Annotated in this window: 47 protein-coding genes; 30 read left to right on the top strand and 17 right to left on the bottom strand. The window is 44.4% G+C overall.

Annotation, left to right across the window (positions count from 1 at the left end; all coding sequences use genetic code 11):
• The first annotated feature begins 71 nt into the window (after positions 1–71).
• Complete coding sequence (locus DC077_RS06085; protein WP_109201648.1) at positions 72–1,229, top strand: biotin--[acetyl-CoA-carboxylase] ligase; 1,158 nt, start codon at positions 72–74, stop codon at positions 1,227–1,229.
• A 103-nt stretch (positions 1,230–1,332) separates the two neighbouring features.
• Here the strand turns inward: DC077_RS06085 and DC077_RS06080 are convergent, their stop codons facing one another.
• The 3 genes from DC077_RS06080 to DC077_RS06070 all read right to left on the bottom strand — a co-directional run bounded on the left by DC077_RS06080 (position 1,333) and on the right by DC077_RS06070 (position 7,565).
• Positions 1,333–4,485: a peptidoglycan-binding protein gene (locus DC077_RS06080; RefSeq protein ID WP_109201649.1), complete on the bottom strand. Its 3,153-nt coding sequence runs from the start codon at positions 4,483–4,485 to the stop codon at positions 1,333–1,335.
• A 7-nt stretch (positions 4,486–4,492) separates the two neighbouring features.
• The gene (mnmG, locus tag DC077_RS06075; RefSeq protein WP_109201650.1) at positions 4,493–6,406 is read right to left on the bottom strand and encodes a tRNA uridine-5-carboxymethylaminomethyl(34) synthesis enzyme MnmG; all 1,914 of its coding nucleotides are present in this window, start codon (positions 6,404–6,406) and stop codon (positions 4,493–4,495) included.
• Positions 6,407–6,980: 574 nt separating this feature from the next.
• Complete coding sequence (locus DC077_RS06070; protein WP_109201651.1) at positions 6,981–7,565, bottom strand: invasion associated locus B family protein; 585 nt, start codon at positions 7,563–7,565, stop codon at positions 6,981–6,983.
• 166 nt (positions 7,566–7,731) lie between these two features.
• On the opposite strand from DC077_RS06070, the gene gmk reads away from it, so the two are divergent.
• The 7 genes from gmk (at position 7,732) to pnp (ending at position 16,840) form a co-directional block, all read left to right on the top strand.
• The gene (gmk, locus tag DC077_RS06065; protein ID WP_109201652.1) at positions 7,732–8,388 is read left to right on the top strand and encodes a guanylate kinase; all 657 of its coding nucleotides are present in this window, start codon (positions 7,732–7,734) and stop codon (positions 8,386–8,388) included.
• A 325-nt stretch (positions 8,389–8,713) separates the two neighbouring features.
• Complete coding sequence (gene rpoZ, locus DC077_RS06060) at positions 8,714–8,941, top strand: DNA-directed RNA polymerase subunit omega (protein WP_109201653.1); 228 nt, start codon at positions 8,714–8,716, stop codon at positions 8,939–8,941.
• A 533-nt stretch (positions 8,942–9,474) separates the two neighbouring features.
• On the top strand, positions 9,475–11,652 hold the full coding sequence (locus DC077_RS06055) for a RelA/SpoT family protein (protein ID WP_109201654.1): 2,178 nt from the start codon (positions 9,475–9,477) through the stop codon (positions 11,650–11,652).
• A gap of 177 nt (positions 11,653–11,829) precedes the next feature.
• Positions 11,830–13,041: a JmjC domain-containing protein gene (locus tag DC077_RS06050; RefSeq protein ID WP_109201655.1), complete on the top strand. Its 1,212-nt coding sequence runs from the start codon at positions 11,830–11,832 to the stop codon at positions 13,039–13,041.
• Positions 13,042–13,139: 98 nt separating this feature from the next.
• Positions 13,140–13,748: a DUF192 domain-containing protein gene (locus DC077_RS06045; protein WP_109201656.1), complete on the top strand. Its 609-nt coding sequence runs from the start codon at positions 13,140–13,142 to the stop codon at positions 13,746–13,748.
• Between the two features lie 269 nt (positions 13,749–14,017).
• Entirely contained in the window at positions 14,018–14,284 is a 267-nt protein-coding gene (gene rpsO / locus DC077_RS06040) for a 30S ribosomal protein S15 (protein WP_109201657.1), read from the top strand.
• A gap of 459 nt (positions 14,285–14,743) precedes the next feature.
• On the top strand, positions 14,744–16,840 hold the full coding sequence (pnp, locus tag DC077_RS06035) for a polyribonucleotide nucleotidyltransferase (RefSeq protein ID WP_109201658.1): 2,097 nt from the start codon (positions 14,744–14,746) through the stop codon (positions 16,838–16,840).
• Positions 16,841–16,974: 134 nt separating this feature from the next.
• Here the strand turns inward: pnp and DC077_RS06030 are convergent, their stop codons facing one another.
• A complete protein-coding gene (locus DC077_RS06030; protein ID WP_109201659.1) occupies positions 16,975–17,232 on the bottom strand; it encodes a DUF2798 domain-containing protein in 258 nt (85 codons plus the stop codon).
• A gap of 202 nt (positions 17,233–17,434) precedes the next feature.
• Here DC077_RS06030 and DC077_RS06025 point away from each other — a divergent pair, with 202 nt between their 5' ends.
• From DC077_RS06025 to DC077_RS06010, 4 genes are all read left to right on the top strand, one after another.
• A complete protein-coding gene (locus DC077_RS06025; protein ID WP_109201660.1) occupies positions 17,435–18,328 on the top strand; it encodes a LysR family transcriptional regulator in 894 nt (297 codons plus the stop codon).
• Between the two features lie 767 nt (positions 18,329–19,095).
• Positions 19,096–20,085, top strand: coding sequence for an HlyD family secretion protein (locus DC077_RS06020; protein WP_109201661.1), 990 nt, complete (start codon positions 19,096–19,098; stop codon positions 20,083–20,085).
• A gap of 14 nt (positions 20,086–20,099) precedes the next feature.
• Positions 20,100–21,293, top strand: coding sequence for an ABC transporter permease (locus tag DC077_RS06015; protein ID WP_157953498.1), 1,194 nt, complete (start codon positions 20,100–20,102; stop codon positions 21,291–21,293).
• On the top strand, positions 21,286–22,560 hold the full coding sequence (locus tag DC077_RS06010; RefSeq protein ID WP_157953497.1) for an ABC transporter permease: 1,275 nt from the start codon (positions 21,286–21,288) through the stop codon (positions 22,558–22,560). The genes DC077_RS06015 and DC077_RS06010 overlap by 8 nt, the downstream gene beginning before the upstream one ends.
• Before the next feature lie 161 nt (positions 22,561–22,721).
• Here DC077_RS06010 and DC077_RS06005 read toward each other — a convergent pair whose 3' ends face one another.
• Complete coding sequence (locus DC077_RS06005; protein ID WP_109201664.1) at positions 22,722–23,234, bottom strand: DUF1307 domain-containing protein; 513 nt, start codon at positions 23,232–23,234, stop codon at positions 22,722–22,724.
• Positions 23,235–23,612: 378 nt separating this feature from the next.
• On the opposite strand from DC077_RS06005, the gene mnmC1 reads away from it, so the two are divergent.
• Positions 23,613–25,001 carry an FAD-dependent 5-carboxymethylaminomethyl-2-thiouridine(34) oxidoreductase MnmC1 gene (gene mnmC1 / locus DC077_RS06000; protein ID WP_109201665.1) on the top strand — a complete coding sequence of 463 codons (1,389 nt, stop codon included), beginning with the start codon at positions 23,613–23,615 and terminating at the stop codon, positions 24,999–25,001.
• Between the two features lie 28 nt (positions 25,002–25,029).
• On the opposite strand, the gene phnD is transcribed toward mnmC1, so the two are convergent.
• The 9 genes from phnD to DC077_RS05955 form a co-directional block, all read right to left on the bottom strand.
• Positions 25,030–26,013: a phosphate/phosphite/phosphonate ABC transporter substrate-binding protein gene (gene phnD / locus DC077_RS05995; protein WP_109201666.1), complete on the bottom strand. Its 984-nt coding sequence runs from the start codon at positions 26,011–26,013 to the stop codon at positions 25,030–25,032.
• 708 nt (positions 26,014–26,721) lie between these two features.
• Positions 26,722–27,405 (bottom strand): MBL fold metallo-hydrolase, encoded by a 684-nt coding sequence (locus DC077_RS05990; RefSeq protein ID WP_109201667.1) that lies wholly within the window; start codon positions 27,403–27,405, stop codon positions 26,722–26,724.
• A 241-nt stretch (positions 27,406–27,646) separates the two neighbouring features.
• Positions 27,647–28,468 (bottom strand): glycerophosphodiester phosphodiesterase family protein, encoded by an 822-nt coding sequence (locus tag DC077_RS05985; protein WP_109201668.1) that lies wholly within the window; start codon positions 28,466–28,468, stop codon positions 27,647–27,649.
• A gap of 8 nt (positions 28,469–28,476) precedes the next feature.
• Positions 28,477–29,682 carry an ABC transporter ATP-binding protein gene (locus DC077_RS05980; RefSeq protein ID WP_109201669.1) on the bottom strand — a complete coding sequence of 402 codons (1,206 nt, stop codon included), beginning with the start codon at positions 29,680–29,682 and terminating at the stop codon, positions 28,477–28,479.
• Positions 29,683–29,815: 133 nt separating this feature from the next.
• Positions 29,816–30,661 (bottom strand): sn-glycerol-3-phosphate ABC transporter permease UgpE, encoded by an 846-nt coding sequence (ugpE, locus tag DC077_RS05975; protein ID WP_109201670.1) that lies wholly within the window; start codon positions 30,659–30,661, stop codon positions 29,816–29,818.
• Between the two features lie 2 nt (positions 30,662–30,663).
• The gene (ugpA, locus tag DC077_RS05970; RefSeq protein ID WP_109201671.1) at positions 30,664–31,539 is read right to left on the bottom strand and encodes a sn-glycerol-3-phosphate ABC transporter permease UgpA; all 876 of its coding nucleotides are present in this window, start codon (positions 31,537–31,539) and stop codon (positions 30,664–30,666) included.
• Positions 31,540–31,610: 71 nt separating this feature from the next.
• Complete coding sequence (ugpB, locus tag DC077_RS05965) at positions 31,611–32,924, bottom strand: sn-glycerol-3-phosphate ABC transporter substrate-binding protein UgpB (protein WP_109201737.1); 1,314 nt, start codon at positions 32,922–32,924, stop codon at positions 31,611–31,613.
• 323 nt (positions 32,925–33,247) lie between these two features.
• Positions 33,248–34,123 (bottom strand): sulfite exporter TauE/SafE family protein, encoded by an 876-nt coding sequence (locus DC077_RS05960; protein WP_109201672.1) that lies wholly within the window; start codon positions 34,121–34,123, stop codon positions 33,248–33,250.
• 327 nt (positions 34,124–34,450) lie between these two features.
• Positions 34,451–35,419: a quinone oxidoreductase family protein gene (locus DC077_RS05955; RefSeq protein WP_109201673.1), complete on the bottom strand. Its 969-nt coding sequence runs from the start codon at positions 35,417–35,419 to the stop codon at positions 34,451–34,453.
• A gap of 449 nt (positions 35,420–35,868) precedes the next feature.
• Between DC077_RS05955 and ettA the strand changes: the two genes are divergently transcribed.
• From ettA to tsaB, 3 genes are read left to right on the top strand one after another with little or no spacing between them, the layout of a single operon-like run.
• The gene (gene ettA, locus DC077_RS05950) at positions 35,869–37,539 is read left to right on the top strand and encodes an energy-dependent translational throttle protein EttA (protein ID WP_109201674.1); all 1,671 of its coding nucleotides are present in this window, start codon (positions 35,869–35,871) and stop codon (positions 37,537–37,539) included.
• Between the two features lie 12 nt (positions 37,540–37,551).
• Positions 37,552–37,719, top strand: a complete 168-nt coding sequence (locus DC077_RS05945) for a zinc-finger domain-containing protein (protein WP_109201675.1) — start codon at positions 37,552–37,554, stop codon at positions 37,717–37,719.
• Between the two features lie 2 nt (positions 37,720–37,721).
• On the top strand, positions 37,722–38,486 hold the full coding sequence (gene tsaB / locus DC077_RS05940) for a tRNA (adenosine(37)-N6)-threonylcarbamoyltransferase complex dimerization subunit type 1 TsaB (protein ID WP_109201676.1): 765 nt from the start codon (positions 37,722–37,724) through the stop codon (positions 38,484–38,486).
• Between the two features lie 207 nt (positions 38,487–38,693).
• Here tsaB and DC077_RS05935 read toward each other — a convergent pair whose 3' ends face one another.
• Genes DC077_RS05935 through DC077_RS05925 form a run of 3 tightly spaced genes read right to left on the bottom strand, consistent with a single transcriptional unit; the run spans position 38,694 to position 42,735 of the window.
• On the bottom strand, positions 38,694–40,400 hold the full coding sequence (locus DC077_RS05935) for a proline--tRNA ligase (protein ID WP_109201738.1): 1,707 nt from the start codon (positions 40,398–40,400) through the stop codon (positions 38,694–38,696).
• A 34-nt stretch (positions 40,401–40,434) separates the two neighbouring features.
• Positions 40,435–41,436 carry a porphobilinogen synthase gene (gene hemB / locus DC077_RS05930; protein ID WP_109201677.1) on the bottom strand — a complete coding sequence of 334 codons (1,002 nt, stop codon included), beginning with the start codon at positions 41,434–41,436 and terminating at the stop codon, positions 40,435–40,437.
• Positions 41,437–41,493: 57 nt separating this feature from the next.
• Positions 41,494–42,735 carry an amidohydrolase gene (locus tag DC077_RS05925; RefSeq protein WP_109201678.1) on the bottom strand — a complete coding sequence of 414 codons (1,242 nt, stop codon included), beginning with the start codon at positions 42,733–42,735 and terminating at the stop codon, positions 41,494–41,496.
• Positions 42,736–42,937: 202 nt separating this feature from the next.
• Between DC077_RS05925 and ndhC the strand changes: the two genes are divergently transcribed.
• From ndhC to DC077_RS05855, 14 genes are read left to right on the top strand one after another with little or no spacing between them, the layout of a single operon-like run.
• Complete coding sequence (gene ndhC / locus DC077_RS05920) at positions 42,938–43,291, top strand: NADH-quinone oxidoreductase subunit A (protein WP_094567548.1); 354 nt, start codon at positions 42,938–42,940, stop codon at positions 43,289–43,291.
• Positions 43,282–43,767, top strand: coding sequence for a NuoB/complex I 20 kDa subunit family protein (locus tag DC077_RS05915; protein ID WP_094567547.1), 486 nt, complete (start codon positions 43,282–43,284; stop codon positions 43,765–43,767). The genes ndhC and DC077_RS05915 overlap by 10 nt, the downstream gene beginning before the upstream one ends.
• A gap of 7 nt (positions 43,768–43,774) precedes the next feature.
• Positions 43,775–44,473, top strand: a complete 699-nt coding sequence (locus tag DC077_RS05910) for an NADH-quinone oxidoreductase subunit C (protein ID WP_109201679.1) — start codon at positions 43,775–43,777, stop codon at positions 44,471–44,473.
• A 3-nt stretch (positions 44,474–44,476) separates the two neighbouring features.
• Positions 44,477–45,742, top strand: coding sequence for an NADH-quinone oxidoreductase subunit D (locus DC077_RS05905; RefSeq protein WP_109201680.1), 1,266 nt, complete (start codon positions 44,477–44,479; stop codon positions 45,740–45,742).
• 32 nt (positions 45,743–45,774) lie between these two features.
• On the top strand, positions 45,775–46,296 hold the full coding sequence (locus DC077_RS05900; protein ID WP_109201681.1) for an NADH-quinone oxidoreductase subunit NuoE family protein: 522 nt from the start codon (positions 45,775–45,777) through the stop codon (positions 46,294–46,296).
• Positions 46,296–47,582: an NADH-quinone oxidoreductase subunit NuoF gene (gene nuoF / locus DC077_RS05895; RefSeq protein WP_109201682.1), complete on the top strand. Its 1,287-nt coding sequence runs from the start codon at positions 46,296–46,298 to the stop codon at positions 47,580–47,582. Before DC077_RS05900 ends, nuoF begins: the two co-directional genes overlap by 1 nt.
• Entirely contained in the window at positions 47,582–49,915 is a 2,334-nt protein-coding gene (gene nuoG / locus DC077_RS05890) for an NADH-quinone oxidoreductase subunit NuoG (protein ID WP_109217897.1), read from the top strand. The genes nuoF and nuoG overlap by 1 nt, the downstream gene beginning before the upstream one ends.
• Entirely contained in the window at positions 49,916–50,968 is a 1,053-nt protein-coding gene (gene nuoH / locus DC077_RS05885) for an NADH-quinone oxidoreductase subunit NuoH (protein ID WP_109201684.1), read from the top strand. It begins immediately after the preceding gene.
• A gap of 22 nt (positions 50,969–50,990) precedes the next feature.
• Complete coding sequence (nuoI, locus tag DC077_RS05880; protein WP_094567541.1) at positions 50,991–51,482, top strand: NADH-quinone oxidoreductase subunit NuoI; 492 nt, start codon at positions 50,991–50,993, stop codon at positions 51,480–51,482.
• Positions 51,483–51,491: 9 nt separating this feature from the next.
• Entirely contained in the window at positions 51,492–52,169 is a 678-nt protein-coding gene (locus tag DC077_RS05875) for an NADH-quinone oxidoreductase subunit J (protein ID WP_109201685.1), read from the top strand.
• A 2-nt stretch (positions 52,170–52,171) separates the two neighbouring features.
• Positions 52,172–52,480 (top strand): NADH-quinone oxidoreductase subunit NuoK, encoded by a 309-nt coding sequence (nuoK, locus tag DC077_RS05870; RefSeq protein WP_094567539.1) that lies wholly within the window; start codon positions 52,172–52,174, stop codon positions 52,478–52,480.
• A gap of 4 nt (positions 52,481–52,484) precedes the next feature.
• Complete coding sequence (gene nuoL, locus DC077_RS05865) at positions 52,485–54,491, top strand: NADH-quinone oxidoreductase subunit L (RefSeq protein WP_109201686.1); 2,007 nt, start codon at positions 52,485–52,487, stop codon at positions 54,489–54,491.
• Between the two features lie 9 nt (positions 54,492–54,500).
• Positions 54,501–56,015, top strand: a complete 1,515-nt coding sequence (locus tag DC077_RS05860) for an NADH-quinone oxidoreductase subunit M (protein ID WP_239990267.1) — start codon at positions 54,501–54,503, stop codon at positions 56,013–56,015.
• A gap of 12 nt (positions 56,016–56,027) precedes the next feature.
• Positions 56,028–57,491, top strand: coding sequence for an NADH-quinone oxidoreductase subunit N (locus tag DC077_RS05855; RefSeq protein ID WP_109201687.1), 1,464 nt, complete (start codon positions 56,028–56,030; stop codon positions 57,489–57,491).
• Positions 57,492–57,671: the final 180 nt, after the last annotated feature.

Genomic DNA, 57,671 nt, shown 5'->3' with positions numbered 1-57,671 from the left:
TGCAAAGAAATGAAGAACTGAAATGAAGAGTTGAAGTGAAGGATTAAAGTGAAGGATTAAGGGGAAGATTGGTGAGCGAATTATCAGAGAGACAGTGGGAATATCGAGCAGAGCAGCTTTTGCTTGATCAGCTCTTTATGCAGTTAGCTAAGGCAGGAGAGTATGAAGATTATCAGCTCTATCAGCAGCTATTACAGAGAGCGGAAACGGCCCCTTTGTTGCAAAAGAAGGGGGGAGAAGCACATTTTCAAAAGGCGCTTCAATATCTATCGACCTTAACAGATTTGATCACTGTTGATCTAAAGTCGGGAAGAATCTTATCAAAAGGCTATCAGCCGATCGATCTTCAGCGAATAGTTGATCTCCTGCCAGAGACTTTAAGTGGACGACTCCACTTTTTGCGACGTTTTAGTACTGACTCAACTAATAGTGATCTCCAGCGACATTCAGCCCAAGATGCTCAATATTGGGCGCAACAATATTATCAATCCTTGCCGAGTCTTCAGGATACTTCTTCTAAGGATGAAGAATCGTTAAAAGCGAAAGTTGCGGTTGCGGAGATGCAAACTGGAGGTAGGGGGAGACGCGCTAAGCGTTGGGTATCACCACTTGCAAAAAATCTCTACTTCTCCTTTAAATATCGATTTTCTCATCGATCGGTTCCCTATTTGAGTGCGCTCAGTCTCCGTATTGGTGCGCTCCTTTTAGAGGTTTTAGAGGCGTTAGGTATTAAGGGGGGTAAGGTAAAGTGGCCCAATGATATCTGGATTGGGGAGTCGAAGTTAGCGGGAATTTTAGTAGAGAGCCTCTTTAATCGTCATGATGTTGAGGTGATTATTGGCATTGGTGTGAATAATCAATATGATGCAGCGCTTGAGCTAGTTGGTAATCATCCGACTTGTTGTGAAGCCATTTTGGGGCAACCACTCGATCGAAATCTCTTAATTGCACGACTTAGTGAGAAGATCTACCATCTTTGTGAGCAGGTGGAAGCAGAATCATATGCTTTAGAGCAAGGGATTCCACTTAGCAAAAAATTGCCCGATTTGAGAGTGATCTGGTCTGAGATCAGTCTTCTCTATCAGCGACGGGTTCAGTTGAGCTCAGATAGAGATCTGCTTATTGGGCGTGAAGTTGGAATTGATGAGAGTGGCGCGCTACTTGTGGAACTTCCCGATGGGGAGATTCGTCCAATTATTTCGGGAGATCTCTCTCTTCGAGAGCTTTGAGGATGGGTGAGATCTCATTCCTGCCGGTAAAAAAAGATCCCAAAAGTTCTGTTTAAACTTTTGGGGTCTTCTGTTGTAAGTGGAGTCTTAACTGCTTGTTGATCTATTTACAGTTCATAGAGAGGACTCGCTGATTTTTATAGAGCACACGACACTGGGCGCCATTACGCTTGCCAGTACACCAATCTGCTGCCATGGTGATATTGTTGACCTTACAGCCAATGACCTGTCCCGAACCATTTTTAACAATCTGTAAGCGACCGTTGACGGTACCACCGGGTGCTCTAGCAAGTGCTGCATCTTGTTGTAGCCCTTTTTTCAGTGGTGGCACAGCTGCTGTCGGGCGCGGTGCACTACTGCTACGATTGCTATTACTTGCGGTGCGTTCCCTAGCGACTTTGGCCGTCACAGCTTTCTGCAGCTCCATTAAGATGTCTGCTGTTACAACTTCTGATTGAGGCTTCTTAGCTTTCGTTAAAAATGCATTGAGTTGCTTTTTCGAGTTTTTACCAAAGATACCATCCGGTTTTACAGGATATCCTAACTGTTGTAGGTAGGTCTGAGCCTGTTTGGGCGCATTCTTTTTAAAGGATTCTAAGAGCGCAGTATCGATCTCTTTTCCTTTTTTAAGTCCTTGTTGAGAACGGTAGGTTTGAATAGCACCCTCTGTTGCTGGCCCCATTTTACCATCTGCTCGCCCATTTAAGATGCCAAATCCAATGAGATAGGCTTGGGTATCGACCACCTTTTCTGCAGCTTCTCGCTCTTTGACAACCTTCTCGTAGTAGGTCTTTGCAAATTGAGTCTCCTGCTCTTCATCGATCAGGATAAGGTAGGCTGGTAGGTCGAGCTTATCGCTAACCTGATAACCATAACGATTTTTTAAAATCCCAATTGCTCGGCGTGTCTTTGGCCCTAACGTTCCGGTTGTTCGATCTTTCATATAGCCGGTTCGCTGCAGGTAACGTTGAAACTTATTGATATTCTCCTCTTCTAGTAATGCACGGCTCTTTTGATCTAGTTTGCCGGTAACAGGAAGCGAGAAGGATTTCTGAAAGGCCTCAATCGCACGATTAGTACCGGGACCTTTTAGCCCATCAACAGTGCCGGTGTAGAAGCCTAAGTAGGCAAGTTGTAGTTGCTCTAATGCAGTCTCTTCACTACTTTTTGCGTGGGAGAGATCAAACCTCTTAACGGAGGTTTTATAGGGCTCTATCATCTTGTTGCTATCTGCTTGGAGTTCCTGATCTTCCTCTGCGGTGATAGGTGCAGTGCCATCTTCTGTGACATCTTCAACTGAATCACTTGGAACCTCTTCACCACTTAAGGGAGCATCGGAGAGATCATCATTGAAGAGAGTTAAGAGAAGCACGGGTGTCAGTGCGCCTACAGCTTCCGTATTGGTGAATTGCTCATATGCTCTGATTGCATCGCGTGTTCCGGGACCTCTTAATCCATCAATATCACCTTTATAGAATCCATCCTCTTTTAGACGATACTGTACAAAGCGATAGATAATTTGACGAAGTGGATTTTCCCAACGAGGAAGCAACTCGCCCGTCTCATTCTGTCCTAACGCTTTTTCAAAGGCTCGGATCGCATCGCGTGTTGCCGGTCCATTGGCGCCATCGAGCGGGCCATCATAGAGATCGAGTAGATAGAGAGCTGTCTGTGTGAAAAATATTTTAGGAACTCGTGCTTTAATCACGAGATTATCGATCTCATTACGAGAGAGGGAGAAATTGCGAAGAGGCTCATCGAGCGTAATAAGCGAGCGCACTTCATCAATGGTTGGCTCTTCCGCCTCATCGAGCTCTTCTGAGTCTTCAGAGGCTATGACCTCTTGCTTCTCATCTTGAAGAGCACCGTGAGAAGGATCGGTAGGCGCTACCTCTTTTGTTTGATTCTCATCAGTCGTTAACTGTGGTTCTGCAAGCTTTTCCAGGGCTATCTGTAAAAGAGGCGGAATAAGTGATGGTAATGGTTCTTCGATTTTTTCAGTCGCAGGAGAATCGATCGAAGTAGGATCTCTTCCTTCATTGTCTTTTTTTAGGGGGGGGAGCGCACGTTGTTCGGCTGCTTTTTTACGTTCTGCTTCTATTGATTTGAGAATCGATTCTGGTAAAAATCGGGGGTTGAAGAGATGGAAGAGCATATTGGGAGAGAGCGTTCCCACCTCAGGGAGATTGAGGCTCTTTTCAAAAGCTTTGATAGCATTTTCAGTACCGATACCATTGATACCATCAATTTCACCGTCATAAAATCCTAAAAGCGTCAGTTGACGTTGGACATCTTTACGCACCTCTTTTTCCAAAGGTGCTTCCCAAGTTGCGTTAGGAATCCCATCTTGCTTCTGTCCTAATGAAGCTTGATAGCGCTCAATAGCGGTACGTGTATTAGCGCCTCTTTGACCATCAATTTTGAGAGGAAGCGGGAAGTAGCCCGCCATTCGCAACCAGGTCTGAAGGGTAAAAATCTTACTTCTACCTCCTTTCTGTTTGAGGAACGATGTGATCTCATCGGGAGTGAAATCGAAGAAGAGCTGCAATTGACGGCCGGGGAAGGGGGGCGTATTGTTAAGCTCTTCTGCTGGCGTGAGAAATGTTAGGGGAAGTGCGGTTGCTGATGAGCCTGCTTGATCTAGGGTGAAAGTGATGGTCCCCGCTTCAATATTTTTCAGCATCGTTGCTGTTACAAAGGGGCTTTGTAATAATTTCGCTGATGAGGGCAGCTTCTCCACAATTACTTCGTTGAGTCTCGAGATAAGGGCTTCTTCAGTGATCTTGGGGTTCTCTTTTTTAATAGATTCGATCAGGGGCTGCAATGCTTTTCGCTCTAATGGAATAAGCCATTCGGGAGTGATTGCATTGATATGAGGAAGCTTCTCCTGCGTTTGATAATAGGCGATATCATTCTGGAAGGCTTCAGTAATATGGCCCTCTAAGTTATCGACCGGATATTTGAGGAGATAGAGCCACACTTGAGCCTGTTGTACTAGCTTAGATTCCACGCCGCTATCAATCTTTTCCCCTTTGAGCCAAGCGAGTAGCTCTCCCTTCTTTTGAGTTAAAGCATAATCATAGAGCGTAAAGCCATAATGATCTTTAAAGTGAAGTAAAGGATCACTTTGGTAATGTAAGAGCGAGGTCACTTTAGAGTCTTGAGTCTGCTGTAAGATTGACTCAAGATTATTTGCAGAGCCTAACGATAGTGCAAGTAGTGATGATAACGCGACTCTTAGTATGGCTTTACGCATAATGCTATTAATCCTTTTCTCGGTTTTTAACTGGGAGTTTCCCTTTTCTTAAGTGAACGAGTATCAATGAGATGGCTGCTGGTGTTACACCCTGAATGCGAGAGGCTTGGCCTAATGTTTCAGGTTGTGCTTGATTGAGCCGTTCCTGAATCTCGATAGAGAGACCTTCCACTTGGCTGTAATCTACATTACTAGGAAGTGGCGCATTTTCAAATTTTTGATTGCGCTTAATATCCTCGATGCTCCGATTGATATAGCCTTCATATTTGGTATGAATTTCAATTTTTTGGAGCACTTCTTCTGAGAATTGAGAGAGATCCGGTCCTTGCTCATCTTCGAGTTCTACTAAAGTTGCTAATGATATTTCTGGACGCTTGAGAAGATTGATGGCACGAATATTTTGTTTGAGCGCCACATTATTCTCTTTGATAATCTTCTCACCAGCAGGGGAGTCAACTCGGATCATCCAATCTTTAAATCGTTGTTCAGCTTGAGCAATCGCTTCTTGCTTTTCGAGGAATTTTTCCCAACGATAATCATCCACCAACCCTAATTCTCGGCCGATAGGGGTTAAGCGCTCATCGGCATTATCTTCTCTTAAGATCAGGCGATGTTCTGCGCGGGAGGTAAACATCCGATAAGGTTCCCGAACGCCGAGATTGATCAGATCATCGATCATAACGCCGGTATAAGCCTCATGACGTTTAGGGTACCATGGATCTTTTTCAAGATAGCGTCGCGCGGCATTGAGGCCGGCTAAGAGACCTTGTGCTGCAGCCTCTTCATAACCGGTGGTTCCATTAATCTGACCGGCAAAATAGAGATTGTTGATCGCTTTTGTCTCTAGGGTGAATTTGAGGTTACGCGGATCATAGAAGTCATACTCAATGGCATAACCTGGGCGCGTAATATGAGCATTCTCTAAGCCGGGAATAGAGCGAACTAGATTCACTTGAACATCAAATGGCAAGCTGGTAGAGATTCCATTAGGGTAATACTCATGAGTATCGAGTCCTTCGGGTTCTAAGAAGACATGATGTTGATCCTTATCGGCAAACTTCATAATCTTATCTTCAACTGAAGGGCAGTAGCGTGGCCCTAATCCTTCAATTGTTTTATTGTCCGCATACATCGGTGAGCGGTCGAGTCCGCCACGAATAATCTCATGGGTTTGCTCATTGGTGAAGGTTGTCCAGCAGGAGACTTGGCGTGGATGCTCTGCACGAGAACCCAAGTAGGAGAAGACCGGTGTTGGCTCATCTCCTGGCTGTTCTGTCATATTGGTAAAATCGATACTCTTTCCATCGATACGGGGTGGGGTTCCTGTCTTAAGGCGCCCTTTACCGAGATTAAGTTCCGCTAATTTATGAGAAAGAGAGATGGATGCCGTATCTCCCATTCGACCGCCACTATAATTCTCCATACCGATATGGATTAAGCCGGAGAGAAAGGTTCCCGCTGTTAAAATAACGGTTTCACCATGGAAGCGGATGCCGGTCTGAGTAATGACTCCCGCAACTTTATCTCCCTCTAAAATAAGATCATCTGCTGCCTGTTGGAAGAGATAGAGATTAGGCTGATTCTCTAAGATCTTACGGATCGCTGTTTTATAGAGCGTTCTATCCGCTTGTGCGCGTGTTGAGCGAACGGCGGGGCCTTTAGAGGCATTTAGAATACGAAATTGGATGCCGGCAAGATCGGTTGCATGTGCCATCGATCCCCCTAATGCATCGATCTCTTTGACGATCTGCCCTTTACCAATCCCGCCAATAGCAGGATTACAGCTGAGCTGACCTAAAGTCTCAATATTGTGGGTAAGTAGAAGTGTGGGAACACCAAGGCGAGCCGATGCAAGTGCTGCTTCTGTTCCTGCATGACCGCCGCCGATAACAATGACGCCAAAATGTTGTGGGTAGTTCATAGATTTTTAATAGATTGATATGAGTTATATGAGTTATATGAGTTTATATATTAGTTGATTGGTTGATTAGTTGTAATCTTCGAATGGATAAGTGAGGAGAAGATGAGAGGTTCGGTGGAAGATTTCGTCTTCAGAGACCACGACTCTATGGATGAGGGGATGTTTATCGACTCTTCTATGAGCGGGGCAGAAGCGAGGATCTAAGAAGCTATTGCTAATATTCAATTGCCAACATTCGGTTGCCAATATTTAGTTGTCGATATTTGATTATCAATATTCGATCACCAATATTTGAGTTTCAAAATCAATGGGATGAATTGAAAATGAACCACAAATGAACCACAAATGAACCGTAAATGAATTGCAAGTGAATCGCTGTTGAGCCACTCATCTATCTGAATTTTTAAATTGCTCTATTACCATCTGCTATTGCTGCACTTTTATCGCTGCGACTAGGAATGATACATTTTAGCGGTAATTATAATCTAAAAAAGGGATCAAACCAATGTTGATCCCTTCAAAAATTGTTTCTCATCTTCAGAATGATCTGTAGATCACTCAATTACAATTTGAGTTACTTCTTCTCAGATTGTTTTGCCAAATCTTCTAATGAGCTTGTAAAACCTTTCATTGAGAGGTCGATCTTAACGTTGTTTGGCTCTGGACCTAAGAAATCGTGAGTATAGCTAACATTGAGCTTACCTGAATTTTTTAGAGAGTTGAGGACTTTTGGGTCATTGATCGGAAGACCTGTGATACAGCCATCAGGTAAGCAGCGCTCAAAGCTTAAGCCGGTCACTTTCGTGCCATCAATTTCAAGCTGTTTACCATCGATCTTAAACTCAAGACCTGGAATTAAGAGAGTCCCTGGAAGAGCACTGAAAATAAGCGTTGGATTGCCATCGATATAGATTACAGAGGCTCTTAATGCTTTGATCTTCTGTTTTTGTGACTCATCTTCCGGATTGGTTAATTCAATATCGCCTGTGGTCGACATTAAGCAGCTTTCAAACGTTCCTTCTGGAACTGTGTCTTGTAAGCACTCAACTTTCCAATCACCGTGTTGCTTAAGATAGACAACTTCAGTTTGGTTTTGAGCCGCAGCTACGCCTCCTAAAAGGAGAGCAACACTGGCGCTAAGTAGTAATTTTTTCAACATGATTGGCTTTTACTCCATATAATTAGGAACGCTACAAATGATTTACTATTCTACTGTTATTGATGGAAATAGAATAACATTACAAGAGGTTTATTATATACTAGTTCGATAATCGATCAAGGGAAGCCTTGTTAAGATGGGTAGATATCTGTTCAGGAAGGGTAAAATGCAATTATCGCAAAAATGCACATTAGGTAATGGTAAGGTTTATGTAATTTCTGCGCCATCAGGAGGTGGAAAGACAACATTGGTAGAGGGGCTGATGGCTCATGATCCCCATGTGACACGAGCGGTAACGCATACAACAAGAGCTCCTAGAGAGGGTGAAGAGAATGGTGTCCACTACCATTTCGCCTCTAAAGAGGAGTTTATTGCGATGGTAGATCGTGGCGAGTTTTTAGAGTATGCCGAAGTCTTTGGCAATCTCTATGGGACATCGCTCTGGGAGGTTGAGAAACATACCCGTAGCGGTAAAGATGTGGTGCTGGTGATCGATTGGCAGGGAGCGGCTTCTGTGAAGAAGATTATGCCGGAAGCGGAGTTGATCTTTATTCTTCCCCCCTCTTTAGAAGCGTTAGAAGAACGACTCTCCTCCCGTAATCAGGATGATCCTGCGGTGATCGCGAAGCGAATGGCAGATGCTGTTAATCAAATTAAGCATTATGAGAAGTTTGATTATGTGGTCATCAATGATGATTTTGAGCGAGCATTGAGTGATTTGCGAGAAATTTTTCATGTCAATCGATTACGAACCGCCTATCAACAAGTTAAAAATAGCGAACTATTGACCACGCTCTTAGAACGCCCATCATCTGCCATTTAAGTTTCGATATTTTCCCGATATTTTAAAATCGGGACGATGAGTGATAATATGCGCCTCTCGATGAGAGAGTCCGGCATTGGTTCATCTTAATATCAGGATCAGATAAAAGATCAGATAAGAGGTCAGGTAGGAGCAGATAGGGCATATCGGGAGTTCGATGCAGTATCAGCTAGATTGATTCGATTTACAGAGATTTTATATTTGTTATACACGCTATATCCGTTATATCTGTATTAAAAATCTGTATATTCGTATTTAATATGAAATATTAATAATTAGACATTAGACATTAGACATTAGACAGTGTTAGTTAGGAGATAAGTTTATGGCACGCGTAACAGTACAAGATTGTTTAGAGAAGGTTGATAACCGTTTTCAGTTAGTCACAGTTGCAGCAAAGAGAGCAAGACAATTAGAGCGCGGTGCAGAGCCTACTGTCAGCCGCAGTCGTGCATCGAAATCGACCGTTATTGCACTTCGTGAAATTGCGAAAGGGGAGATTAGCCCTGCTGAGATTACGGCAAAAGAGGCAGATTTTCAGTCAGGCTTCTAAGTAGAATTAAAACTAAGAAGTTGAGTAAGAGTAGATAGGAAGATGGGAAGTTATAGCTTCTCATCTTCTTTTATCTTTTATGGTAGAAAATTTATGGTAGAAAATATTCTATAGCGTAGGGCAAAAAATCGAGCTGCAATGAGGGTAGAAATGATTGCCGACTCACTATTAATCGGCCACGATATTGATCAATTTCAGGGGCATTTGGAATCAGTTTTGACTGATTCTATCTCCCAATAGATTATTGCTTTTATAAAGGATAAGATGCTCTTAGAGGTAGGGATGATCTTTCGGTGATCGGTTGTGAATGATAGCCCTCGGTAGTGACTGATAACACTCTGTATTAACGAAATATTTTGAGTGGTTATCCTGTTTTTAGCGTATCCTTAAAGAAGTAAGAGTGAGCATTTTTGTAATGCGCATTTTAGCAAATGAGCATACTAGTCAATACACTAGGTGTGATCGATAGATATTATTTATGGCTGCTGCTACGCAATCGATGCAGTCTTACAGTTATTCATTAGGAGTAGATTATGGAGAAATATCAATTGCCTCCAAATCTTCTTCCCTGGCGTAAAGAATTTGAGATTAAGGTCGGTCGCTTATTGCGAATCGTAGGTCGCTATCTTTCGGAAGAAGAAGTAAAAGAGGTTGAACGAGCATGTATTTATGGTGCGTTTGCGCATCAGGAACAGTTTCGCTCCTCTGGCGAGCCCTATATTTTTCACCCGCTGGCAGTTGCCTTGATCTTAACGGAAGTGCAGATTGATAAAGCCTCATTAGTCGGGGCGGTTCTGCATGATGTGATTGAAGATACCGAGATCGGCTACGATGAGATTGCCCATGAATTTGGGGAAGAAGTTGCACAGATTGTCGATGGCGTTACGAAATTAACGCAGATTAAGTTCCGCTCAAAAGAGGAAGCGAAGGCGGAGAATTTCCGTAAGATGATTTTAGCGATGACGAAAGATCTTCGCATCATTATGGTCAAGCTTGCTGATAGACTCCACAATATGCGGACATTAGGGGCACTCGCTGCCTATAAGAAGCGCCGTATTGCCAATGAAACCTTGGAGATCTATGCGCCCATTGCCGCACGTTTAGGAATGTATGCGTTGCAGGTCTATCTCGAGAATCTCTGCTTTGAGAATATCTACCCTATGCGCTATGCCGTACTCTCTAAGGCGATCGAGGAGAAGTATGAGAGTGAGAGTGAGAACTTAACGCGAATCAAAGATACGATCTATGATCGTCTAGTACGGGGGAATATCCTTTCACGTATCTCAACTCGCAAGAAGCATCTTTGGAGTATCTATAATAAGTTGAAGGTGAAGGGTAAGATCGAATTGGTCTACGATATCTTCGCCATTCGCGTGATTGTCTCAACCGTTGATGAGTGTTATCGCGTATTAGGGATGGTGCATCAACTCTATAAGCCGATTATTGGTGGTTTTAAAGATTATATTGCGATCCCTAAAGGCAATGGTTATCAGAGCCTTCATACCATCGTCTTTGGACGCAATGGATTGCCGGTTGAAGTGCAGATTAGAACGCGTGATATGCATGTTATTGCCGAAGCAGGAGCGGCTGCTCATTGGCGCTATAAAGATGCCTATGAAGGGCAACAGAATCAGATTCGAACCAATAAATGGCTCGATTCTGTAACAGAATTACAAGATAGTGCGATCTCCTCTGTAGAGTTTATGGAGGCGATGAAAGCGAATCTCTTCCCGAAAGAGATCTATCTCTTCACTCCTAAGGGGCGCATTATCGAGCTTCCTAAAGGTTCAACCGGGATCGATTTTGCCTATGCCGTTCATACTGAGGTGGGGAATCATTGCCGCGCGATTATTGTCGATGGACAGCAGGTACCTTTCTCTCAATCGCTCCATAATGGGCAGACGGTAGAGATTATCACCGAGGAGGAGAGAAGACCTTCCCCTAAATGGCTCGACTATGTTGTCAGTGCTCGTGCAAGAACCAGTATTTTGGCCTACCTCTCTAAATTATCGAGTGAAGAGGCGTACAATATTGGGGAGCGACTCCTCGCTTTAGAGCTAGAGAATAAAGGTATTATTCTCGATGACTTTGGTGAAAAGGATCAAGAGGTTCTTCTAGAGGAGCTAGAGCTTGGATCGAAAGAGGAGCTCTTAATTTCGATTGGGCGCGGAAAATACCCAATGCACTACATCATCAACCGCTTCTTAGTAAAGCAGGGATTAGAGGTGGAGATGCATGAAGCTCCTGATGAAGATGAAGATGGCTTAGAGGTCTCTAGCGATATTATTATCGGTGCTGAGAAGATGAAGACCACTTTAGGACGCTGCTGTTACCCCTTGCCGGGAGAGTCGATTATCGGCTACCTCAGTCAGCGCCACGGCATGGTGATCCATCAGGTCGATTGTGCCAATGTGGAGAATTATAAGAAGCATGAAGATCGTTGGATTCCTCTCGCTTGGAGTAAAAAGGCACGTGGAGATTTCCCTGTTCAGTTAACGCTTATTGCAAAGAATCGTCGCGGAGCAATTGCCTCTGTGAGTGCTAAGGTGACGGAGATGAATCTCGATTTTGGCGAGTTTACCTCTGAGCCGATGAGTGACGATATTGTGAAGATCCGTTTCGTTGTGGATGTTCAAGATCGAAAACATCTTGCTGATATTATGCGAGAACTTCGATTATTACCCATGGTAGAACGAGTCTCTAGACGATAGTATCGGACCGATTATCTATTTTAAGCGTTATTGAACATCTTAAGAATCTCAAGAGCCTCAGGAATCTAAAGCATTAAAGAAGTTATAAGAAATAGTTATAAGAAATCAAAGAAGTCAAAGAAGTCAAAGAAGTTAAAGAGACTAAATTAAGCGATAGCAAGATAGAGAGAATGATCGATGAAGAATCAACCGTTACCATTTTTAGGGGGCTTAACCGCCGAGCAATTTCTTCAGGAGTATTGGCAGAAGAAGCCACTCTTTGTAAAAGGTGCATTTCCCAATTTTGAAGATCCTCTAACAGCGGATGAGATTGCCGGCTTGGCCTTTGAACCCTTTATTCCTTCTCGCTTTATTTATGAAAGTGGTGGCGAACGACCTTGGCAGTTAAAGATGGGGCCGGCAACGGAAGAGGATTTCTCTACCCTTCATGAGAAGTCATGGATGCTGGTTGTCAATGATGTGGAGAAGAATCTGCCCGAATTAAAATCGATGCTCGATCCTTTTCGCTTTATCTCCCATTGGCGCTTAGATGATCTCCAGGTAAGTTTAGGGGAAGAGGGGGGAAATGTCGGCGCTCATTGGGATGATTATGATGTCTTTCTTCTACAAGGAATGGGGAAGAAGCGTTGGCAGATTAGTTATGCCCCTGTCTCTGAAGATGATTTTGTCAAAGGGGTCGATATTCGTCTGATTGAGAATTTTCGCCCTGATGAGGAGTGGATTGTCGAGCCGGGTGATCTTCTCTATCTTCCCCCAAGAATTGGTCACTATGGCGTGAATATTGGTCGAAGCGTGACCTGGTCGGTCGGTTTTCGCGCACCGAAGCATCGGGAGATGTTGCGTGACTATATGGAGATGAAGTTTGATGCGGTGGCAGAAGATGCCCGCTATTGTGATCCTGAATTAGAGGTGGTAACAACGCCGGGGGCATTAAGTGATGCCGCTATTGATCGTGTTGTTGCGATTTTAGAGTCAGCTTTAACGCAGAATCGAGCAGAGATTGTTCAATGGTTTGGTGCCTTTATTACTGAGCCAAAGATGTTTCAGACGCCCGAAGCGCTTGAAGATCATTTGACGATCGAGGCGCTCCTTGAGTATCTCGATGATGGGGGTTATCTAGAAGTGCATCCCGGAATTACGCTCCTTTACTATGCATCGGATGATAAGATTCTTCTCTTTGCCGCAGGAAAGAGCTATTCATTGCCGCTGAGTGAAAGAGCCCTTGTTGAGCAGTTAACTCAAGCGACAGAGTGGGATTATGATGCGCTCATAGAAAGTCTCGACTCCCACTTAAATCAACAATTTCTTCTACAATTGATCAATGATGGAATTCTCCTTCTCGATGATGGTGCAGATGATACAGATGATGAAGCATTTGAGGATGATTAGTTCAATTGAATGGGTGAGATCGTAATTGCGTAGAGCAATCTAATGGTCGATATAAGTAATGATCAATAGAATGATCAGTATAAGGAGAGATTTTTAAGATGGATCGTCAATATCAGCAATATCAGCAATATCAGCAATATCGTCACGTAATGGGAACATGTGTTGATCGCCGAAATAGACTTTTTTGGGGCACACTGTTATTGGCATTGCTTCTTTTGCTCTTGCCAACACTCCCTTTTGCGACAGAGATAAGGCGTGATAGCGCTGATTTGCGCCACTTCCTAAAAGAGGGCGGAGGGCTTGTTAAACCTGGTTTTGGCTTCTCTCCTGAGTCGGGATTGCGAGAGGGGGAGATGCAGATTCATGGTACCTCGATCATCGTTGAACTTGCGCTTGATAGTCCATCACAAGCGAAGGGTTTGATGGGGCGTGAAGTGATGCCGGAGAATCGGGGGATGCTCTTTCTCTTTCCACAGACACAACCACTCTCCTTCTGGATGAAAAATACCTTAATCCCTCTCGATATTATCTATATTAGTGAAGCGGGTGATGTTATCGATATTGTGCAGGCTGAACCGTGCCGTACTCGACAATGCCCCTCTTATCCGGCTAAAGCTCCGGGGAAATATGTTCTGGAGTTAAATAGCGGTATGGCTGAGAAGCTGGGATTGAAGGTTGGCGATAATCTAAATTGGCACTGGCGGTAATGTAATCTCTAAGAATAATCCCTAAGAAGATTTTGCTGAGCGTGTCGTTTTTACGATAAATTGATTTACGCTAAATTGAGTATTTTGTTGAACGTTTTGGTGATGCTCACTTCAAACACCTTTGCTTTCAGCTTTTAGCGCTCTTTGATGCAAGGTTTTGTGAGAAGCGATTTTAGTAGTTGGTGTTTTGTAAGAAACATACTATAATGCGGAGATTAAATGCTGTCATCGCCATTGACACTATTTATAAAATTTTGGAGTTTTTATACATGTTAACAGTAGAAAAAAAAGCAGAGATCGTTAAAGATTTCGGTCGTGGCGCTAACGACACAGGTTCACCAGAAGTACAAGTAGCACTCTTAACGTTCAACATTAATGCGCTTCAAGCACATTTTTCTGAGCATAAGAAAGATCACCACTCACGTCGTGGTCTCTTACAGATGGTAAACAAGCGTCGTAAGTTACTCACATACTTAAGATCTGTAGATTTAGATCGTTATCAAAATCTTATCGATCGTTTATCATTACGTCGTTAATTGTATTGATAAAGATGTATTTTTTTGTAGATTATCCCCAGCTCATCACTCATAATGCGCTAGGCGTAATGTACCTGTAAAATTGAGCCCCCGCAGTTTTTGTGGGGGCTTTTTGTAGCTTGGCTTTTTATCCTTTTTATTATTGCTTATTTATTGCCTGATTGTTAACGCTTTTAAATAGAAATAGAGTTATCTGTAGGGGCACTGCTCCATCTCTTGTTTCACCGCTTATTGTTTACAGGAGTCGAGAGATAGAGCAGTTCCCTTAGAGTTCTAGAATTCTTTATCTGAAGATCTCTATTTAAAGAGAGCGTCTCCAAAAGGTGCAATAAGATGCAACGAGATGAAAAGAGATAAAAAGAGATAGAAATGGATAGTGATTTGAATAGCCTTCAAAGAGAGAATTTGAAGAAAATTCAATGAAGATCCAAATAAGGTCAGAATAGAGGAAATTAATATATGACATTAGAATTAAAACCGATTGTCCAGGAGTTCACCTACGGTGGTCGTAAGGTAACAATTGAAACAGCTGAGATCGCACGTCAAGCGACTGCTGCCGTGATGGTGGATATTGAGGGAACAACGGTATTTGTCTCTGTTGTTGCAGCAAAGAGCGCAGATCCCGGTCGTGACTTTTTCCCATTAACGGTGGATTATCAAGAGAAGACCTATGCTGCCGGTAAAATTCCGGGGGGCTTCTTCCGCCGCGAAGGGCGTCCTTCAGAGCAAGAGATCTTAGTGGCGCGTCTTATTGACCGTCCTGTGCGTCCGCTCTTCCATGAAGCATTCACAAATGAAGTACAGATCGTTGCAACCGTTGTTTCGATCAACCCAGAAGTGAGCGCTGATATTGTTGCGATGATCGGTGCTTCTGCAGCACTCTCAATTGCCCGTCTCCCTTTTAATGGTCCATTAGGGGCTGCGCGTGTCGGTTATATCAATGGTGAGTATCTCTTAAACCCAACGCTCTCTGAATTGAAAGTATCAGATCTTGATCTTGTTGTTGCCGGAACTAAAGGCGCGGTCTTGATGGTTGAATCTGAAGCGAATCTTCTTTCAGAAGAGGTGATGTTAGGTGCTGTGATCTTTGGTCATAAAGAGATGCAAGTTGTGATCGATAATATCGCTGAACTTGCTGATAAAGTGGGTAATGATCCTTTCCCATTTGAAGTGCCTGCAGTTAATGAAGCATTGAAAAAAGCAGTTTCTGATCTGGTTCGTGAAGATTTAGAAGCAGCATTTAAAATTACTGTAAAACAGGAGCGCAGTAGCGCTATTAATGCGGCAAAAGAGCGTGCAATTGCAACGTTAGTTACCGATGCAGAAGAGAGCTTTACCGAAGCTGATGTGGCTGCAGAAGTGGGTCGTATTAGTGCTGATATCGTTCGTGGTCAGATTCTTGCAGGTCAGCCACGTATCGATGGTCGTGATACACAAACAGTTCGTCCAATCGTCTCTCGCGTTGGTGTTTTAAAGCGTACTCACGGTTCTGCACTCTTTACTCGTGGTGAGACACAAGCCTTAGTTGTGGCAACTTTAGGAACGGAACGTGATGCTCAAATTATTGATGCCATCTCTGGGGAATATAAAGAGAACTTTATGCTCCACTATAACTTCCCTCCCTATTCTGTAGGTGAGACAGGACGTGTTGGCTCACCAAAACGTCGTGAGATTGGTCATGGTAATCTTGCAAAACGTGGTGTTGCGGCAGTATTGCCGAACATGGAAGAGTATCCTTACACAATTCGTGTTGTCTCTGAGATTACAGAATCGAATGGTTCAAGCTCAATGGCATCTGTCTGTGGTAGCTCACTTGCATTGATGGATGCCGGTGTTCCTTTGAAAGCTCCTGTTGCCGGAATTGCAATGGGCTTAATTAAGGAAGGGGAGCAATATGCGGTATTAACCGATATTCTTGGTGATGAAGACCATCTTGGTGATATGGACTTTAAAGTTGCCGGAACAAAAGAGGGTATCACTGCATTGCAGATGGATATCAAGATCGATGGTATTACTCAAGAGATTATGGATACTGCGCTTTCACAAGCAAAAGTGGCTCGTCTTCATATTCTAGATGAGATGAATCGTGTGATCAGTGAATCACGTGACTCAATCTCTGAGTTTGCACCTCGTATCACGACGATTCGTATCAATCCTGATAAGATTCGTGATGTAATCGGTAAAGGGGGCGTTACCATTCGCGCAATTACTGAAGAGACAGGCGCAATCATTGAGATTGAAGATACTGGTGAAGTCCGCATCTCTGCAGTGAATAATGATCAAGCGGAAGCAGCGAAGAAACGTATTGAAGAGATCACTTCTGATATTGAGATCGGTGCGATCTATGATGCACCGGTTGTCCGTATCATGGATTTTGGTGCCTTTGTTAATCTTCGTCCGGGTCAAGATGGAATGGTTCACGTATCACAAATTCCTTCAGAAGAGCGCATCTCCAATGTTGGTGATCATCTCAATGTAGGACAAGTTGTGAAGGTGAAAGTTCTTGAGATCGACCGTCAAGGCCGTATTCGCTTAACGATGAAAGATGTTGAGTAATCTTTAAGAAATTTTTGAGAAAACTTAAAAGATTCTAAGAGATTTTCAGGATTTTTAGGATTTTCAGTAAAATCATATAAAAACCCCAGTTCATTCAATGAATTGGGGTTTTTGTTGTATCTAGAGCGTTGAGATTACTCTGGTTTTCGCACAAGCAGAAGTGCTAAGCGTCTCATAATAGGGAGTAAAATTAAGACAGAAGGGAAGGCGACGAGCCAGGAGAGCATCCAGGCGCCAAACCATTCACTGGCAACAAAACCAGAAAGTCCAACACTCATCAAGGTACTGACTAACGAGACAATACAAGACATTCCAAATGAGAGAAAGAGCGGGACAAGAAGATGCATCATTCTTGGATGAAGCTTATATCGATCAAATCTATTTTGGCTCATGAGATTCCTTTTTTATCTGATTTATCTGATACACTAGAGGGATCGCTTGTGGATAACTCTGTGGGCAACTCCGGTATATCATGTTGAGTAGCCTCTGTAGAGTAACGAATCAACTAAGAAAAAACAATATACCTCCATGTATATTGTGGGTGAGTTAACCAATATTTGAAGCAGAGCGAAGATTATTAAATAGGGGGAATCGATGAATACGCGGCATTTAGAGGTCTTTTATGCCATTATGGTGTGTGGGTCAATTTCACGAGCGGCTGATATGTTGCATATCTCTCAGCCGGCGGTGAGTAAAACATTAAAACATGCGGAGATGCGTTTAGGTTATCTTCTCTTTGAACGAACGCGAGGGAAGCTGATTCCTACTAAAGAGGCTCGCATTCTCTATGATAAGGCGCAGATGATCTATCAAGAGCTTAGTGACTTTCAGTTAATGGCGGAGAATCTTGCAGAAAAACCGCGCGGTAATATTTCGATCGGTTGCTTGCCGAGTCTAGGATTGAGTCTGATTCCTGAGGTGACCAAGCTCTTTTTGGAGCGTTATCCACAATCGCGAGTGGAGGTATCAACTTATCATACGGATGAATTGATCCATCTATTGAATCGTTATCAACTCGATTTTGCCATCTCTTTTCGTCCCATACAGGAGCAGGGGATCAGCTCTATTACCTTAGCAAAAATTCCGGTGGTCTATCTCGATGCCGAGCCCCTAGAACCGGCGGTTATGAGTCTTGAAGAAATCGATGATAATCGCTGGATCAACCCCGGCGCAGACTCGCTTTCGACAATGATTCATCAATATCGAACCTTTAAGCCCACACAGCTCAATGTCCATACCTACTATATGGCGGCAGAATTTGTAAAGCGCCGAGTAGGCTGTACAATCAGCGATCTCTTCTCTGCTGCCGAGGTTCTTCCCTTCTCAATGATCTATCCGTTGAAAGAACCAATGATGTTAGACCTCTGTATGCTCTATCAATCAGATCGTCCTTTGCGAAAAATATCGCAAGATTATCAAAAACTTATTCAAAAATTTCTCAATAGACGGCTCAAAGAGTATAACCAAAAGTTATATCTTCCGAGATAATGTCATTTGAGACTTTCTGCTAAAGAGTATTAAATAGCACTTACCGATCTTAGTAATAACTAATAAAAAACTAATAAAAATAAAAAATAGCTCATTGTTAAAGAAGGCAAAATATATCACTAGTAGGTGGAGGAGGAACTGCCTATCACAGCAGAAGGGAAAACAAATCGATATAAAAGCGATATTCTACTTCACGCTCATAATGCTGATGATAAAGATTAGAGAGAGCAATCTCCTAATATGGCAAACTAAGATATCGGGGCTCTAGAGAAGGATAGGAGCGTTATCCTGAGCAGATAGATGGGGAAGTTATTCCCCATGATTAACAGCAATAGTGAAAGAGTACCTCAAGAGGTCTTATACTAGCTAGAGGGTGATCAAATGATGCCTATTTGGCACTGTTAATCGAACGAGAAGAGACTGGATCCGCAAGGTGAAAGTCTTTTTTTATTGCTCGTCATCTACTATTTTATTCCTCTATTTGTGATTCCTAGATTTGACTGAGCATTCTTCTTTCTATCTTTCTATCCATTAAAGTTCACTTGAAAATTTGCTTAAAAATTCCTTTACACGACTCCTTTACACGACTCCTTTACACCATCTGTAACAAGTGGGCTGAAAGTAGCGAATAATCCCCCTTTTGCGCATGAAAAGGTTTGTAAAGATCCACGCTTGAAAGGTGTGCATTAAAAGCATTCATGCTATGATAAGCACAATTATTTACCTTTTTTCTTCAAGAATTAGATTTAGCGCGGATATTAAAACGTATGCAAAAGATTACAACGACTATCGCGATTATCATTGCTGTGATTCTGCTCTTAGTAGCGGCTCTCTTCTATATCTCTCATCATAAACCTGAGCTTGTAATTCAGGGCGAGGTTGCGGCCAATCGGGTGGATATTTCGGTGCGTGTCCAAGGACGGGCAGTGGAGCTCATGGCTGATATTGGTGATAAAGTTAAGAAAGGGGATCTCCTATTAAAGCTTGAGAGCCCAGCTCTTGAGACGCAATTAGCAACATCGGAAGCACAATATCGAGTCGCACAAGCAAATCGAGATGTGGTCTATAGTACACGCCCTGAAACGATTGAAGCGATGCGTGCTCAATATGAGAAGGCGGAAGCGGATCTTCTCTTAGCAAAAAGTAATCTCGATCGTATGGAGGGTGCTGCACCTCGCGGGGGCGTCTCCCAACAAAACTTAGATGTTGCTCGAAATGCATTCTCTTCAGCGATGGAAGCAGCCGCTGCAGCAAAAGCGAACTATGAGCTTGCGGTCAGTGGTAGTAGTCCACAACAGAAAGCATTAGCAGATGCACAAGTTGAGCAGGCAAGAGCTGCACTCTCTCAAGTTCAATCAGATTATGATACTTTGACGGTCTACGCTCCATCTGACGGTCAAGTGACTGTACGAGTCGCGGAAGTCGGGCAGCTCTATAATCCCGGAACGCCTCTCTACTCTCTTATCAATATGGATAACTTATGGTTAACCTTCAATATCCGTGAAGATTACCTAAACTACGCTGCGGTGGGCGATCATTTTAATGTTTATGTTCCGGCATTAAAGAAAGATGTCGAGGTCTATATTCAAGCGATCAATCCCTTAGGACAATTTGCTAACTGGCAGGCAACAAAAGCGACGGGTGACTTTGACCTTCGTACCTTTGAGGTAAAAGCAAAGCCGGTGAAAGCAGAAGAGGGTTTACTGCCCGGTATGAGTGTTATTGCCGATTGGAAATCACGCCGTACAGTTGAGTAATGCAAGGGACTTCGATGGAAACGAGAGTTACTGAAGCGGTTGTCAAAGAGCACTATTTTTCCATTCTCTACCGGGAGATGCGTCTTATCTTTCGAGAGAAGAGTCTCTTTTTCGCCCTCTTTATCTATCCGTTATTGGTGGTGATCTTCTATAGTGCCCTCCTTTCACAAGGGGTGATTCAGAAGATGCCGGTCTCCGTTGTCGATATGGATCGGACAGTGACCTCTCGTTCGCTGATTCAAGATATCGCGGCATCGCCACAGGTATTAGTCGCAGCGCGAGATAGTTCACTGCATGATGCCAAGCAGCGACTTCTCAATCAGGAGGTCTATGGGATTGTCTTTATTCCAACTGACTTTGAGAAGCTTCTATTGGCCAATGAGTCGCCTGAGCTGACCACCTTCTATAACAATCAATATATGTCGATCGGCTCTGCACTACAGAGTGGTTTCTCCTCAGCATTAACATCAATTATCACCAATTATCAAGCGGAGACAATGATGAATCAAGGGGTTGCTCGCCCTATTGCTGCAGAGCAACTCTCTCCTATAGAGTTAGAGATTCATCCGGTCTTTAACCCTACATTGAATTATAACTACACCTTAACAAATGGTGTAGTACCGACCTTGTTACAGATTCTTATTATGGTAACGATGGTTTTTACAATCGTGCGTGATAAATATAAATTAGGGGGAATTGCAGTTCCCTTAGCAATGGCCAATGGTAGTTATTTCCGCTACCTCTTCAATAAGATGATTCCCTATCTGCTCTGGTTCTTGGCGGTTCATATTGTGTTAGATGCAGTCTTAATTCTCTTTTTTGATATGCCGATACGCGGTTCACTCTTTATTCTCTATTTAGGGACGGCACTCTTTATTATTGCCGCTCAGCTCTGGGCTGCTGTTTTTGCCCTTTGGTTGCCGGAGAAGGTGATCAACTATGGAGCGGCGAGTAGCTTCTCCTCTCCCGCTTTTGGTTTTATTGGACTCTTTTTCCCTCGTATTGCGATGAGTTGGTATGCCATTGCCTGGGGCGCAGTGCTTCCGATCACCTGGTATGTTGAGGTTCGTCTCGATCAGACTATTCGTGGGCACGAGTTACCCTATAACCTATCGCCTCTTCTCTGGTTGATGGTAATTGCGCTGGTGACCTATATTGTGGTGATTATTAGACTCCATCTCTATAAAAAGGGGGCAAAACGTGTTTAAGACTATTTTGCAGATCTTTCTAAAGGAGTTTAATCGAATCTTCACAGTGGAGGCGATTGTAAGTATCCTCGTTTCCGGTGCGCTCCTCTACTTCTTCTACTATCCTATCCCTTATGATAATGAAGAGGTGCGTAATGCTCCGGCGGTTGTGGTGGATCTCGATAATTCAACCTTAAGTCGTGATATCTTACGAAAACTCAACGCGACAGATCGGATTGAGATTGTTAGCCATGTCCATACAATGGATGAAGCAGAGCATATGATGCGTAATCGTGAGGTTTATGGCATCTTCTATATTGCTCCTGGTTTTGAGCAGAATATCTTAAGTGGCCGAAGTGGTGGATTCTCCTTCTATGGTGATGCAAGTTATGTCATTATCTATAGCCGGATGATGACGGCGGTCCAGAGTGTCGTTAAGACCATGAGTCGTTCAATTGGGGCGGCGAAACAGGTGCAGATGGGGGTCGATCCTGCGATCGCTTTTGGTAATAGTACTCCCATTACACCGGTGGTTGTTCCCCTCTATAATCCCCAAAATGGGTATGCGACCTATGTGATTCCTCCGGTCTATGTTCTCATTGTCTTCCAATGCCTCTTCTTGGCATTGGTGATCTCACTGATCTTAGGGCGCAATTCAGATTTTGATAAGGGATTGATCGCCCCTCAGAAGGCCTCCCCCTTTGTGGTCGCTTTTATGACCTTAGCCGGTAAATGGCTGGCATATTTTATGGTCAGTATTGTTATCTTTATCTGTTATATGGGGATAACACCGATCTTCTATGAGCTCCCATTTCATGGCTCTTTACCGAGATTGATGCTCTTTGGGTTGCTCTTTCTCTCAGCGACAATCTTTATGAGTACCTTTATTGGTCTCTTCTTTAGAAAGTTTGACTCTGTCTTCCTAATTATCCTGCCCTCTAGTATGCTGATCTTCTTCCTCTCCGGAATGAGTTGGCCAACAGAGATGATCCCTTGGGGATTGCGAATCTTTACCTACCTCATGCCCGTCTTTCCTGCAATTACAAGCATGATTACTATAAATCAGATGGGCGGTGGCTTTAGTAATATTATTCCGGAGCTGATACTCTTGGTGATACAATTAGGGGTCTATGGCCTATTAGCGCTCTTTATGATGACCCGTTACTATCGCCGTCTACAGAAGGGGCTTATCGTAGAACAGAGTGTTACGTCTCCGGTAACGGCTTCTCCAGTAGCGGCTTCTCAAGAAGAGGGGGGCGAAATCGGCGACGGATACAGCCGTTTCTGAGGCTACTTTCGGAGCTGAAGAAGCTAAAGGTAGAGAGAAGTAGATCGATTATGAGAAATGATAAAAAAGCTGAAGAGAATTTGCTTCAGCTTTTTTTGTCTCTATTTGATCCTAGTCGTGGATGCTAGATTCTTTAGCCACTACTTTTTTATTTTCGTTCTTCATTCTTGTTCATTATTTTCGGTTGCCGGCGTTTCAGTCGGGCGTTGTTTAATAAATCCTGAGCTCTCTAACATATCGCCGGTTGCTGAGTAGCTGATCGCCATTGTCGGATCGCCCTCAAAAGCAGTGCCGGGAAGATTAGCTAACTCCACAAGATCTGCTCTTTTAAGATCGACAGCTATTTTCTCATTGGCAGATTTTTCGCCATAAGTGATCTCATAGGTAATCCCTTTAACATTGCTATAATCAACATAGCCAGTTAACTCATCGAGAATCACCTTTGCTTCAGCTGCATTTTTGGCGCCAATTAATTGATACTCAATAATGCTCTCGGTACTCTGCTCAACGAGCTGATCATTCTCCCCTACGAGTGTCATCTCGATGGTGATGCCGGGCTGGTTAAGCTCATAAACAGCTACTTCTTGCTCAATGGGGGTACTCTCTTTTTCAATACAGGCGGCAAGGGTTACGGCAAGGAGCAGCGCGGCTCCGATCTTCAATAAGTTTTTCATTCTCGTCTCTTACTCTCTTTTCGATTGTTGATAAATAGCTCAATGGTTTCCATTCTATAGAACAAAGCGCGGAGATGCTATGATCTTCGCGCTAGAGTTTAAGAATGGGCATTAAAATTGTGGTGATCGTTCATTTGCGAGGTGGTTTGTTATAAGCAGAGGAGAGTGTGTCATAGAATGTGTAATAGATGACCATGATCCTGCTGATAAAAGTGGGGATCCGTTAAAATGAGCAATCAATGATTGAATGGGTCAAAGATCTGTCAGGGAGATGAGACGAGATGCTAGAGAAGAGACTGAGAAAGATGTTAAAAAGAGATACAAGAAATTAAAAGAAACTAAAAGAAACTAAAAGAGATTAAAAGAGAGAGGTTAAGGATGACAAAAGGGGAGGCGGTTCCTTGGTATCAGGCGCCTAAGATCGATTGGGAAGAGGATGCGCACTCGATTGAGACTGCGCTAGAGGCTCCACAGTATGATTTTATTATTGTAGGAGCGGGGATTGCTGGGGCTACAGCTGCTTATGAACTTACGAATGCAGGATTTCGGATACTTCTGTTAGAAGCGGAGGGAGAGGTTGCGACACAAGGATCAGGGAATCTGCAAGGAATGCTCTATCTTAAACTCTCCCCCTATACGCCAGTTCAAAATGAGCTCTTGATCTCCGGATTGCACTATGTTCGAGCGCTATTGCACCAATTGACAGAGCAGTCACTCTTAACGCGAGGTATCGACTGGGATGATTGTGGTTTGATTCAATTAGCACGTTCGCCGAAAGAGCAGGAGAAGCAGCAACAGTTAGCACAGCAGTATCCCGACTCGCTATTGCAGTGGGTAGATCAAGAACAGGCGACGCAACTTGCCGGAGTATCGGTGACTGCCGGTGGGCTCTACTTTCCCACATCAGGTTGGGTTTCACCGCCGGCATTTGTCTCAGCACTTCTCAATAGTGCTGCTGTGGAGCCACTATGTCATAAACGGGTTATTGAGATTTGTCAGGAGAGTCAGGGGGAATCTACGCCATTGTGGCATGTGCATTGTGAAGATGGTACACACTTTTGGAGTAAAGGGGTTATTTTAGCGATGGCAGAAGGGGTCGCGCAGCTAGATCCTTGCTGTCATCTTCCCTTTACGGTGGTAAGAGGGCAGACCACTACAATTGAGCAAGATAATCCTTTAAAGATGGTAATTAGTGGTGAAGGATATATTGCACCTGCAAAGGGTGGTATGATCAAAAAGAGTACCTTTGGTGCGACATTTCGCCGGCATCAGCCTGGTGGATATCTCACTGAAGAGGAGCATCGAGAAAATATTGCGATGTTAACGAAGAGCTCGCCACAGTTAGCCGCGCTTTTCGGACTAGATGAAGAGATGGAGAAGGATGCTTTAGAGGCGAAAGCTCTTGATGGGCGTGCAGCGACAAGAGCTAGCGCAATGGGATCGATGCCGATTGTGGGACCTATTGCTAATCGCTCCCATTTTATGGAGGATTTTGCGGCTATTCGCGCTGATGCGAAAGCAGTTCCTGATCGACCTGTACCTTGGGAGAGAGGACTCTATCTAACAACGGCACATGGTTCGCGAGGAATGATCTCCGCGCCTATTAGTGCGGCACTCTTGCGAGAGTATATTGTTGGGGCGCCTGAAGAGAGGGCTCAGTACACTCTAACCCCGCTGTCAGATGCGCTAAAAAGTGCGCTCCATCCCAATCGTTTCTATTACCATGCCTTACGCTTTAATCAATCGCTTGAAGGTGAGCCCTCTTGATTTCTTGATGAGAAAGGGATAGATGCTTTTATGGCGTGCAGATCTGCTGAAGCGCCCGAAGTTCCTCTTGATAATTGATGGGGAGATAACGATCGGCACCTAAATAGATCTGCTGCATCTCCTCGGGAAAGCGGTAGTTGTAGAAACAACTTTGGATCTCCTCTTTAAGGGCGGGGGTTAAATTGTGCGCATAGGTAAAAGCGGCAAAAGGGGCGGAGCCTTTACGGTAGATAATACGAAAATCATCATAGCTCACTAAATTGAGTGCTACTAAGCGATCGAGCACCTCTTGGGCGATTGGGGCGGCATCATAATCCCCCGCTTTCACCCCAAAGATCGATTGCCGATGTTTGCCTGAGAAGAAGATCTCATAATCTTCTCCCGGAATAATCCCTTCGGCAGGAAAGAGGGAGAGCGCAGCAAGATGCCCCGCACTTGAGGCGAAATTGACATGTGCGACGCGTGTCCCTTTTAGGTCTTGTAGCGTATAGATTGGGCTGTCTTGGCGTACAATTACAATCATATCGGTTTTGAGGAGTCCCTCTTCTGTCCCTTTACTGGCAAAGGGAATTGCCCCAGCACGATTAACGGCATGAATAAGTGCCCCAGCAGAGAAGCTTGCAATATGGATAAAGCCGTTGCGCATCGCCTCTACCTCCGCACAACTACTCTGCATCGGATAGAAGATTACAGGGCGCTGTAAGCAGCTTCGAAGATGGTTAAAGAATGGGGTTAATTGATGGGCATAAGCGTGCTCATCACCATTAGGAACAATGGAGATAATCAACGTGGGGGGATCGATCTGTAACTGCGGGAGCAGTGGGGTATCAGCAAGGAGATCGCCATCGAGGTCATAGTAGCGGGGATCGAGCGATTCTTGCAATTTCTTCTCATTGGTTGCGGGCGCTGCGAGCAACATCGGCAGAGAGAGCAGTGAGAGGAGAAGTGCTGTAAGAAGGTATGTAATAGTTGAGTGGTAAATATGGATGATCTGCTTCATTATTTGCTTCATTACTATTATCTCAATATTCCCTTAATATTTATTTGATGGTGCTATATCAATATTTAAATGATTAGAGCGGACTTATCAAAGTGCGCTTCCGTCCCAATATTACCGGGATCGGTTAACAAACATTAATAAACATTAACAAACATTAATATTTTGATTATTATGGTGAAATAATCACCATCATACTGGCACGATAATCTATTTTATTATCATTTTTGCGATTAGTATCGCATTTTTTTTAAAAAAATAAATAACGTTTACAATAATTTTATTCTGTTGGGGGGGGGCGCAAGAAGTGAGCTATAACTTGAGGGAAGTTGCTAATAATATCCGTCACTTACCGATAATGACGTATTGATGCTAACAAATATTTTCAATTATTTATTTTAGAGGGGTGAATGATTTTCAAGTTATTATTTTAATTTACATTTTGATAATCGATGAATATTAGCGCATTCCAATCTTAATCTAGATCTTAAAACTGAATTTGAACTTTGATCTTAATTTTGACCTTAATTTTAATCGTGATGTCCTTTATAAGGGTCGATTGGTATTGTTGTCGATAAGCTGAATCAATTGATTTGATTCAGTTGAAGCCGGGGATCGTGAGTGATAGCTAACGATAATTAAGAGATCTTAAGAGATCGCAGTTGGCGATCTCTAGTTGGGCGATCTCAGTCAATGTTCAATCAATGCTATGAGTCTGTGTTCTTAGCGACTCATCCGATAATTGATAAATTCTTCCTGATCATTAATGCGTTGTAGGAACGGGTTGCTGATGATCTGATCTTTTAAGGTCGCTGTTGCTGATGGTCCATAGGCATGTCCGGTATGGATTGTGACATGGTGGGGAACTTCATCTACAAGGCGGTTGAGTGAGTGAAAGAGTGCTTCCGGATCGGATCCTGTCAGATCAGCTCGACCGGCACCATCGACAAAGAGGGTGTCGCCGGTAATAATATCATCAGAGAAGAGATAGCAGATCGATCCAGGGCTATGACCAGGGGTATGAATAATTCTAACCTCTTCGCCGGCAAAGGAGAGAGTATCATTATCTGCCAAGGGAATCACATCATCGGGTAATTCACGAAAAGCAGGGGGGAGATCCCCTTTAGGATAGGAGTTGATAAAATCGATCTCAACTTCAGAAGCATAGACCGGCATTGGGTAGAAATCTCGTAGCATCTGCACTGCGCTCACATGATCATGATGTCCATGGGTTAACCAGATAGCAACAGGTTTTACGCCAAGGCGCTCGATCTCATCTGTAAAGTACTCCTCATCCCAAGCAGGATCGATAATGATCGCTTCATGTGTCTCAAGATCTTCAATAATATGCATAAAGTTTTCATAACGCTCATAAACTTTTGAATGAATTTTGTAACGCTTACTCATCTGCTACTCCTAAATTTTATCGTTGTTTTATAGCTGTAACTTCTGTGATTATCCCTCCATTATGGTCCCTTTGGGAGATAAATGCACACTTATTTGCCAAGATTCAAGCGTATGGCTGAAAGGATCGAAAGTTAAGCTTTTAGGTTGCTTTTATGATTACTCTCTATCATTACTCTTAAGTTATGCAGCCTCTTAAAAAGTTTATTGGTAAGGGTTGAGATATAAAACTTAAAGCTCAGATCTACAGCGAAAGATCCATATTATAGAGATCCATATTATCGGTAATAACCGAATCGACCCCCATTTTCAGTAATTTATTGATCTGTAAACATTCATTTGCAGTGTAGACCATAATAAAACCTCCCATCTGATGCACTTTTTCAATAATTTCGGAGGAGACAATCTGGTAGTTTAGAATAATTCCAGAACAGGATAATTGAGAGATCTGCTCAAAAATAGTCGCCTCCCCCTGAGACCAATCATTCACAAGTAAGGCTCTTGGAATTTCTGGTGCAATCTCTTTGGCCCCTTGTAGTGCCTCTGGCGCAAAAGAGGAGAGAAGAAAAGGAGGCTGCGGTAAATCAAGTATCTGTGATCGATATTCGATGATCTTTTTCTGGAGAAAGCTTGCCGTTGCAACACCTGTTTTATAAGCTTCTCCAGGATTGGGTTTGATCTCTACATCAAGGAGATAGTGGTTATTAAGGATAAAATTGATCAGGCTTTCAAAGCGGGCGAGTGGTTCTCCGCTATATTGAGCAGAGTGCCAGCTTCCGGCATCTAGACGAGAGAGCGCATCCCAAGAATACTCATAAGCACTCCCTTTACCATTGGTGGTTCGCATTAAGGTCGTATCATGGAGCAGAAAGAGCTCTTGATCTTGTGAGAGCTTCACATCACATTCAAACATGGTAAAACCTTGCTGACTACCATAGCGGAATGCAGTTAATGTATTTTCGGGAGCCTCCTTACCGGCACCTCGATGGGCAATCAGGGTGGGATAAGGGGACGCGTTAGGATTAGTAAGCGTATGGGGAGTGGTCTCTTTTTCAACTCTTATCATAATGATCCTTAAAGTTTGGAGATGGAGTGATCTATTTCGATCCGTTGAGTAGTTATTGGATCAAACCAGAAGAGATGTTGCTCTGGAAATTGTAAGAAAAGTTTTTCTCGAGAACGATATTGAGCGACTTTTTGAGCAGTATGGGGAATCTTGAGAGTAATCATCTCTCCGGCAAGATCACAATAGAGCAAGACCTCAGAGCCGAGATTCTCAGTGAGTGTTAGGTTTGCTTCAATGGAGAGGGAAGCGCTCTCTAAAGTGGAGTCTGTTGTCGGCATTTGAGTCGAATCTGAAACTGAGTTTGTAGCCGATTTTAGAGAGGACTCTAACGCCTTTGAAACTAAATGAATCTGCTCAGGGCGAATGCCTAAGATCCACTCTTTCTGCGCTTTTTTAAGTAGCTTTTGTGGAGCCCGAACACCATTGAGTCTCTCTTTTTTAAAATAGACTTCCTCTCTATCGATCGTAACAGGAAGAAGATTCATCGCCGGTGATCCCATAAAATGTGCAACAAAGGTGGATGCCGGCTGTTGGAAGATCTCTTCCGGTGTGCCGAACTGCTCAATCATGCCATTATTGAGAATAATCATCCGATCGGCAAGGGTCATCGCTTCGGTCTGATCGTGGGTTACATAGAGAGAGGTAATTCCGATCTCATTATGGCGCCGGCGAATCTCAAGGCGTGTGGAAGTACGCAGTTTTGCATCTAAATTGGAGAGCGGTTCATCAAAGAGAAAGAGTTTTGGTTTGCGAACAATGGCGCGTCCCATCGCGACTCTCTGCCGCTGCCCTCCAGAAAGTGCACTCGGCTTCTTATCGAGATGTTGCTCAATATCGAGCATCTTTGCGGTCTCTTTGATGCGGCGTTCAATCTCTACCTTAGGCATTTTGGCGAGCTTAACACCATAGGCCATATTTTCCCGAACAGTCATATGAGGGTAGAGCGCATAATTTTGAAAGACCATTGCAATATCGCGTTGGGATGGCTCAAGATTTGTCACATCATGTTCACTGATAATAATGCGCCCATTCGATGCTTCTTCTAATCCCGCAATAACGCGTAGGAGTGTCGATTTACCGCAGCCCGATGGGCCCACTACGACAATAAACTCCCCATCTTCGATATCGATGTCGATCCCTTTTAAGATAAGAGCGCCCGGTTTCCGCTTTGTTCCATAATGTTTTGTGATCCCTTGTAACTGAATTTTCGCCACTTCTGTTGCTCCTCGCTATATTATTGCTTTCTTTATTGCTTTCTTACTTGATTGCTGAATTATTGGATTACTAAATGATTTAATTACTTGATTGTGTGGTTGAGTGATTAGATTATTGTGTTGTTCCACCGATTTACTTCTCACTGTCGATCAGCCCTTTGACTAGCCACTTTTGCATTATGAGAATAATGATCATTGGTGGAATTAACATTAAGACGGTTGTTGCCATTACGATATTCCAATCGACGAGGGCATCGCCGCTCCCCATCATCTGTCGTAGCCCGACCGAAATAGAGAACATCTCTTCGCGAGTTGTCATCAGTAGTGGCCAGAGATATTGATTCCAGCCATAGATAAATTGAATGACAAAGAGCGCAGCGATGGTTGGGCGCGAGAGAGGGAGTAGAATATCTTTGAAAAAGCGCATCGCTCCCGCTCCATCGACCCTAGCGGCCTCTAATAGCTCATCGGGTACCGTGCTATAAAATTGGCGGAAGAGAAAGGTTGCGGTTGCCGAAGCGATAAGCGGAATGGTCAAGCCGGCATAGCTATTGAGAAGGTGAAGATTGGCAACCACATCAAAGGTGGGGATAATCCTTACCTCTACCGGCAACATTAAGGTGATAAAGATGATCCAGAAAAGAATCATTCTGCCGGGAAAGCGGAAGTAGACAATAGCAAATGCTGAGGTGATAGAGATAGCGATCTTTCCAATGGCGATGATAAATGTCATCACAAGTGAGACCCAGAGCATTCTTCCTGCGGAGATTGTCGCTGTTTTTCCACTTCCCCAAAGGGCTGTTTGATAATTCTCCCAAAAGTGATCGCCCGGCAGAAGAGAGAGCGGTGCCGTGACCACTGCTTCTGCGCTCTGCGTTGAAGCAATAATGGCGATATAGATCGGAAAGCAGACCATCAGCAACGTCACAATAATAGTAAGATGGGCCAAGACTTTTAGCCCCTTGCGATTTTCGATCACGGTTATGCTCCTTTTTTATCGATATAACGAAATTGAATAATGGTCAGAAGGAGAACAAATCCCATCAAGACAATCGATTGCGCTGCGGAACTGCCATAATTCATACTCTTAAAGCCATCAAAATAGATACGGTAGACCAATGTGGAGGTGGCATTGCCGGGACCTCCTTGGGTTAGAGCATCGATAATGGCAAAGGTATCGAAGAAGACATAGACAATATTGATCACACAGAGAAAGAAGGTTGTTGGCCATAAGAGCGGAAATTCAATGGAGATCAATCTCCGCCATGGACCGGCGCCATCGATTGCCGCCGCTTCAGAGAGGGATTTAGGAATCGCCTGTAAGCCGGCATAGAAGAAGAGAAAGTTGTAGGAGATCTGCTTCCAGATAGAGGCCATAATTACAAGCCACATCGCCTGCCCGGCATTTAATTGATGGTTCCACTCAATTCCTATCTCTTTTAAGAGAAATGAAATCAGCCCAAAGGAGGGAGCAAACATAAAGGTCCAGAGTACTCCAACAACAATCGGGGAGACTGCATATGGGAGTATGAGCGCCGTTCGATAGAAGGCTAAGGCGCGGGAGACCTTCTGCATAAAGAAGGCGAGGAGGAGCGCAATGGTGAGGCCTAAAAAGGTAACCCAAAAGGAGAAGTAGAGCGTCGTGTAGATCGCTTCTCGATAGATGGGATTATTAAAGAGGGTGACAAAGTTTTCAAAGCCCACCCATTCCCGGCTAATCCCAAAGATATCTTCGAGCTGAAAGCTCTGAATCATCGCTTGGACTGCAGGCCAGTAGAAAAAAATGACAATCACGGCGAGCTGAGGGAGAATCAGTAACCAGGGCAGCCAACGCTGCTCTTTAAAATATAATTTCATAGTAGATCGCTTATTTTTGACAATAAAAAACGAAGCGATCTTGAGCAATCGCCCCGTTTATTTAGTTGATACTATCGATTATTGACGCGCTCAAAACGGCGAAGGAGTTGATTTCCGCGCTCTTCAATATTGTTGAGAGCCGCTTCCGGATTCTTTTGACCGCTCCAGATCTGCTCTGTCTCTTCATCGACAATCGCGCGGATTTGAAGCATATTACCTAAGCGGATCCCGCGGGTATTGTCGGTTGCTTTTCGGATCATCTGCTCTACCGGGACATTTGCTCCTGGATTCTCCTCATAAAAACCACTTGCCTCTGTGATCTCAAAGGCGGCTTTTGTCACAGGAAGGTAACCCGTTCGCATATGGCTTGCTGCCTGAATCTCAGGTTGAGAGATATAATCAAAAAATTGAGCAACACCTCTATAATGATCGAGCGGTTTACCATTCATAACCCAGAGACTTGCGCCTCCAATGACGGTATTTTGTGGCGCGCCTTCAACATCGGCGTAGTAGGGAAGGGTCGATTCTCCAAACTCAAATTTGGCATCTCGTTTTAAGCCAGCATAACTAGCAGAGGAGCCAAAGGTGATGGCACATTCGCCCGATCTAAAGGCAGGTCCCGCTTCACTTGCGCGTCCTTTATAGTGAAATAATCCCTCTTTTGCCATCGCATCGAGATTATTAAAGTGACGTAATTGCAGCGGTTGATTGACAAGTAACTCCGCCCCTAAACCATCAAAGCCGTTGTTTTCAGAAGCGTAAGGGGCATTGTGCCAGGCAGAGAAGCTCTCAAGTTGCGTCCAGCCCATCCATTCAGTGGTCATCGGGCAGCTCACTCCGGCAGCTTTTAAAGCTTCTGTGGCTTTACGAACTTCATCCCACGTTTTAGGGGGATTTTCCGCATCAAGCCCCGCCTTTTTAAAGGCATCTTTATTGTAATACATCACCGTGGTGGAGCTGTTAAAAGGGAGGGAGAGGAGCTCACCATTAGGAGCTGTATAGTAACTGGCAACGGCAGGAATATAGTTGTTTAGATCGAAGGGGATCCCATTTTCTTGCATAATCTCTGTTACCGATTTTGTCACTCCATCGGCATAGATCATCGATGCGGTTCCAACCTCATAGACTTGTAGAATATCGGGAGCTTCTCCTGCTCGATAGGCGGCAACTCCGGCGGTCATCGATTGCTCATAATCCCCTTTATAGATAGGAATAACCTTAAACTCCGTTTGCGATTCATTAAAACCGTCAGCTAAATCATTGACCCAATCGGTAAGCGCTCCATCCATCGAGTGCCACCACTCAATTTCAGTCTGAGCGAGTGCAAGGGGAGAGATAAAAGTAGCGCTTAAGAGGGAGAGTGCTGCTATTTTTTTAATCTTCAATATCATAGAGATTCCTTAAACGTATTGATGACAAAGTTGTGAACATTGAAATGGAACATTGAACAAGGGTTTTGAATACGTTAGAAGTATAAAAATTCTTTATGACAGCGGTTTAACAGCGGAAATTTAATCGCAAAAAAATGAAGATAAAAAATGGAGATAAAAAAGACCTCAAGCCTCTTCGTTACACCCTTACTACGCAATGGCTGATAAGATAAATGTGTATTAGCGAATTAATGAATTAACGAATGAATCGTATTATCGGGCTTAAGGTCTTATAGGAACGCTTGTTTGTAGAACGCTTGTTTGTAAAAGCATCAATTTTAATGGTTAGCGTCGTGGGTATTTTGCTCCATCGGCATCGATGGTGTCATAGCGTGGGGCATCGGTTGCTCTGCATCTCCCGCTTTCATCTCCATCTTTTTACCATGGTTCATGCTCCCTTTTTGCATCTGCTCTAATACTTCGGCAGCACTCATCTCACCACCGCGCACTTTATCGGTCTGTTGGCTAACCATCGCAGCGCGTTTAGTCACCTTCTCTTGCGGCGCAATCCAGCCGAGATAGTAGATCGCCATCACTAAGATCAGTAAACCTGCAAGAAGACGAATCCCCTTTTTCGCAAAGAAGTGACCAATATAGTTTCCAAAGATTGCAAGTCCCAACATAATAGGGAGCGTTCCAAGACCAAAGGCAAACATAATACCGGCTGATTTAGCGACTGAACCAGCACCCATTGCCACCGCAAGTGGACCATAGACGGCGCCACAAGGAAGTAGTCCCCAAATCATTCCCACGAGATAGGTTCCTTTCGCTGTTCGAATAGGGAAGAAGCGTTGTGAGAAGCGCTGAATCGGTTTCCAGATATGTTGGAAGGGGCGCTCAATAAAACCTAAAAATTGGGGAAGCCCAAAGAGTTGTAGCGCAATGAGAATCATAATAATTCCTGCCACATAACGAATCACATATTGAATCGAAGTGATATCGGAAACGGAGGCGGCAATCAATCCTCCTAATACACCTAAGAGGGTATAGGTGGAGATCCGGCCAAGGTTGTAGAGAATGGCTGCCGGAATACGTTTATAGGAGTTATTCATTCCTAGAATACCAATCACCGGTCCACACATCCCCACACAGTGGGTCTGTGCTGCAAAACCGATAAAGAAGGCGCCGGAGAGCATCGCAATAAATTCAGTCATAATTAAGAGATTACCTCATAGTTAAGGATGGGGGTTAATCAGTGTCAAATAGTGATCTAGCTCTTCAATAGATCGCTCACTAGACAACTTGACTAGACAACTTAAGTTAAAGTGCTCGACTGATCCTTTAGAAGATCTTTTAGGGGTTCTTAATTGAGTCTCAATAGAAGATCTAAACAGATAGTCTAAACAGATAATGTAAATCGATAGAATGAAATAACCTCCTATTGTAATCTTTTATAGAAATAAAAGAAGCGAGGAATCCTCGCTTTTTCTCTTCTTTTCTCATAATGTTGTTTTAAATCACGCTTTACTGCTTAGAAATCCTTAAGGAATAAGAACTGCCGAGCCAATAATCTCGCGATTTTCTAATGCCTGATGGGCACGGCCGACTTCCGAGAGAGGGAACTTCTGTTGTAAAGAGAGCTTAATCTTTCCACTACTGAGCGCTAAGAACCAGCGATCCATGACTGTTCGATAGCGCTCTTTTGTTGCGGTGTAGGCATTGAGGTTAGGACGCGTTAGAAATAGGCTTCCCTTTTCGAGAAGGAGAAGCGGAGAGATTGCCGGTGGCGCCCCCGATGCATTCCCAAAGGAGACCATCATTCCTAAAGGCTTTAATGTATCTAATGAGGGGATAAAGGTCTCCTTGCCGACCCCATCATAGACCACATCAACTCCTTCCGGAATAAACTCTCGAACCTTCTTCACAAAGTCTTCAGTGCGATAATTGATCACTAAATCAGCGCCAAGCATCCGCACAACCTCAGCCTTCTCCTCTGTACTAACGGTGGTGATCACGGTAGCCCCGATCGCTTTTGCCCACTGGATCAGGATCTGGCCGACACCGCCGGCACCGGCATGGATCAGTGTGGTATGTTCCGGCTTGAGTTGAAAGAGATCAAAGAGAAGATAGCTCGCGGTTCCCCCACGAATGAGGGAGGAGGCAGCCTCTTCATAGGAGATGCTACTTGGAATCTTAATTAATCGATCTGTGGTGATATTACGTTCTGAGGCATAAGCCCCTAAAACGCTGGCATAACAGACGCGATCGCCAATATTAAATTGGGTTACATCTTCTCCCACAGCAGTGATAATTCCTGCACCCTCCTGACCAATCACGGTGGGGGTCTCTAATTGATAGAGCCCATCTCGATGGTAGGTGTCGATAAAGTTGAGCCCAATGGCTTTCTGTTCAATGCGCACTTCTCCCGATTGAGGCGGGGAGAGGGTGATCTCCTGCTGCTCAAAGTTAGAGATATCGCCCTGGGCTTTTAAGGTAATTTGGTAACTCATTATTTTCTCCTCAGACTCATTTATATGATCTATATAAGATTCTATATAAGATCGTTATAGATCAGATCGCTACAGTTTGTGTAATACGCTTCTCTTAAGCGCTCTAATGGGCTTTCTATCCGCCTTCGACCTTTACCATATCACGGTCAGAAGGGGGCTGTCAGTAGGGATTGATTGTGATTGTAGAAGCATTTTCCCCACAAAAAGGGGAATATATTTTTTAAGCCAATGAAATAATTCTCCCATCATAAGGATCAATTTAGGGGAATATGGGGTAGAATATCGGGGAAATTATTTGTAAACAGATCGTTGAGGGAGCCTTTCGCGGGATTCGATAGTGAGTCAATCTCATATCGATGAGTAAGATTCAATTCGTAAGATCGGCATTGAGCCGTCAGAATCCCTCAGCCTTCCTCATCTATAATCTTTAAGATAAGGATTTAAGTTATATGTCAGGACAATTTATCTACACGATGAATCGTGTCAGTAAAATCGTACCGCCTAATCGTGAGATCTTAAAAGATATCTCAATCTCCTTCTTTCCAGGGGCGAAAATTGGGGTTTTAGGATTAAACGGTGCCGGTAAATCAACACTTCTTCGCATTATGGCGGGGGTAGATACCAATATTCAGGGTGAAGCACGCGTTCAACCTGGGACGAAGATTGGTTATCTTGAGCAAGAACCAAAGCTCAATGAGGAGCTCGATGTTCGTGGCAACCTTGAAGAAGCGTTAGGTGATATTAAAAAAGCACAAGAAGAGCTCGATCAGGTCTATGCCGCTTACGCAGAGCCAGATGCAGATTTTGATGCATTAGCTGCAAAACAGGCTGAGCTTGAGGCTATTTTAGCAACAACAGATGGACATAACTTAGAGCGTCAATTAGAGATCGCTGCAGATGCGCTACGCCTTCCACCGATGGATCGTGATGTAGCAACGCTCTCAGGGGGTGAACGTCGCCGTGTTGCACTCTGTAAATTGCTTCTCTCTAAGCCTGATATGTTACTGCTCGATGAGCCGACAAACCATCTCGATGCAGAATCGGTTGCTTGGCTTGAGCGCTTCTTACATGATTATCCGGGAACTGTTGTTGCTGTAACGCATGACCGTTACTTCTTAGATAATGTGGCGGGCTGGATTTTAGAGTTAGACCGTGGTCATGGAATTCCTTATGAAGGAAACTACTCAAGCTGGCTTGAGCAGAAGAACAAACGCCTAGAGCAGGAAGCTAAGCAGGAAGAATCCCGTGCAAAAGCGATTAAGAAAGAGCTTGAGTGGGTACGTCAAGGTGTTAAAGGACGTCAAACGAAGTCGAAAGCACGTCTTGCACGTTTTGAAGAGCTTGAGAGCCAAGAGTTCCAAGAGCGTAATGAGACAATGGAGATCTATATTCCACCAGGTCCTCGCTTAGGTGATTTAGTGATTGAAGCCAATGGGGTGGCAAAAGCCTTTGGCGATAAGCTTCTCTATGAAGATTTAAGCTTCAATCTTCCACGTGGAGGGATTGTTGGGGTGATCGGGCCAAATGGCGCCGGTAAATCGACGCTCTTTAAGTTGATGACCGGACAATTAGAGGCTGATGAGGGAACTTTCCGTGTCGGGGAGAGCGTTCAATTAGCCTATGTTGATCAGAGCCGCGATACGCTCGATGGTTCTAAAACTGTCTGGGAAGAGATCTCCGGCGGATCTGATATTATTCGCGTCGGTACCTATGAGACGCCATCACGAGCCTATTGTGGCCGCTTTAACTTTAAAGGCTCGGATCAGCAGAAGTTTATTAAAGATCTCTCCGGTGGTGAGCGCAATCGCGTCCATTTAGCGAAAGTCCTTCGTTCCGGCGGGAATGTGATTCTGCTCGATGAGCCGACGAACGATCTCGACATTGAGACCTTGCGTGCATTGGAAGATGCGATCTTAGCTTTTGCTGGCTGTGTCGTCGTTATCTCCCATGACCGTTGGTTCCTCGATCGAATTGCAACACATATTTTAGCCTTTGAAGGAAATTCTCATGTAGAATGGTTTGAAGGAAACTACGAAGAGTATGAAGCGGATCGTCGCCGTCGCTTAGGGGATGATGCAGACAATCCACAACGTATTAAGTACAAACCGATTTCACGCTAAGGAGTAGAGATTATGGCACTAGAGCAGAAAGAAGTAGAATTAACAGAAGCGGAACTTCCCATCTGTTGTCCCCCAATCGATGTTGATGCATGGGGTTATCATCCTCGCGTCTACCTTGCGCCAAATGATGATGGGAAAGTGCGTTGTCCTTACTGTAGTACAGAGTATATCGTTGAATAAGCATGAAAATTTTAGCAGTTGATGCATCAATGGAAGCCTGTTCGGCCGCGGTCTATGTCAATGGCGAGATTGTCGAACGGCTCTCTGTGGCACCGCGGAAACATATCGAGCTTCTCAAGCCGATGACCGAAGAGGTGATTGAGGCGGCGGAGATTGAATTGAGTGAGCTTCATGGATTAGCCTTTGCGGTAGGTCCTGGGAGCTTTGCCGGTTTAAGAATCGCTTGCGGCTTTATCCAAGGTTTAGGTGCCGGTCTTGAAAGGCCGATTGTTCCGATCTCGACGCTTGCGGCATTAGCCTATCCCATTTTAGAGGAGCATCCAGATGCATTAGTGATGCCGATGATCGATGCCAAGATGAATGAGGTCTATTGGGCGATCTATGGACTCGATGAAGAGGGTGATCTCAAGATTATTGAGAAAGATCAGGTCAATACTTTAGCGGAGATCTATGCGCGCGTGGAAGATATTCGAGAGAGTATCGAGGCGAAGACAGGTCAATATGAGAATGTCACACTCTATGGCGTTGGCGATGGCTGGCTCTTAGATGAGGAAGCACTGACACGATTAGCTGCGACCTTGGTAGAGGATCGTCACTATCCTCGGGCTGGTGATATTGCGCTTTTGGCAAAACGGGATCTTGAGCGAGGTTTAGGACTCTATGCCGATCAAGTCTCTCCGGTCTATCTGCGGCACAATATCGCAATGACCATCGAAGAGCAGAAAGCTTTTCGCGCGGAGAAGGCAAAAGAGAAGGCTGAGGGTTAAGCCCTTGGCTGAAGCTTTTCTTAGGTGAAGAGATCAGATCGAGAACCTAAGAAAGATTAAAAAGCCTAAAAAGGCTACAAGCTATGAAGCAGATCTAAGATAGATGCAAGACAGATGCAAGAGAGATACAAATAAAAAAGATCTACCAGAGTAATTTGGTAGATCTTTTGTTTGGCAAGAGTTTCTATCTTGAAAGAATCGTTGCGATTAAGCGAGAATCTGCGCTTTTACAAACTCAACAACTTGATCGAGCGGGACCATCGTTGCTTCTTCATCACCTCGAGCTTTAAATTCCACTTCACCATTTTTCAAGGTGCGATCTCCGACAACAATGCGGAAAGGAATCCCGATCAATTCATGATCGCTAAAAGCTTCACCTGGACGAATATTACGATCTTCTAAGAGAACATCGATTCCAAGCGCCATCAGCTCATCATAGAGTCGATCTGTTGTCTCTTTTACTAAGGCCGATTTCCCATAGTTCATCGGAATCAATGAGAGGGTAAAGGGGGCAATCGCTTTAGGCCAGATAATGCCGGCGTCATCATTGCGCTGCTCAATTGCGGCAGCAACGATTCGGGTAACACCGATACCGTAGCAGCCCATCTGCATAACGGTTGCTTTTCCATTTTGGTCAAGAACGGTAGCATTCATCGCTTTAGAGTAGCGATCTCCTAATTGGAAGATATGACCTACTTCAATACCGCGTGCCATCGCAATGGTACCTTTACCACAAGGGGAAGGATCTCCCACCTTAATTTCTCTTAAGTCGAGCACTTCTGGCTCAGGAAGATCACGGCCGATATTGACGCCGATATAGTGGAATCCTGTCTCATTAGCGCCACAACTGAAGTTGCTCATCAATGCCGCTTGACGATCAAATACCATACGAATCGGCAGATTAACAGGACCGATCGATCCCGGCGTTGTGTTGAGTTGTTCAGCAATCTCTTCATCGGTGGCAAATTGAAGAGGGGTTTTAAAGAGGCCACTATTTTCCGCCTTCACTTCATTGAGCTCATGATCGCCTCGGAGGCAGACGGCAATAAGTTCATCCTCTTTCCCATGAAGAATAAGCGTCTTGAGATGCATCTCCGCCGGAGAGTTGAGGAATTTTGCCAAATCTTCAATAGAGTGAACATTTGGGGTCTCCACTTTCTTAAGTGGGCTAGTTGCTTCTCCGCGAACACCTATGGCGATCGCTTCTGCCGCTTCAACGTTAGCCGCATAATCTGATTCGGTTGAGTAGACAATCGCATCTTCGCCCGCTTGGGTGATCACATGGAACTCTTGTGATTTACTACCGCCAATAGCGCCTGAGTCTGCAAAAACGGCGCGATATTCGAGATCGAGGCGATCAAGAATATTGGAGTAGGCGCGATACATCTTGTTGTAGGTCTCATCGAGCGACTCAGCATCGATATGGAATGAGTAAGCATCTTTCATTAAGAATTCTCGAGAGCGCATAACACCGAAGCGGGGACGAATCTCATCACGGAACTTCCACTGGATCTGGTAGAAGTTGATCGGTAGTTGACGATAGCTCTTTAATTCTTGACGAGCAAAGTCGGTAATCACCTCTTCATGGGTCGGTCCTAAGCAATATTCACGGGTGTGACGATCCTTAAAGCGGAGAAGTTCTGGGCCAAATTGCTCCCAACGTCCCGATTCAATCCAGAGCTCTGCCGGTTGCGCTGAGGGCATTAACATCTCTAATGCACCGGCATTATTCATCTCTTCTCGGACAATCGCCTCTGTCTTCTTAAGGACGCGAAGACCGAGTGGACTCCAGCTATAGATTCCGGAAGTAACGCGGCGAATAAGGCCGGCACGAAGCATCAATTGGTGTGACTTAATCTCCGCATCATTAGGCGTATCGCGGAGTGTACTAATTAAAAATTGACTTGTTTTCATATCGTAATAAAAGATCCTCTGATCAATTGTGATCTTATCGGCTGAGGCTGGAGATCTCTCCATTTTTCAGCCAAGTTGCTACCTCTTTTGTGTAGTAGCTGACAATCATATCTGCCCCTGCACGTTTAAATCCAATAAGTGTCTCTGCAACGACTGCCTTCTCATCAAGTGCTCCGGCAAGTGCTGCAAACTTAATCGCCGCATATTCACCTCCCACTTGGTAGGATGCTAATGGTAGATCGGTTCTCTCCCGTAAGCGTGCTAAGAGATCGAGATAAGGCGTTCCAGGTTTCACCATTAAGATATCGGCACCCTCTTCCTCATCAAGCGCAGCTTCAATCATTGCTTGTCGGCCATTTGCAAAATCAGCTTGATAACCATTTCGGTTTCCACTTAACTCGGAGTTCACCGCTTCGCGGAAAGGGCCATAAAAAGCGGAGGAGAATTTAATCGCATGGGCTAAAATCCCGACGTGTTCAAATCCAGCAGCATCAAGAGCTTCACGGATCACACGGATCTGACCATCCATCATGCCAGAAGGCGCTAAGATATCGGCGCCGGCTCTTGCGGCGGTTACCGCCTGTTTTGCAAGATTTTCAATGGTGGCATCATTATCTACTTCACCGTGACAGATCACACCGCAATGGCCATGTGAGGTATATTCACAAAAGCAGATATCAGGAATAATCACCATCTCCGGCGCTGTTTCACGAATTGTGCGGATCATGCGTGCAAGAAAGCCATCATCATCCCAGGTATCGCTTCCTGTCTCATCTTTATGGTGAGAGATCCCAAAAGGCATAATGTAGCGAATTCCTAAAGCCTGAAGTTCTGCTACCTCTTTTGCTAATTCTTTTTCAGGATAGCGATAGACACCTGGAAGGGTCTTAATTTCAACTTTTTCATCAATATTCTCTTCCACAAAGATCGGGCAGATGAGGTCATTGAGATCAAAAAAGCTCTCCTGAACGAGTTGACGAATCGCAGGATTACGGCGCATTCTGCGGGGGCGATATAGGGGTTTTGTGATATTCATAGACTTCCTCCTTGCAAAGGTGAATAGTATATCATTTTCATCTTATTCCATTTTTAGTTATTTGTTCTGATCGGAAGAAGCTGCTTTTCGCTTTAAAAAATGGAGAGCAAGCTCGCTCCAGAGTGCGCCACCGATTAAGATATTGTCATCATTAAAATCATATTGATCGGTATGGAGTCCTACAAATTTTCCATCACGATCATTGCCGATATAGAAGTAGGCACCCGGGCAAGCATGTAACATAAAGCCGAAATCTTCCGCGCCCATCGAGGGGACCTTATTTCGGATAATAAAATCTTCTTGCATGAGATTGTTGACTGCCTCTATCGCAATCGCGGTCTCTTGATCATGATTGATTGTAGGGATATAGCCATCGATTAGGCGCACTTCAGCGGTAGCGCCATAAGCACTACAGATTCCTTCCGTTAACTGTTTGATCCGCGCTTTGATTCGATCTCGAATCTCAAGGTCGAAGTAGCGTAATGTGCCTAAGAGGGAGACTCTATTGGGAATAACATTATTCGCATTACCCCCATGAATAGCGCCGATAGTGATCACCGCAGAATCGATGCCGGAGATATTGCGCGAGACGATCGATTGCAAGCCTACGACAACCTCAGAGGCGACAAGTACGGTATCGGTGGTCTGATAAGGGTGTGCAGCATGTCCGCCTTTAGAGAGGATATCGATATGGATCTCACAGGTACCTGCCATCTGCGGACCCTTCCGGATAAGGATCTCACCCTGTTCAGCGCCGGGAAAGTTATGCATCGCATAGACAGCATCGACGGGGAATTTCTCAAAAAGGCCAGCTTCTACCATGCGTCGTGCACCGGCTTGATCCTCCTCATCAGGTTGGAAGATAAAGATAATGGTGCCATCAAACTCCGCCTCTAGTGCAAGATATTGTGCCGCGGCAAGGAGCATTGTTGTATGTCCATCATGGCCACATGCATGCATCACTCCAGGTGTTTGCGAGCAGTGGGGGTGATCCCCTTTCTCTGTAATAGGAAGCGCATCAGTATCAGCACGAAGGGCAACGCGAGGCGCATTTTGATAATCCCCTTTCTGTAAAATACCGATAACACCTGTCTCTGTTAGACGCTCTGTGGGAATATTCCAAGCACGAAGTTTGTCCTCGATCAAGTTTGCGGTATTAAATTCTTCTCGCGAGAGCTCTGGGTAACGATGTAATTTTTGGCGTAACGCTCTGAACTGAACCTCATTCTCCTTTAGGAATTTGATCAGCGGAGAGTCGGGGTTTTTAAGGAGTCTTGAGATGCGGTCATAGTTGTTCATAGCGGTCTCCAATTGGGATCAGTATCCAAAAAGTATAATTGCGGATAAACTTTAATTTTATCCATTAATCCATTAGTATAGTGGGGTTAGGATACAATTTCATGTCAGTGTTTTGAAGCATATTCGGTGGCGAGTCGGGTAGGCTTTGCACTTGTTTATATCAATCTATGAGTAAAATCAAAGTCTTGGAGGAAAATTGGCTATGATGGAATATCTTCCTGTAGCGGTCTTTGTAGGCTTCAGTATTGTCTTCGCCGGCATTCTGGTAGCCCTTGGATATTTTTTAGGGCCGAATGCCCCTAACGCTGAAAAGCTATCTCCATATGAGAGCGGATTTGAGGCATTCGAAGATGCCCGTATGAAGTTCGATGTCCGCTTCTTTCTTATCGCAATTCTTTTTATTATTTTCGACTTAGAGTTAATCTTCCTGATACCTTGGGCGACCGCCATGAAACTGATTGGACTACCCGGCATAATGGCTGTGGTAGTTTTTCTGGTTTTACTGACAGTCGGTTTTGCGTATGAGTGGAAGAAGGGAGCGCTTGAATGGGATTAGAAGCTAGATTAGAAGAGGGGTTTGTCACAACAACTCTCGATTCAGCCATTAACTGGGCGAGGACAGGTTCCTTATGGCCTGTGACCTTTGGTCTTGCCTGTTGTGCATTGGAGATGATGCACGTGGGTGCGGCGCGATATGACTTAGACCGATTTGGAGGCGCCGTCTTTAGAGCATCCCCAAGACAATCGGATCTGATGATTATTGCTGGAACATTGACAAATAAGATGGCAATTCCATTGCGTAAAGTCTACGACCAGATGCCTGATCCAAAATGGGTGATCTCAATGGGATCATGTGCTAATGGTGGGGGCTACTATCACTACTCCTACTCAGTTGTTCGCGGTTCAGATCGTGTCGTTCCTGTTGATGTCTATGTTCCTGGTTGTCCACCAACTGCGGAAGCATTGATGTTTGGTATCTTACGTCTTCACGATAAGATCAAAAGAACTAGCACGATTGCAAGATTAGGGTAGGTGTAAGATGGCTAAATTTATTAGAAATCCAGAAGAGCTACTTGAGACATTAGAGAGTACGCTCGGTGACAAGATCTTAAAGTCGGTCCTCCAATACGGAGAGTTAACCATTACGATTGCGTCTAACAACGTTCATGAAGTGATGGAGGTTTTAGCCCATAATGAAGCGATCAAGTTTGAGCAGGTGACCGATATCACCGCTGTTGACTATGCCGCTTACGGTTTAACTGAGTGGGATGTAGAAGCTTCCAATCATGGCTTTAGCCGTGGAACGACACCTCAGGCGGTTGGCCGTGCAGGGGAACATCTTGAAGCAACTGCCTACAAAGCCTCGATGAGTGAGCGTTTTGCTGTGGTCTATCATCTCTTATCTTTGAGTCATAATGCGCGTCTTCGGGTGAAATGTTATCTCGATGGAGAGCAGAATAATGTGATTCCTATGGTGGATTCTGTAACCGATATCTGGAGCGGCGCTAACTGGTATGAGCGTGAAGTCTTCGATATGTTTGGAATTGCCTTTAAGAATCATCCCGATCTTCGCAGAATCTTAACTGACTATGGATTTATCGGTCATCCGCTTCGTAAAGATTTCCCTCTCACAGGAAATGTGGAGGTGATCTATGACGAAGAGTTACGCCGTGTGGTCTATCAACCAGTATCGATTGAATCACGCGTCAATATTCCACGTATGATTCGTAAGGGGTAAGAGATGACAACAACGACAAATATTGAAAACTATACAATTAACTTCGGTCCTCAACATCCCGCCGCTCACGGTGTTATGCGGATGATTCTTGAACTCCGAGGGGAGACGGTTGAGCGTGCTGACGTTCATATTGGTCTACTCCATCGTGGTACTGAAAAGTTGATGGAAGCAAAACCTTATACTCAATCGATCGGTTATCTCGATCGCTTAGATTACTGCTCCTGCTTAAATAATGAGCATGCATTTGTCTTAGCGGTGGAGAAGCTTCTCGGAATTGAGGTGCCGATTCGAGCGCAATATATCCGCGTATTGATGGATGAAGCGACTCGTATTATGAACCACTTGATGTGGTTGGGAGCACATGGACATGACTTAGGGGCGATGGCGATGCTTCTCTACTGCTTCCGTGACCGTGAAGAACTCTATGATGCGCAAGAGGCGATCACCGGTGCGCGTATCCATCCCTTCTACTATCGTGTCGGTGGTGTTGCGAAAGATCTTCCTGACACAATGCCAAAATATGAGCCGAGCAAATTCCGTTCGAAGAAGAAACTTGAGCGAATCAATGCGGCGCGTCAAGGCGATGTACTCGATTATTTAGAAGATTTCTGTGAGCGTTTCTTAAAGCAGAATATGGTGGAGTATCGTAATTTACTCGTCGGTAACCGTATCTGGAAAGGGCGTGTTGTTGGAATTGGTGCTGTCTCTGCTGAGCGTGCGATTGAATTAGGCTTCACCGGCCCAATGCTTCGTGGTTCAGGGGTTGCATGGGACCTTCGTAAAACACAACCTTACTCTGTCTATGATCAACTCGATTTTGAAGTGCCGGTTGGGGTAAATGGTGACTGTTATGACCGCTTCTTGGTAAGACTTGAAGAGATGGAGCAGTCAGCACATTTGATGATGCAATGTATCAAATGGCTCCGTGAAAATAAGGGGCCAGTTATGAGTACCGATAGCCGCGTTACAATTCCCCAAAGACGGGATGTGAAAGAGGGTATGGAATCACTCATTCAACAATTTAAGGTCTTTACAGAGGGCTTCTGTGTTCCTGAAGGGGAAGCGTATGCTGCTGTAGAACATCCTAAAGGGGAGTTTGGTGTCTATCTCGTATCAGATGGAGCGAATAAACCTTACCGCGTAAAATTGAGAGCGCCAGGATTTGCCCATATCTCCGCAACAGAAGAGATGGCAAAACGCCATATGTTATCTGACTTAGTTGCAATACTTGGAACACAAGACATGGTGTTTGGGGATATTGACCGCTAGTTTAATCAATTACAGAGTATAGAGTAGCTAAGATGAAAAATAGAGAAAGTATATTAAGTAGCCATACGAGAGCAGAGATCGATCGCTGGCTCGCACGCTTCCCTGAAGATCGGAAGCAATCCGCACTTCTTGCTGCACTGCGTGAAGCTCAACACGAAAATGGTGGTTATTTAACGGTTGAGATTATGGATGCTATTGCAGAATATCTGGAACTGCCTCCAATTGCGGTATATGAAGTCGCCTCCTTTTACTCCAATTTCGAAACAAAACCATGTGGTAAAAATGCCATTATGATCTGTACTAATATCTCCTGCATGCTTCGTGGTGGAGAAGAGATTTTAGCGCATGTTGAGAAGCGTTTAGGGATTAAGGCCGGGGAGTCAACTCCTGACGGTCTTTTTTCGCTTAAGAATGAGGATGAATGTATTGCGGCATGTACAGCGGCGCCAGCGGCATTAATCAATCATGAATATCATGAGAATTTAACGATTGAGAAGATTGATGAGATTCTCGACCGTATCGAATCAAGAGCAGATAATAAAGAGGCAAACTAATGGTACAAAACGAAGTTTGTTACTTCACTCTCGGGCACGATAAGCCTTGGTCTCTCGAGACCTACTTGAGCTTAGGGGGCTACGATGGGTGGAAAAAGATATTAAGAGGGGAACTCTCCAAAGAGGAAGTCATCGAGATGGTGAAGGCTTCAGAACTTCGTGGTCGTGGGGGCGCAGGCTTCCCAACGGGTGTGAAGTGGAGCTTTATGCCGAAAAATGATGATGGTAGCAGCTACCTTGTCTGTAACTCAGATGAGTCGGAGCCAGGCACCTGTAAAGATAGAGATATTCTCCGCTTTAACCCGCATGCTTTGGTCGAAGGAATGGCAATTGCCGCCTATGCGATCGGCGCAAAAGTGGGTTACAACTATATGCGTGGAGAGTTTAGCGAAGAGCCTTTCAAACGCTTTGAAGCAGCTGTACAAGAAGCGCGTGATGCGGGTCTTATTGGGCAAAATATCCAAGGGACAGGAATCTCCATCGAGCTCTATGGCGCTTTAGGTGCTGGGGCTTATATCTGTGGAGAGGAGACAGCACTTCTTGAATCTTTAGAAGGGAAGAAGGGGCAACCCCGTTTTAAACCGCCTTTCCCTGCAGCTGTAGGTCTCTATGGAAAGCCGACCACTATCAATAACTGTGAGTCTCTCTCTTCTGTTGGCCGCATTGTTCGTAATGGCGCAGATTGGTTTAAAGAGCATGGTATTCCTGGTGCCGGTGGGCAGAAGATCTTCTCGATCTCTGGTCATGTTGAGAAACCGGGTAACTATGAGATTCCGATGGGGACACCCTTTAAAGATCTCTTAGAGCTTGCCGGCGGTATTTGGAAAGGTCGTAAATTGAAGGCGGTTATTCCGGGCGGATCCTCTGTTCCTGTTGTTCCAGGTCACATTATGATGGAGACCAATATGGATTACGATTCGATCGCAAAGAAAGCGGGATCGATGATGGGTTCAGGTGCGGTGATCGTGATGGATGAGACCACCGACATGGTGAAGGCATTACGCACACTCTCAAGCTTCTACTTTAGCGAGTCGTGTGGCCAATGTACGCCATGCCGTGAGGGGACAGGTTGGTTGTTTAGAATTATGGATCGCATTCTCAAAGGGGAAGGGCGTCCAGAAGATCTCGACCGTCTTGTTCATGTTGCCAATAATATTGGGGGTCGAACAATCTGTGCGCTCGGTGATGCAGCAGCAATGCCGGTACTCAGCTTTGTCAAACACTTCCCAGAAGAGTTCAAATACTATATTGAACATGGCAGAAGTATGGTTGAGGGGGCGAAATAATGAGTAATGAAGTGAAGATGTTTACCGTTAATATCGATGGTAAAGAGTTTCAAGCACCCGCCGGAACAATGTTGATTGAAGTGGCAGATCGTGAAGGGATCACTATTCCTCGCTTCTGTTACCACGATAAATTATCCATTGCGGCGAGTTGCCGTATGTGTCTTGTTGATGTTGAGCGCATGCCAAAACCGGCACCTGCTTGTGCTACACCGATTATGGATGGCATGATTGTGCGAACTCGTAATGAGAAAGCACGAGCAGCGCAGAAAGCAATTATGGAGTTCTTGCTGATCAATCACCCACTCGACTGCCCGATCTGTGATCAGGGGGGGGAGTGTGAATTGCAAGATTTCTCCGCAGAGTATGGTCAAAATCGATCACTCTATATTGAAGAGAAGCGTCACGTTGAAAAGATCAATATCGGCCCTTTAGTAGAGACCTTTATGAATCGCTGTATTCAATGTACCCGCTGCGTTCGCTTTGGTGATGAGATCGCCGGCATGCGTGAGTTAGGGGGCGTTGATCGTGGTGATCGTTTAGAGATTACCACCTATATTAAGCATGCATTAGTTTCTGAAGTTTCGGGCAATATTATCGATATCTGCCCCGTTGGTGCTTTGACGGCAAAACCTTCAAAATATGGGGCGCGTCCGTGGGAGTATCTCAACCATGACTCTATTAGCATGCATGATGGAATCGGTACTAATACCGAGATTCATACTCTCCGTGGAAAAGTGGCGCGTGTTGTATCTCGCCGTAATGATGAGATCAATGAGCCTTGGATCTCTGATCGTGATCGTTTCAGCTATGAAGCGCTCTCAAGTGATGATCGTGCTGCCCATCCTCTTTTAGATAATGGTCAAGGTGAGTTGGTTAAAAGCTCATGGGATGATGCCCTTAAAGCGACAAAACTTCTGATCGAAGGCGCAATTGAAAAGTATGGTCCGGAAGAGGTTGGAATCTTTGTTTCGCCGATGGCAACGCTTGAAGAGATGCAACTCATCAAGGAGTTAAAAGAGGGTTTAGGCCTTAAGAATGTTGATTATCGCTTAACACAGCGTGATTTTAGTGGTGATCGTGCAGAACCTGTCTTCCGTGCTTTAGGTCTTTCTATTCCTGAAGTTAATGAGCTTGATTCAGTACTACTTGTCGGGGCAGATCCTCGTATGGAAGTCCCCGTATTAGCTATTCGTCTTCGTGATGCAGTGACGAAGGGAGCAAAAGTCTCTTTCTTAGGATCTTATAGTGCAGATCAGCTCCATCCTTTCCATGCCGAGATTATTGCGCATCCTTTCAATTGGGTGAATGAGCTTGCTGCCGTTGTTGCGAAAGTCGCCAATATGAAGGGTGAATCAGTGCGTACCGAATTGATCAGTGTGATCAATAACGATACTGCTGATGAAGCAGCAATTGTTACAATTGCTGAGCAGTTCCTCAAAGGGGAGCGTGAGTGGATCGTTTTAGGTCATGATGCAATCAGTCATCCACAATTTGCCACAATCCGTGCATTGAGTGCAGAGCTTGCACGCTTAACCGGGGCAAAATTGGGTTACTTTACACCAGGATCAAATAGCTCTGGTGCTGCAGTAACTGCATTGACCGCTGAAGGTCACTCAACTGCGACGATGTTAGAAGCGCAGTTAAAAGCTTACCTCTTAGTAGGTGCGATCGATCCTGAATTTGATTTTGTAGAATCGAAATTAGCGCTTGATGCCCTGCAAGCTGCTGAAGCTGTCGTTGCAATTACCCCATTTGCGAGTGAAACATTAAAATCTGTTGCGAATGTCATTCTTCCGGGTGCTGCTTGGACAGAGACCTCAGGAAGTTACGTTAACCTCGAAGGAACGTTACAGACATTACAAGCCGCATCGCTCCCACATGGTGAAGCGCGTCCTATCTGGAAGATTTTACGTGTCTTAGGTAACCATTTTGAGATCGATGGCTTCGATTACATCTCTTCTGATGAACTTCTAACGAAGTGGAAAGCGGAGAATGGCGCAAAATTAGCAGAGAACCAAAATGAGGTTTCAGGAGTCTCCTTTGACTATCAAGCATTGAATAAAGAGGGATTGTTAGCAGTACCAACAACTTCACTCTACTCCACCGATGCTTATGTCAGACGTGGTGTTGCACTTCAGAAGACACCTTTAGCAAAGCGTGCCCGTATCGCCTTTAATAATGCGAATGATGAGAGTGCGATTATGCCTCTACTCAATAGCGAAAATACCTTCCTCTCTAGAATTTCAGAGAAGGTAGCAGAAGGCTGTGTTCGTATTCCGACAGAATATGCAGGAACGACGAAGTTTTATCAATCAATTAAGGGGGCAAATTAGATGGATACCGTAATGGCGATTATTCACTATCCGCTTGTGTGGGCTCTGATAAAGACATTGGTGATCTTTTTGCCAATCGTACTCTCGGTGGCATACCTTACCTTCGCTGAGCGTAAGGTTTTAGGATATATGCATATCCGTTTAGGTCCAAATAGAGTGGGCCCTAAAGGGCTTCTCCAGCCTTTTGCGGATCTTTTAAAGATGCTCTTTAAAGAGTTTATCATTCCATCAGCTGCGAATAAGACAATGTTCCTCATCGCACCATTTATTGCTGTTACTACAGCATTTGGTGTGTGGGCAGTGGTCCCTTTCAATGATGGTTGGGTCAGCTCCTCAATGGATTCAGCGATCCTCTACATCTTGGCGATGACTTCGCTTGGGGTCTATGCCTCATTGATGGCAGGATGGAGTTCTAACTCAAAATTTGCGATCTTCGGTGCGATACGTAGTGCGGCGCAAGTGGTCTCTTATGAGTTAGCTTTAGGTTTCGCGCTCATTACCGTGGTGATGATCTCCGGAAGTCTTAACTTTACAGAGATCGTTAAAGGACAAGCAGGATCGCTCGGGCTTGTGAACTGGTACTTTATTCCACTTCTTCCAATGGCGGTGATCTACTTTATTGCCGGTCTTGCGGAGTTAAATCGTGCACCTTTTGAGGTGACAGAAGGGGAATCAGAGATTGTTGCGGGATACTTTACTGAGTATTCAGGTACAGGCTTTGTAACTTTCTACCTTGCAGAGTATACCAATATGATTTTGGTCTCAGCATTGATGAGCTTGCTCTTCTTTGGTGGATGGTTAGCACCGCTCTCTGGCGTAGAAGCGATAGAGAATATTCCTGTTCTTTCATTACTTGCGACAGATAGCATCTTCTGGATGATTATCAAAATGGCCTTTTTCCTCTTTGCCATGATTTGGGTTCGAGCAACCTTCCCGGGTTATCGTTATGACCAGATTATGCGTCTAGGTTGGAAATTCTTTATTCCGATTGCTCTTGTGTGGATTGCGGTAGTACTCGTAATGTACGGCGTCGGTTTAAAACCATGGTTTTAAAGGAATAGGTAGGAACTAACATATGTTTAGATATTTAAAATCACTCTACGAGACATTTACGTTAAAAGAATTACGTAAAGGTTTAGGAATTACCTTACGTTATTTCTTTAGACCGAAATTCACGATTGAGTATCCGTTTGAGAAAACCCCACAATCTGGGCGTTTTCGTGGGCTTCACGCATTGCGTCGCTATCCTAATGGGGAAGAGCGTTGTATTGGTTGTAAGTTGTGTGAAGCGGTCTGTCCTGCATTAGCAATTACGATTGATACCGAAGAGCGTGGTGATGGCACTCGCCGGACAACACGTTACGATATCGATCTCTTTAAATGCATCTTCTGTGGATTGTGTGAACAAGCATGTCCTGTGGATTCAATCGTCTTAACACGCGTCTTTGAATACCATATGGAAGAGAAGGGCGAAAATATCATCACAAAAGAATCTCTCTTAGCACTTGGCGATAAGTATGAAGTACAAATCGCTAAAGATCGTGCTGCAGATTCTCACTTATACTAGGAGGGGAAGATGTTATTTAAGATACTATTTTATATCTTCGCACTAATCACGATCTATTCAGCGATTAGAGTGGTGAGTGCCAAAAATACCATGACATCAGTACTACACCTAGTTCTGATCTTTGTGATGGTGAGCTGCTGCTGGTTACTGCTACAAGCAGAATTCTTAGCACTCTCTTTGATTATTATCTACTGTGGTGCGGTGATGGTCTTCTTCCTCTTTGCGGTGATGATGCTCGATATTCCGCATGATCTCTTAAAAGAGGGTTTTGTCCGTTATCTTCCTATTGCAGTCTTAGTGGCAATTATCTTTATTGCCGAGATTCTGATTGTGATCCTAGGGGGCGATAGCTTTATTGCGAATCAATTTGCACTTGAAGGGGGCGTTGAGTCGATCCGTTCAGGCGTTGAATTGACAAATGCTCAGGAATTAGGGGTGCTTCTCTACACGAACTATATCTATGCCTTTGAAGCAACCGCATTGATTCTTTTAGTAGCGATGATTGCGGCGATCGCTTTAACACGCCGTATCGGACCACTTCGTCGTAAAGATGTCTCTGTCAGCTGGGCAATTAAGGCAGATCCAACAAAACGCGTTCGTATGGTGAAGATGGATTCTGCGGTTTTAGCGCCGGCACCTGTGAAGGAAGAGAGCGAAGACGCAGTTACAGAAGAGGAGGAAAAATAGGTATGAATTTAGTCATAGATGATTATATTATTCTCTCGACGATTCTATTTGGAATTAGTACTGCGGGGATCTTCATCAATCGTAAGAACTTAATTGTTCTCTTGATGTGTATCGAATTAATGTTACTAGCAAGTAGCACGCTTTTTGTTGCATTCTCACAGTTCTCGGGCGATTTAAATGGGCAGATTTTTGTCTTCTTTACATTAGCGGTTGCAGCTGCGGAAGCGGCGATTGGTCTTGCAATCTTAGTGTTAGTATTCAGAAATCGCGGTAGCATTAATGTCGATGAAATTACGGAATTAAGAGGCTAGTGCAATGGACTTAAAGTATATCTATCTTTTAATTGTTTTATTGCCCCTCTTTGGTTCAATTATCTCGGGTCTTTTCTGCCGAGTAATTAATGAAAAGGTGGCACATACAGTCACAATCGTTTTTGTCGCGATTGCTGCACTTCTCTCAGGCTATGTTCTTATTGAGCATATGTCAGGACGTGCGCCGATCTTTGATGAAAATATCTATACCTGGATGGATACAGGATCATTAAGCGTTGGGGTCGGTTTCTTAGTCGATAACCTTACCGCGATGATGATGGTGGTGATCACCTCTGTCTCAACCATGGTTCATCTCTACTCTGTTGGGTATATGAAAGGGGATCCTGGATATAATCGTTTCTTCAGTTATATCTCGCTCTTTACCTTCTCAATGTTGATGCTTGTGATGTCAAACAACTTCATGCAGCTCTTCTTTGGGTGGGAAGCAGTTGGTCTTGTCTCCTATCTCTTGATCGGTTTCTGGTTTAAAAAGCCATCGGCAACTTATGCCAATATGAAGGCGTTCTTAGTGAATCGTGTTGGGGACTTCGGTTTCTTAATCGGTATTGCGTGTGTCGCTTATATGACAAGCTCACTTACCTATACAGAAGCATTTGATCGTCTTCCAGAAGCGGCAGGAACATTCCACTTCTTAGGAACAGATTGGAATATCATGACCTTTGCAGCTGTCTTCCTCTTTATTGGGGCGATGGGTAAATCGGCACAGGTTCCGCTTCATGTCTGGTTACCTGATTCGATGGAAGGTCCAACACCGATCTCCGCATTGATTCACGCGGCGACGATGGTTACAGCCGGGATCTTTATGGTTGCGCGTATGTCACCGATCTATGAGCTCTCTACAACAGCGCTCTCGATGGTGATGATCTTAGGGGCGATTACAGCACTCTTTATGGGGGTGTTAGGTCTCTTCCAAAACGATATCAAACGCGTTATCGCTTACTCAACAATCTCACAACTCGGGTATATGACCGTTGCATTAGGGGCTTCTGCTTACTCACTTGCAGCATTCCACTTAACAACGCACGCCTTCTTTAAAGCGCTCCTCTTCTTAGGCGCAGGTTCAGTTATTATCGGTATGAGCCACGTTCAAGATATGCGCTTTATGGGTGGACTTCGTAAGAAGATGCCAATCACTTGGATTACAACGTTGATCGGTTCTCTTGCCCTTGTGGGGATGCCATTCTTTTCAGGGTACTACTCAAAAGAGGGAATCATCTGGTCGCTCGAGCATAGCTCAACCTTCGGTTCAGGCTTTGCCCATTTAGCACTTGAGATCGGGGTCTTTATGACAGCGCTCTACACCTTCAGAATGTACTTCTTAGTCTTCCACGGTAAAGCGCGTTACACTGTTGATGAGTCCTTAGGACATGATCATCACGGTGAAGATGAGAGCATCTTGCCAGAGACGCCAAAAGAGTCACCTTGGGTTGTTACACTTCCCTTGATTCTTCTTGCAATTCCTTCCGTAATTCTCGGTTGGTATATGGCACCTATGATGTTTGAAAATACCTTCTTAGCGGACTCTGTCTTTATCAATAATGCAGTCAATCCAGCAACAGAGATTATGAAGCAGGGCTTTGAAGGCTCTTGGGCAATGACCAAAGAGGCTTTAACTGCGCCGGCATTCTATCTCACGCTCTTAGGGATTGCTGTTGCTTGGTATAGCTTCCTTATCCAGCCGAAAGTGGCAACGAAGGGTAAAGAGGTGCTTGAAAAGACTGGTCTTTATCGAGTATTTGAGAATAAATACTACCTCGATGATTTCAATCAGAAGGTGATCGCTAATGGCTCTGTGGGCTTAGGTCGCTTCTTCTGGCAGAAGATCGATGACAAACTGATCGACCGAGGGATTGTATTTGGTGCGGCACATGTAGCCTCCTTTGTCGGTGGCGTTATCCGTCGTATTCAAACTGGGTACATCTATCATGCAGCATTCTTAATGGTAGTTGGTCTATTAGCGCTTATGACATGGGTCGTATTTTTTAACTAGGAATAAACAATGGAAACAATGCAAATCTCTTGGTTAAGTTTAGTCATTTGGCTTCCGATTATCGGGGGGTTAGTGGTGCTCGCGGTTGGTAATGAACCAACCCGAGTCCGTTGGACCTCATTAGCCTTTGCTATTCTTACATTTATTATATCGTTACCACTTATATTCCAGTTCAATTCAGACACAACTGCGATGCAGTTTGTAGAGAACTATGTCTGGAGTCGAGATCTTGGAATTGGGTATCACTTAGGGGTTGATGGTTTCTCCATGCCCTTTATCGTACTGACAACCTTTGTCACTATCTTGGTAGTGATCGCAGGTTGGGAGATTATTAAAGATCGTCCAAATCAATATTTTGCAGCATTCTTAATCCTTGAAGGATTGATGAATGGTATCTTTGCATCTGTTGATGGGATTCTCTTCTATATCTTCTTCGAAGCGATGTTAATCCCGATGTTCTTAATTATCGGGGTTTGGGGTGGACCAGGTCGTATCACTGCGGCGCTTAAATTCTTCCTCTATACCTTCTTAGGATCGATCTTCCTTCTTGTTGCGTTGATCTATCTCTATCTCCAAAGTGGCAACTTCAATATCTTAGGATTCCAAAATCTTGAGATCGCAGAGAGCACACAGAAATGGCTCTTCTTCGCATTCCTTGCTGGGTTTGCGGTGAAAGTACCGATGTTCCCTGTGCATACTTGGTTACCTTCTGCGCACGTTGAAGCACCTACCGGTGGTTCGGTGATTCTTGCGGCAATTACCCTTAAAATTGGGGGTTACGGCTTTGTTCGCTTTATGTTACCGATCGCTCCATTAGGCGCGGCATACTTTGCTTGGTTGGTTGTAGCACTCAGTGTGATTGCGATTCTCTATATTGCGCTTGTTGCACTTGTTCAACGTGATATGAAGAAGATGATCGCTTACTCCTCTATCTCTCATATGGGATTTGTGACTTTAGCTTTTATCCTTCCTGTTGCGATGTTAGGGGGCGGGGATCTCGATCCTGAAGCGATGCAGATGGCGCTTCAAGGGGGCATGATGCAGATGATCTCTCACGGTCTTGTTTCTGCTGGAATGTTCCTCTGTATTGGGGTGCTCTATGATCGTATTCACTCAAGAGAGATTGCTGATTACGGTGGTGTGATCAATGCGATGCCAGTCTTTGGGGCATTCTTTATCTTCTTTGCGATGGCAAACTCCGGATTACCAGGAACCTCAGGGTTTATCGGTGAGTTCTGGACGATCCTTGCAAGCTTCCACTATTCAGTCTATATCGCTCTTTTAGTTGCATTGTCATTAATTCTCAGTGCGGCATATAACCTCTGGTTAACAAAACGAGTGATCTTAGGGGATATCGTTCATGATCATGTCAGACAGATGAAAGATATCAATGGTCGCGAGTGGTTCATGTTAGGTTCATTAGCAATTCTTGTCATTCTTCTTGGGGTTTGGCCTGAGCCAATTGCGAATCTCATGCAGACAACGATTGATGGACTTCTTGTTCATTTGACAGCTCAATTCTAAAGGACGTTAAAAATGATGGAATTTAAACTGACAGATATACTCGTTGCTCTTCCTGAGATCTTCTTGATGAGTATGATCGTCATCATCTTGTTATATGAGAGCTTAAATAAGAATGCGAAGCAGTCGATGCTCTATACGCTCTCTCTTATTGCGCTCTTTGGAACCGCAATTTTAGCGCTCTACCAATATAATGTTGACCTTACAGGCGGCATTATGGGGGCAGATGCTTTCTGGTTTGGGGAGATCACCTACAACCCGATCTCCCTTCTCCTAAAAGTGGCGATGACAATTGTGGTAGCATTTGGTCTGATCTATAGCTATGGGCGTTTAGCCGATAATGATATTGCCAATGCAGAATACTATGTATTGATTCTCTTAAGTACATTAGGAATGTTGGTCTTAGTCTCTGCCGCAAGTCTCTTAACGGTCTATGTTGGTCTTGAGTTGATGTCACTGCCGATGTACGGTTTAGTGGCGCTCAATCGCCGTAGCCAAAAAGGGTCAGAAGCTGCGATGAAGTACTTTGTGGTGGGCGCGATGTCATCAGGGATTCTTCTCTTTGGTATGGCGCTTCTCTACGGTGCAACAAGCTCACTCCAATTTATCGATATCAATAATGTCATCGCAGATGGCATGACCGATAGCCAAGCACGCTTAATGCTCTTCTCAGCAGTCTTCTTGATTGTGGGAGTGGTCTTTAAGTTAGGGGGCGCGCCGTTCCATAACTGGGTTCCCGATGTGTATGAAGGAGCACCTGCAGCTGTTGCGATGTATATCGGTGCAGCGCCGAAGATTGCAAGCTTTATTATGGGAGCATTCCTCTTAATTGGTGCATTAGAAGCATTTGCACCTAGCTGGCAGCCCTTTATTATTGCGATCTCTATTATCTCCTTTGTGATCGGTAACTTAGTTGCGCTTAAACAGGATAATCTCCGCCGTATGCTCGGTTACTCCGCAGTATCTCATGCCGGATTTATCCTTTTAGGTCTGCTGATTACTGCAGAGTCAGATAACGCATTGAGCGCAGGTATCTTCTATGCAATCACCTATGCATTAACGACTACCGCAGCGTTCGGCTTTATCCTCTCTGTGAAGATCAATGGTAAAGAGATTCAAGCAATTGATGATCTTAAAGGCTTTGCTAAAGGGCATGCATGGTATGCGATTCTTCTTGCATGTGTGATGTTATCGATGGGAGGAATCCCCTTCTTCGTCGGCTTCTATGCAAAATTTGTAGTATTGCGTGCAGCGTTCGAAGCAGGGCATCTCTACACTGTGATCTTTGCACTCTTAATGTCTGTGATCGGTCTTTACTACTACCTCCGCGTTATCAAAGTGATGTTCTTTGATGAAGAGGTTGCTGGCCGTGAGCTAACATTAGAAGCAACAGGCACAAGCCAAGTATTCTTCAATATCAATGTGATGCTCCTAATTCTTTTAGGTCTCTTCCCATCACTTCTCTACAGCTTCTTCTAAAGCTTTGTAGTAAGCATCACTGATTGAGGGATCGATAGATTGATTCCTCCCTCACAATAGAAGTGATAGTAGAAATAGAAGTAGAACTAAAATAAAAATGAAAAGATCTTGTAATCTAAGGTTACAAGATCTTTTTTTATCCCCGGCATTTCGTAGGGTGATTTGGTAAAATGAGGCTCT

Source organism: Ignatzschineria cameli (genome assembly GCF_003121895.1).
Taxonomy (GTDB): Bacteria; Pseudomonadota; Gammaproteobacteria; order Cardiobacteriales; family Wohlfahrtiimonadaceae; genus Ignatzschineria; species Ignatzschineria cameli.
The sequence above is the reverse complement of the archived record's forward strand: the minus strand, read 5'-3'. Positions and strand labels throughout refer to the sequence as shown.

Excerpts from the sequence above, each read along its gene's own strand:
- DC077_RS06080 (WP_109201649.1), bottom strand. The coding sequence starts at position 4,485 with ATGCGTAAAGCCATACTAAGAGTCGCGTTATCATCACTACTTGCACTA.
- mnmG (WP_109201650.1), bottom strand. The coding sequence starts at position 6,406 with ATGAACTACCCACAACATTTTGGCGTCATTGTTATCGGCGGCGGTCAT.
- DC077_RS06070 (WP_109201651.1), bottom strand. The coding sequence starts at position 7,565 with ATGTTGAAAAAATTACTACTTAGCGCCAGTGTTGCTCTCCTTTTAGGA.
- gmk (WP_109201652.1), top strand. The coding sequence starts at position 7,732 with ATGCAATTATCGCAAAAATGCACATTAGGTAATGGTAAGGTTTATGTA.
- rpoZ (WP_109201653.1), top strand. The coding sequence starts at position 8,714 with ATGGCACGCGTAACAGTACAAGATTGTTTAGAGAAGGTTGATAACCGT.
- DC077_RS06055 (WP_109201654.1), top strand. The coding sequence starts at position 9,475 with ATGGAGAAATATCAATTGCCTCCAAATCTTCTTCCCTGGCGTAAAGAA.
- DC077_RS06050 (WP_109201655.1), top strand. The coding sequence starts at position 11,830 with ATGAAGAATCAACCGTTACCATTTTTAGGGGGCTTAACCGCCGAGCAA.
- DC077_RS06045 (WP_109201656.1), top strand. The coding sequence starts at position 13,140 with ATGGATCGTCAATATCAGCAATATCAGCAATATCAGCAATATCGTCAC.
- rpsO (WP_109201657.1), top strand. The coding sequence starts at position 14,018 with ATGTTAACAGTAGAAAAAAAAGCAGAGATCGTTAAAGATTTCGGTCGT.
- pnp (WP_109201658.1), top strand. The coding sequence starts at position 14,744 with ATGACATTAGAATTAAAACCGATTGTCCAGGAGTTCACCTACGGTGGT.
- DC077_RS06030 (WP_109201659.1), bottom strand. The coding sequence starts at position 17,232 with ATGAGCCAAAATAGATTTGATCGATATAAGCTTCATCCAAGAATGATG.
- DC077_RS06025 (WP_109201660.1), top strand. The coding sequence starts at position 17,435 with ATGAATACGCGGCATTTAGAGGTCTTTTATGCCATTATGGTGTGTGGG.
- DC077_RS06020 (WP_109201661.1), top strand. The coding sequence starts at position 19,096 with ATGCAAAAGATTACAACGACTATCGCGATTATCATTGCTGTGATTCTG.
- DC077_RS06015 (WP_157953498.1), top strand. The coding sequence starts at position 20,100 with ATGGAAACGAGAGTTACTGAAGCGGTTGTCAAAGAGCACTATTTTTCC.
- DC077_RS06005 (WP_109201664.1), bottom strand. The coding sequence starts at position 23,234 with ATGAAAAACTTATTGAAGATCGGAGCCGCGCTGCTCCTTGCCGTAACC.
- mnmC1 (WP_109201665.1), top strand. The coding sequence starts at position 23,613 with ATGACAAAAGGGGAGGCGGTTCCTTGGTATCAGGCGCCTAAGATCGAT.
- phnD (WP_109201666.1), bottom strand. The coding sequence starts at position 26,013 with ATGAAGCAAATAATGAAGCAGATCATCCATATTTACCACTCAACTATT.
- DC077_RS05990 (WP_109201667.1), bottom strand. The coding sequence starts at position 27,405 with ATGAGTAAGCGTTACAAAATTCATTCAAAAGTTTATGAGCGTTATGAA.
- DC077_RS05985 (WP_109201668.1), bottom strand. The coding sequence starts at position 28,468 with ATGATAAGAGTTGAAAAAGAGACCACTCCCCATACGCTTACTAATCCT.
- ugpA (WP_109201671.1), bottom strand. The coding sequence starts at position 31,539 with ATGAAATTATATTTTAAAGAGCAGCGTTGGCTGCCCTGGTTACTGATT.
- DC077_RS05960 (WP_109201672.1), bottom strand. The coding sequence starts at position 34,123 with ATGACTGAATTTATTGCGATGCTCTCCGGCGCCTTCTTTATCGGTTTT.
- DC077_RS05955 (WP_109201673.1), bottom strand. The coding sequence starts at position 35,419 with ATGAGTTACCAAATTACCTTAAAAGCCCAGGGCGATATCTCTAACTTT.
- ettA (WP_109201674.1), top strand. The coding sequence starts at position 35,869 with ATGTCAGGACAATTTATCTACACGATGAATCGTGTCAGTAAAATCGTA.
- DC077_RS05945 (WP_109201675.1), top strand. The coding sequence starts at position 37,552 with ATGGCACTAGAGCAGAAAGAAGTAGAATTAACAGAAGCGGAACTTCCC.
- tsaB (WP_109201676.1), top strand. The coding sequence starts at position 37,722 with ATGAAAATTTTAGCAGTTGATGCATCAATGGAAGCCTGTTCGGCCGCG.
- DC077_RS05935 (WP_109201738.1), bottom strand. The coding sequence starts at position 40,400 with ATGAAAACAAGTCAATTTTTAATTAGTACACTCCGCGATACGCCTAAT.
- hemB (WP_109201677.1), bottom strand. The coding sequence starts at position 41,436 with ATGAATATCACAAAACCCCTATATCGCCCCCGCAGAATGCGCCGTAAT.
- DC077_RS05925 (WP_109201678.1), bottom strand. The coding sequence starts at position 42,735 with ATGAACAACTATGACCGCATCTCAAGACTCCTTAAAAACCCCGACTCT.
- ndhC (WP_094567548.1), top strand. The coding sequence starts at position 42,938 with ATGATGGAATATCTTCCTGTAGCGGTCTTTGTAGGCTTCAGTATTGTC.
- DC077_RS05915 (WP_094567547.1), top strand. The coding sequence starts at position 43,282 with ATGGGATTAGAAGCTAGATTAGAAGAGGGGTTTGTCACAACAACTCTC.
- DC077_RS05910 (WP_109201679.1), top strand. The coding sequence starts at position 43,775 with ATGGCTAAATTTATTAGAAATCCAGAAGAGCTACTTGAGACATTAGAG.
- DC077_RS05905 (WP_109201680.1), top strand. The coding sequence starts at position 44,477 with ATGACAACAACGACAAATATTGAAAACTATACAATTAACTTCGGTCCT.
- DC077_RS05900 (WP_109201681.1), top strand. The coding sequence starts at position 45,775 with ATGAAAAATAGAGAAAGTATATTAAGTAGCCATACGAGAGCAGAGATC.
- nuoF (WP_109201682.1), top strand. The coding sequence starts at position 46,296 with ATGGTACAAAACGAAGTTTGTTACTTCACTCTCGGGCACGATAAGCCT.
- nuoG (WP_109217897.1), top strand. The coding sequence starts at position 47,582 with ATGAGTAATGAAGTGAAGATGTTTACCGTTAATATCGATGGTAAAGAG.
- nuoH (WP_109201684.1), top strand. The coding sequence starts at position 49,916 with ATGGATACCGTAATGGCGATTATTCACTATCCGCTTGTGTGGGCTCTG.
- nuoI (WP_094567541.1), top strand. The coding sequence starts at position 50,991 with ATGTTTAGATATTTAAAATCACTCTACGAGACATTTACGTTAAAAGAA.
- DC077_RS05875 (WP_109201685.1), top strand. The coding sequence starts at position 51,492 with ATGTTATTTAAGATACTATTTTATATCTTCGCACTAATCACGATCTAT.
- nuoK (WP_094567539.1), top strand. The coding sequence starts at position 52,172 with ATGAATTTAGTCATAGATGATTATATTATTCTCTCGACGATTCTATTT.
- nuoL (WP_109201686.1), top strand. The coding sequence starts at position 52,485 with ATGGACTTAAAGTATATCTATCTTTTAATTGTTTTATTGCCCCTCTTT.
- DC077_RS05860 (WP_239990267.1), top strand. The coding sequence starts at position 54,501 with ATGGAAACAATGCAAATCTCTTGGTTAAGTTTAGTCATTTGGCTTCCG.
- DC077_RS05855 (WP_109201687.1), top strand. The coding sequence starts at position 56,028 with ATGATGGAATTTAAACTGACAGATATACTCGTTGCTCTTCCTGAGATC.